The sequence below is a fragment of the Cupriavidus basilensis genome, from assembly GCF_008801925.2.
Taxonomy (GTDB): domain Bacteria; phylum Pseudomonadota; class Gammaproteobacteria; order Burkholderiales; family Burkholderiaceae; genus Cupriavidus; species Cupriavidus basilensis.
In genome coordinates this window covers 283222-338207 of record NZ_CP062803.1, presented here as the reverse complement: position 1 = coordinate 338207, position 54986 = coordinate 283222, and the positions used below count along the sequence as shown (strand labels likewise).

The window sequence follows — 54986 nt, the reverse complement described above, 5'->3', positions numbered from 1 at the left end:
GCCAAGTCGCCGTGATGCGCGGGTGTCGCGCCCTTGCGGTGGATATTGAGGCCGTTTTCGCGCAGCACCACGTTATGCGGCACGTCGACCACCAGCCGCGAAGCCGTCGCGCCGCACAATTCGGCCAGCTCCTTGCGCACGAGTTCTGCCAGCACCACCCGGTTGGCCCAGGCATAGCGTGCCGCCGTGCCCATGGCCACCAGGTACTCGTGCGCCAGGCTGCCCGCCAAGCCGTACAGCCCGCTCGTCGGATGCTTCAGGCCGGCAGGCCAGGCCTGGCGCGCCCGGTCCATCCAGCGCCGGCCCACGTAGAAGCCGACATCGCGCGAGCCGCTGTGGATCATCGCCACGACATCGCCGGGCGCCAGGCCAACGCGATACGCGGCATGCCTGTCGAAGATCTCGTCCACGACCTGCAGCTCGACAAAATGATTGCCCCCGCCCGGCGTGTCGAGGCAGGGATCGCGAAAGACCTCGCGATTGCCGACGTGCGCATCTGGCGCATAGCGGGCACTACCGCCAAACGCATCCAGTCCGACGCAAGCGGCAAGTTCGGCGTCCAGCCGGGCCCGATCGACCTGCGCCCACAAGCCTTGTGGCGCCACGCGATCGATGAACGCGGCGGGTCCCTCGTCGAACAAGGCACGGAATGCGGCGCTATGCACCGGCACGTCGCGGCCGTTATCGAGCAGCGCACGCGTCAGCCTGCTCACAAGGGCATCCTGCTGCGGCAGCAGGGCGGCTTGCTTCAGGCCAGTGGTGATCAGGCGCATGCCGCAATTGATGTCGGTACCGATCGCGGCGGGAATGACGAAATCCGCGTCGGTGGCAACGATCGATCCGACCGGCGCGATGCCGCCGGGATGAAAATCCGGCGTGGCGCAGGCTTTGCAAACGCCGTGGTGGCCGTTTGCAGAACGCACCGCGGCGAAGTCGAGCAACTGCCGTACGGCTTTCGCTTCCAGGGCAAGCTTGGCGGGCAACAGCACCGAGGCTTGGGCGTGTTCGTTACGCAGGTGATAGACACCCTGGCTGCGCTCGACATGGATGCCCTGGCGCTGCAGGGCTTTTTGAAGACGGGGAAGTGAAGACATGGCTGCCGGGAATACAAGGTACGGGGGTGCCTCCGGGAAACCGGGGCAAAAAGTACCTTCTGCGCAGCAGCGTCGAGAAAGGAGCGTGCAGTGTATCGCCGGGGAGCGGCGAACGGCAAGCGCCCGGCCCGCGCGCCCTGCCATGACGGCGCAAAGTGTTGGAGGCCGGACACAGTGCAAGCCCACGCACATAACGCGCCGCTTGCTCTACCATGCAATCAGATATGCCCATGCGCCGCGCGCGCAGAAGACTGCACAGGAGACCTCATGACCCAAGCTGCCACCCACCGCGTGTTCAACCAGGTCCCGGACCTGACCGGCTACAACCTGTTCACCGGCGACCCCGCGCTGCGCGCCGCGCTGGAGCGGCTTGGCGGCGGCTGGCACGCCGGTGCGCTCGATGTCTTCGGTGCACGGCTGGGCAAACCCGATGTGCAGCAGTGGGCGGCCGAGGCCAATCGCCACGCGCCCGAACTGCATTCGCATAGCCGCACCGGCGAGCGTATCGACGAAGTGGAATTTCCGCCGGCATGGCACGCCCTGCTGGCCCTGCTGCGCAGCCAGCAGCTGCAGGCGCTGCCGTTTGCACAGCCCAGGGAGGGCGCGTGGGTGGCGCGCGCCGCCGGCTATTTCCTGCAGGCGCAGGCCGAGTCCGGATCCCTGTGCCCGCCCACCATGACGTTCGCCAGCATCCCGGTGCTGCAGAAGGAAGCGGCGCTGTTCGCGGAACTGGGGCCGAAGCTGTTCGCCACCGAGCACGATCCGCGCGACCTGCCCTGGCGCGACAAGCAAGCCGTGATGATCGGCATGGGCATGACGGAAAAGCAGGGCGGCTCCGATGTGCGCAGCAACACCACCGTCGCGCGCGCCGTGCGCGGCGAGGGCCGCGGCGCGGAGTACGCGATCACCGGGCACAAGTGGTTTTTCTCCGCCCCGATGTGCGATGCCCACTTGGTGGTGGCGCGCATGGGCGCGGAGGATGGGCCGCTGTCGTGCTTCTTCGTGCCGCGCTTTCGCGACGACGGCAGCAAGAACCCGGTGCAGATCCAACGCCTCAAGGACAAGCTGGGCAACCGCTCCAATGCCAGCAGCGAAGTGGAATTCCGCGAGGCCACCGGCATCCTGATCGGCGAGGAGGGCCGTGGCATCCCGACCATCATCGAGATGGCCACCTATACCCGGCTGGATTGCGTGATCGGCAGCGCCGCCATCATCCGCGCGGCGCTGGTGCAGGCCATCCATCACGCGCGGCATCGCATGGCGTTCGGCCGCCTGCTGGCGGAGCAGCCGCTGATGCGCAATGTACTGGCCGACCTGGCGCTGGAGAGCCAGGCCGCCACCCTGCTCATGATGGAACTGGCGCACACCTTCGAGCGGGCCGATGCTGACCCGTTGGCGGCCGCCTGGAAGCGCATCGTCACGCCGGCGGCCAAGTTCTGGGTCTGCAAGCGGGCCATCGAGGTGACGGGCGAAGCCATGGAGGTGTGGGGCGGCAACGGCTACGTGGAGGAGGGCCCGATGGCGCGGCTGTACCGCGAGGCACCGGTCAACTCGATCTGGGAGGGTTCCGGCAACATCATGTGCCTGGACGTGCTGCGCGCGCTCCAGCGCAATCCCGAGGACGCCGGGCGGCTATTGCAGGATCTCGGCCGGCGCGCCGGCGGCCATCCGGCGGTGCGGGCCGAACTCGCCTCGCTGCAGGCGATGCTGCGCGACGCGCCGGATCACCTTGAAGCCGGCGCGCGGCGTTTTGCCCAGGGCCTCGTGCTGACCGCGCAGGCGGCGCTGATGCTCGCCCATGCCGACGCCGACGATGCCGAGCGCTTCGTGGCCAGCCGGCTCGGGCGCCAGCACGGCCGCGTGTTCGGCACGCTCGAGGGCGACGATGCCGCGCTGGCGCGGGTCATCGCCCGCGCCTGGCCGGCCTGAGGCACGCGGCCGCGCCGCACGCCTCGTCACGCTTTTTTTTCTGGCCAACGCGCTACAGGCGGCGCGTGTCCTGCCGTAAACCCCTTGGTATTAATGTCATGCACTTAATACATAAGTGCGTGTTGATCCCCTTTCAATGACCAAGCGGCGCGCCCGGCTACACGGCGGGTGCCGACATCCCGACATGAACATCAGCCAACGCCTGCTGCTATCTTTATCCCTGGCCCTGCTCGCCTTGCTCGTTGTGGGCCTCGGCGGCATCTGGCAACTCAGCGAGTCGGAACAGCGTTTCGAGTACTTCAACGACAACACGCTAGGTAGCGTACGCACCCTGGACACCCTCAAGGACAACGTCAACGCCATGCGTATCTCGCTTTACAGGCACGCCATGAGCGAAGACCCCAAGGCCAAGGCCGAAGCCGAAGCCGCCCTGGCACGCGCCGACGAGAAGTTCGACACCACCGCCGCAAAGTATGAGCGTGACGACATCAGCGACGATACCGACCGCAAGATGCTCGAAGTCGACCGCGCCGCGCTCAAGCGCTACCGCGCCGCGCGTGTCCCCATGCTGGAAAAATCGCGCGCCAACGATTTCGCCACGGCCCACACCATGCTGGTGAGCGGCGAACTGAACGACGCATCGATCGCCTTGCGCAAGGCAATCGACGATCACATCAACTATAACGGCGAGCTGGGCGAACTCGCCGTGAAACACAATAGCGAGCAGTACACCATGGCTGTTCGCGTGTTCTCGGCGGTCATCGTCGTGGCGATGCTGGTCACCGGCTTCCTGGCGGCAACCCTGTATCGCCGTATCCACGGCAGCCTGGCCGAAATCGAGGAGACCCTGGGGTACGTCAGCGACTCCCTGGACCTGGAACGCCGCGCACCGGTGGGCCGCCTGGACGAGATCGGCCGTACCGCGGCCGCCTTCAACCGCCTGCTGGAGCGGGTAGCCGTGGCGCTGCGCGAGGTACGCCATTCGACCGACTCCGTCAGCGTGGCGGCACGGCAGATCGCCGCGGGCAATACCGATTTGTCGGCACGGACCGAACAACAGGCTGCCTCGCTGGAGCAGACCGCATCGAGCATGGAAGAGCTGACCACCACCGTGCGCCAGAACGCCGAGAACGCGCGCCAGGCGAGCGGCCTGGCCGGCAATGCCGCCAGCGTGGCCGAACACGGCAGCACCGCCGTGCAGCAGATGGTGCAAACCATGGGCGCGATCAGCACCAGTTCCAACCGCATCGCGGAGATCACCAGCCTGATCGAGGGCATCGCCTTCCAGACCAACATCCTGGCGCTGAATGCCGCGGTGGAAGCCGCGCGCGCCGGCGAACAAGGCCGGGGCTTCGCGGTGGTGGCCGGCGAGGTGCGCAGCCTGGCGCAGCGCTCGTCCAGCGCCGCCAAGGAAATCAAGGACCTGATCGACAGCTCGGTCAACACCGTGCGCACGGGCTCGGCACAAGCCGAGGATGCCGGCAAGACCATGAGCGAAGTCCAGAACGCGGTGAAGCGCGTATCGGACATCATCGCCGAGATCGCCGCGGCCTCCGACGAGCAAAGCGCGGGCATCGAGCAGGTCAACCAGGCGGTGGGCCAGATGGACGAAGTCACGCAGCAAAATGCCGCGCTGGTGGAAGAAGCAGCCGCCGCCGCGCAATCGCTGGATGACCAGGCCGGCAAGCTGCGCGACACGGTATCGACCTTCCGCCTGGCTACGGCCTGAGCGCGGGTGCGAGGGGCGGCCCACCACCCCTCGCACCGCCCCTCACACGGCCTTCAAACGGCCCTCAAACGGCCAAGACCTCCGCCATGCGCAACACCACGCGCGGGCCGTGCCGGATCAGGTCATGCGCGCGCTCGCCGATCATGATGGCCGGCGCATTGGTGTTGCCGCCAATCAGCGTTGGCATGATCGAAGCATCCACCACGCGCAAGCCTTCCACGCCCCGCACGCGCAGTTGCGGATCGACCACCGCGTATTCGTCCATGCCCATGCGGCACGTCCCCACGGGATGGTAGATGGTATCGGCGTGGGCGCGGATCATCGCGCGGATCGCGCTGTCGTCGCCGCCATCGGCCGGCAAGTGTGCCGAATACAGCTCCTTGCCGCCGAACGCCGCCAGTTGCGGCTGCGCCAGGATCCGGCGCACGATCCGCACGCCGGCCACCAGGCCGTCAAGATCCCGCGGGTCCGACAGGAAGCACGGATCGATCATCGGCGCCTCGCGGATATCGGGCGAAGCCAGCCGTACCTCGCCCCGGCTTTTCGGGCGCAGCACGCAAACGTGGCAGGAATAGCCATGGCCCAGGCGGATGCGGCGCATATGGTCGTCAGCCATTCCGACCACGAAATGCAGCTGCAGGTCGGGCTCGTCCAGCCCGGCGTGGCTCTTCAGGAAGGCGCCTGCCTCGGCAAAGTTGGAAGTCAGCATGCCGGTGCGCTCGCGCCGGTAGCGCAGTATCTCGGCCAGCAGGCGAAACGCGCCGCCCACCGAGACCCCGAACAGCTCGGACGCCGCCACCCGCTTGTGCACGATGACGTCGAGGTGGTCCTGCAGGTTGGCGCCCACGCCCGGCAGGTCGTGCACCACGGGAATACCTAGCTCGCGCAGATGCGAGGCAGGGCCGACGCCCGACACCATCAGCAGTTGCGGCGAGCCGAACGCGCCGGCCGACACGATCACCTCGCGGCGTGCCCGCAACAGGGTCTCGCGGCCATCCTGCCGCACTACCACCCCCACCGCATGGCGGCCCTCGAACTCGATGCGCAGCACCTGCGCGCCCGTCATCACGGCGAGGTTTTCGCGCCCGCCATTGCTGGCGCGGTCGGCGGCGTCGCCGCGATGCAGGTAGGCGCGCGCGGCATTCCAGCGCTCGCCGCCATGCTGGGTCACCTGGTACCAGCCAGCGCCCTCCTGGTCCACGCCGTTGAAGTCGTCGTTGCGGCGATAGCCGGCCTGCTGGGCCGCCTCGATAAAGCGCTGGCCAAAGGGATTGGGCGTGCGCAGGTCCGACACATGGAGCGGGCCGCTGCCGCCGTGCCAGGGATCGTCATCGCGCCCGGCCACGCGCTCATTGCATTCGGCCCGGCGGAAATAGGGCAGCACATCGTCCCAGGCCCAGCCGTCGCAGCCGGCCGAGGCCCAGCGATCGTAGTCAGCCGGCGTGCCCCGCGTGTAGATCATGGCATTGAGCGAGGAACTGCCTCCCAGGCCGCGCCCGCGCGGCTGGTAGCCACGACGCCCGTTCAGCCCGGGCTGCGCAACGGTACGGTAGCCGTAATTATGGCTACCGGCACGCGGCAGCATAGCCGCGCAGCCCGCCGGCGTCGACACCAGCACATGGTGATCGTGGCCGCCGGTCTCGAGCACCGCCACGCTGTCGCTGCCGCTGTCGGCCAGCCGCCCGGCCAGGGCACACCCCGCCGAACCGCCGCCAACGACGAGATAGTCAAAGGTGGTTTCCATCCGTCTCCCCGCCTGGTCCGAGGTCAGTGTGCCGGGGTTGCGCCGAACGCTCCGGCAAGCCGCGCATGCCGGTCAACCCGGTCTGGCTGGCACGCCGAAAGCATGCCGCGAAATCAGTGTAGGGCTTTGCCAGGGCACTGGAAAGGGCGAAGGAGGATCGATGAATACGGTTGTTTGAAGCACGCGGCTAGTGGCCGGCCTCCATTGTCAGGGGGCACCGCCTGGCATATGGTGCGGGGATCTAAACGCCGCGCGCGCCAAGGGCGGCGCACGACCCCAAGGAGAGCGCGACATGAGAGAAGTGCCCGAGATGTCATCCGTATTCGACGCCATGCGCGCCGCCTCGCGCCGCGACCAGGCCCCGGCCTGGGCCGTGCGCGCCGACCGGCTGCGGCGCCTGCGCAAGCTGGTAACGGGGCACATGGACGAGATCTCGCAAGCCATCAGCGCCGATTTCGGCAACCGCCCCCGCCAGGAAACCGCGCTGCTCGAGGCCTTTCCCAGCGTGGCCGGGATCGACGGTGCACTGCGTCATGGCAAGCGCTGGATGCGGGTGCGCCGGGTGCGCACCGGGCTGTGGTTCAAGCCCGCCACGTCGCGGCTGATGCCGCAGCCGCTGGGCGTGATCGGCATCGTGGTGCCGTGGAATTACCCGCTCTACCTGACCGTGGGCCCGCTGGTGGGCGCGCTGGTCGCGGGCAACCGCGCCATGGTCAAGCTCTCCGAGTACACGCCGCGCTGTTCGCGCGGCTGGACGGCCTGGTGAGCGATGCCGCCCACGTCCGCTGGCGCTCTACCTGTTCGAGAAAGACGGCCGCACGATCGACCACGTCATGGCGCAAACCGTGGCGGGCGGCGTCAGCATCAACGAAACGCTGCTGCATATCGCCCAGGAAGACCTCCCCTTCGGCGGCGTGGGCCCCAGCGGCATGGGCGCCTATCAGGGCCAGGCGGGCTTTGAAACCTTCTCCAAGCTCAAGCCGATCTTCCGCCAATCCGGCATCAACGGCGCCGGGCTGCTGAAGCCACCCTATGGCAAGCGCTTTGAAACGATGATCAAGCTGTTGATGCGCTGAATGACGAGGAAAACCTGCGGCGTTGATCGAAGCCGCCGAACGGGCCAACGCGGCGCGCCCTGACGACGGCTGTCTCTCCCTCTCCCCTCAGGGGGAGAGGGCCGGGGAGAGGGGTGGCTTAGCTAGGAGCCACGCGAAGCGAAGCCCGTGGTGTTTTCCAGCCCGCTGGCGTAACGACCACCCAGCCTCAACCCACCACCATCGGCCGCCCCAGCATCCGCGCCAACACCGCTTCCGGCGAATGCGTATGGTCTGAAATCGCCTTCGGCGACAGGTAGTAAGTCTGCTCCATCATGGCCCGGCCCTTCATAGCCGCATGCAGCACCTGGTCGCTGAATACAATCCAGGTCGACCCGGGCGGGAACTGAAATTCCTGCTGCGGCACATTGGCCTGGTACTCCAGGTCGGCCTTTGCAAGATCGTGCAGCTGCAACATCCGATGGTCATACTCCGAGCGCCGGCGCTTGGTGATATGCAGCATCTCCATCACCCGCGCCTGCCCCGGCCACATGCCCTTGGTCTTCGGCACGAAACGCTTGGCGAAATCGCCAAACGGCTCGCCCACACGCCACACGCGCGGCGCCTGTGGGTCAATGTTGTGGAACACGCGCAGCAGCCGCTGGCCCAGCATCGGGTTGGACGGGAAGGAGTCCACATGCAGCCGCGTGTCGTCCTTGCGCCAGCTCACCGGCCGCCCGGCGATCTCGCTCGGGCGCAGCGAGGTGCCGGCGCGCACCATATGCGGGCCATATTCAGGGAACAGGCTGAGCACCAGCTTCTCGCTGTACTCGGCATAGCGGCGAATCAGCACGTACAGGTCTTTCAGGTCCTGCTCGCCACCCGTCGCACCGCGCACGGCCTGGTCGTTGGCGCGCAGGTTGATGTTCTTTGACTTGCCGTCCGACCAGCGGCTGTCCAGGAAACGCTCTTCGCCGGGCTCGAACTGGAAGCGCAGTTGGGGGAAGAACAGCACGGCGCCCTGCTCCAACTCGCGGCGCAACGCCGCCTTGGTGCCGGCATCGAGTTGCGGAGCCCACTCGGTATAGGGCTGGGGGCGGATCAGGTTGAACGCGGGCGCGGCCGCCCCGGGCGCAGTGGCGGGGGTGGGCGTGGAAGGGGTAAGGGTCGAATCAAGTGACATGGGCATCCTCGGTATGCGGGCTCCGGCGGTCTTGAGCGCGCATGCGCGCGCCGCGGCAGGCGAACAAAGCGCCACTCGCCGGGCCACCTTGCCATCCCGCGATTCTACCCTCGCGGCCATGGCGCGCCACGCCCAGCCATGCCGCGCTTGATCCAGGACAAGGCGGTGGCAAGCCAGGAACGCCACCGCAGGCGCGAAAAAAAACCGCCCGAAGGCGGTCTTTCCGATACAAGGTTCGAGCAGCCTTACAGGCCGGCCGCAGCGCGCAGCAGCGCGACCTTGTCGGTGGCTTCCCACGAGAATTCCGGCTCTTCGCGGCCAAAGTGGCCGTAGGCAGCGGTCTTCTCGTAGATCGGGCGCAGCAGGTCAAGCATCTGCACGATGCCCTTCGGGCGCAGGTCGAAATGCTCTTGCACCAGCGCGGCAATCGCCTCGTCGGAGATCTTGCCCGTGCCTTCGGTGTACACCGTCACATTGATCGGGCGGGCCACGCCGATGGCGTAGCTGACCTGCACCTGGCACTGGCGCGCCAGGCCGGCGGCGACCACGTTCTTGGCGACATAGCGGGCAGCGTAGGCTGCCGAGCGGTCGACCTTGGACGGATCCTTGCCCGAGAAAGCACCGCCACCGTGGGGCGAAGCGCCGCCGTAGGTGTCGACGATGATCTTGCGGCCGGTCAGGCCGCAATCGCCCTGCGGGCCGCCGATGACGAAGCGGCCGGTCGGGTTCACCAGGTACTTGGTGTCCTTGAGCATCTCGGCCGGCAGCACCGGCTTGATGATTTCCTCGATGACGGCTTCACGGATCTGCGCCTGGGTGATATCCGGCGAGTGCTGGGTCGACAGCACCACGGTATCCACGCTGTGCGGGCGGCCGTCGACGTAACGCACGGTCACCTGCGACTTGGCGTCGGGACGCAGCCAGGGCAGGCGGCCATCGCGGCGCAGTTGCGACTGGCGCTCGACCAGGCGGTGCGAATAATAGATCGGGAAAGGCATCAGCTCCGGCGTTTCATCGCAGGCGTAGCCAAACATCAGGCCCTGGTCGCCGGCGCCCTGGTTCAGGTAGTCGTCGGAGGCGCGGTCCACGCCCTGAGCGATGTCAGGCGATTGCTTGTCGTAAGCGACCAGCACTGCACAGCCCTTGTAGTCGATGCCGTATTCGGTATTGTCGTAGCCGATGCGCTTGATGGTGTCGCGCGCAACTTGGATGTAATCGACGTTGGCAGTCGTGGTGATTTCCCCGGCCAGGACAACCAGGCCGGTGTTGCACAGCGTTTCAGCGGCCACGCGCGCGTACTTGTCCTGGGCCAGGATGGCATCGAGGACAGCATCGGAAATTTGGTCGGCGACCTTATCGGGATGGCCTTCGGAGACGGATTCCGAAGTGAACAAGAAGTCGTTTGCCACGAACTTTTCTCCAGGTTTGGCTATTGCGCGCCAACCTCTAAGCCCGGGCGGCGACGCTTTAGCGGAATTTTCATGCCGTTCCGGTAGAACGGTATCGCCCCGCAAGTTGTCAGTTAACTCGGCGATACGCGCTATTATACGCGCCTGCAAGCTGCGCTGCAGCACCCCGGTTATCAGGCACACCTGCCAATACCGGACGCTGTCGCGGCCAGGCCGCGCCACCCGACAGGCGGCGCGTTTCCGGCCTGGCGCGAGCCTGCAGGCAGTGCAAGCCGTACGGTGGGCCCCGTAACAACACCAGATTCATTTTGATTGCCCCACTAACGGCAGCGCCCGGCAAAACATTAATGACCCACCCGGCCCGCCGGGCCGCTATCGCAATCCGATGACCTTTCTGTTCTGGCTGATCTCCCGCTTGCCGCTCTCCTGGCTGCACGCCATCGGCGGTGCGCTCGGGTTGCTGGCGGCACGCCTGCCGGGACGTTATGGCACGCGGCTCAGGGAAAACCTTCGCCATGCCTACCCCGACGCCAGCGACGCGATGGTGGCGCAGGCGGCCCGCTCGACCGGCCGCATGATCCTGGAAATGCCCTATTTCTGGAGCCGGCGCCATCCCGAGGCGCGCATGTACGGCTTTGCCGACCGGCTCTGGCCGGAACTCGACAAGCTGATGGCGCAGGGCCGCGGGCTGATCATCCTGGTGCCGCATCTTGGCTGCTTCGAAGTGCTCCCACAGGCATTTGCCCTGCGGCATCCGGTCACGGCCTTGTACAAGCCGCCGCACCAGGCCTGGCTACGCGACTGGATCGTCAAGATGCGCACGCGCCCTAACCTGGCCATGGCGCCGGCGCAGCCGCGCGGCGTGCGCATGCTGGTCAAGGCACTCAAGCGAGGCGAGGCCATCGGCATCCTGCCCGACCAGGTCCCGACCGGCGGCGAAGGCGCCTGGGCGCCGTTTTTTGGCAAGCCGGCTTACACCATGACGCTGGTGCAGCGCCTGCAGCAGCTCACGGGCGCGCCCATCGCGGTGATCTTCGCCGAGCGCCTGCCGCGTGGCGCGGGCTACATGGGCCATATGCAGGTCATCAAAGACCCGCTGCCCGACGACCAGGCAGAAGCCGTCGCGGTGATCAACGCGGCCGTCGAGAAGCTGGTGAAGGCATGCCCGACGCAGTACCTGTGGGGCTACAACCGCTACAAGCAGCCGGGCGGCGCCGAACCGCCACCCGCCCAGCCACCTCGCGCGCCCGCAGCCGACGCTTCGCGCAGCCCCCTGGAGGTGCCGGCACCGGCGCCTGTCCCCCACTCCAACGACCAACAATGAGCCGTATTTTTACCTGGCTCGGCATCGGCCTGCTGACCGTGCTGGGCAAGCTCCCCTATCCGCTCGTGGCACGCTTCGGCGAAGGCCTGGGCAGCTTGCTCTACCTCATTCCCAGCAGCCGGCGCCGCGTGGTGCAGACCAACCTGCGCCTGTGCTTCCCCGAGCGGACCGACGCCGAGATTGAAACGCTCTCGCGGCAGACCTTTCGCACCGTCTTTCGCAGCTTTGCCGAGCGCGGCATCTTCTGGACCGGCAGCGAGGCGCAGATGCGCCGCTGGGTCCAGATCGACGATCAGGCCGACCTGGTGGCGCTGGACGGCACGCCCCACATCCTCGTCACGCTGCATCTCTCGGGCGTCGAAGCTGGCGCGATCCGCCTCACCATCCACCTGCGCGAGCACGTCAAACGCTCCGGCGCGTCGCTCTACACCAAGCAGAAGAACGACCTGTTCGACGGGTTCCTCAAGCACGCGCGCGGCCGCTTCGGCGCCAAGATGATTGCCCGCAACGACAGCGCGCGCGACATCATCCGCTGCCTGCGCAAGGGCGAAGCGCTGCAGCTGATCGCCGACATGGACTTTGGCGAGCGCGACTCGGAGTACATCCCGTTCTTTGGCGTGGAGGCCCTGACCCTGACCTCGGTATCACGCCTGGCGCGGCTGACCGGGGCCAAGGTGGTGCCGATCTATACCGAGATGCTGCCCGACTACCAGGGCTATGTGCTACGCATCCTGCCGGCTTGGGAAAACTACCCTGGCGACAGCGTGACCGAGGACACCCGGCGCATGAATGCCTTCTTCGAAGACTGCATCCGCCCCCGCGTGACTGAGTATTACTGGGTGCACAAACGCTTCAAGCACCGCCCCGACGGCGAGCGCGAAAACTACTGACCACGTGGGCGCGGCGGCGGCATCGCCAGCCAGACATGCAGCCCGCGCCACCCTCGACACGCCGCCAGCAAGCGCCGGACGGCCCGACTACAATCGCACTATGAAACTCCAGTTCACCAAGATGCACGGCGCCGGCAACGACTTCGTCGTGCTTGACGGCATCCACCAGACCCTGAACCTGACCCCGGCGCAGTGGCGCGCGCTCGCCAGCCGGCATTTCGGCGTGGGCGCCGACCAGATCCTGGTGGTCGAGAAACCCACCCGGGACGACGTCGACTTCCGCTACCGCATCTTCAACGCCGACGGCGGCGAAGTGGAGCACTGCGGCAATGGCGCGCGCTGCTTTGTACGCTTCGTCACCGACCACGGCCTGACCGACAAGCGCTCGGTGCGCGTGCAAGTGATGAACGGCGTGATCACCTTGACGCTGCAGGACGACGGCCAGGTCACGGTCGACATGGGCGCGCCGGAACTCGAACCTGCCCGCGTACCGTTCCGCCCCGAAGGCCTGCCGACCAAGGCCGAAGGCCGCGACACGTTGTACGGACTGGAAGTCAACGGCCGCACCGGGTGGATTTCGGCAGTCTCGATGGGCAACCCCCACGCGGTGCAGGTGGTGGACAACACCGAGGCGTTCCCGGTGCTGCAGGACGGCCCCATCATCGAGCACCACGCGAGCTTCCCCAACCGCGTCAACGCCGGCTTCATGCAGGTGGTGGAGCGCCACACGATCCGCCTGCGCGTGTTCGAGCGCGGGGCCGGCGAGACCCTGGCCTGCGGCACGGGCGCATGCGCGGCGGTCGTCGCCGGCATTCGCCGCGGCCTGCTGGACTCGCCGGTGCTGGTGCACACCCATGGCGGCGACCTGACGATTGCCTGGGACGGCGAAGGCGAGTCGGTACGCATGACCGGCCCCGCCACCACGGTCTTCGAAGGCAGCATTGACCTGGACCGGCTGCCTGCCTGACCATAGGGGATTGCGGCCAGCCATGGCCGCGCCCTCTATGGAGTGCCAATGCCGCTCGCCGATTTCCGCATCACCTCGGGCAAGAACTTCAGCCTGGCCGACTTCAACCCCGACGCCAAGCCGTTCTCCAGCGGCGACAAGGTCGCCGACCAGGCCCGCCTCACCGAACTGAGCACGCAGCTCGACGCCCAGCAGGACATCTTCTATGCCGAGCACCAGCGCAAGCTGCTGATCGTGCTGCAAGGCATGGACACCAGCGGCAAGGATGGCACCGTGCGCGGCGTCTTTCGCAGCTTCGACCCGCTCGGCATCCGCGTCGTCAGCTTCAAATCCCCCACCGCCGAGGAACTCGCGCACGACTACCTGTGGCGCATCCATGCGCAGGTGCCGCGCGCCGGCGAGATCGTGGTCTTCAACCGCAGCCACTACGAAGACGTGCTGATCACGCGAGTGCACGAGTGGATCGACGAGGCCGAATGCGAGCGCCGCTACAAGCAGCTACGGGCATTCGAGACGATGCTGCTGGAAACCGGCACCACCATCGTCAAGTGCTTCCTGCATATTTCCAAGGACGAGCAGAAAGCCCGGCTGGAAGCACGGCTGGCGGATCCGCAGAAGCAGTGGAAGTTCGACCCGAAGGATCTGGAGGAGCGGCAGTACTGGAAGAACTACGAAACCGCCTACGAGGCCGCCATTGCCGCGACCAGCACGCCGGAAGCACCGTGGTATATCGTGCCCGCGAATTCGAAGACGCACCGGAACCTGATGGTGGCGGAGATCCTGATGGCGGTGTTCGAGAAACTGAAGCCGGCGTATCCGCCGGGAAAACCGGCGTTGGCGAAGCTGAAGGTGGTCTGAGGCACAAGCGCAACGCGAAGGGACCAGGCCAGGCCGGCCCCTTCGCTTTGGGTCAGGCGTGCCCGTTGCCGCGATGGATGTCGTGCGTGACAAACGGCTTCTCGTGCGTCGGCATGGCCAGCCACTCCGGATGCTTCAGCGTTTCCCGGATGTCGTCCAGCCCGCTGGTCCAGTGCTCGTTCATCGTCAGCAAGCCAAACTGATAATCCTTGGCGTTGCCCTCAAACGTCTTGTCGCGATAGATCAGCTGGATCACGTTGCGGCGCGCATCGCATGCATACTCCGCCGCCTTGCGGTACCAGTCGCTGTCACGCTGCCCCTGCGGCACCAGCGCCATCACCTCGCTCAGCATGCGGCGGTAGTTCTGCTGCTCGCTCATGTAATCCGTGATGGTGCGCGTGCGGCTGGAATACTGAATGTCTTTCTGCCGCTCGGCCACCTCCAGCAGGTTGTGCGGCAGCTTGCCCCGCGCGCTCCACAGGTCCACCTGGAAGATCAGCGCGTCGCGCCGGGGCTGGGCGGTCAGCACCTCCGAAAGCGGCGTGTTGGACACCAGGCCGCCATCCCAATAGAACTCACCATCGATCTCCACCGCGGGAAAGCCGGGCGGCAAGGCGCCGGAGGCCATGAAATGCTCGGCGCGCAGCTTGCGCCGGGTGTTGTCGAAATAGGCGAAATTGCCGGTCCGCACATTCACCGCGCCCACCGACACGCGCATCTCGTTATGCTGCGAGTTGATGCGGTCAAAATCGGCAAAGCGCTCCAGCGTGGCCTTGAGCGGGCTTGTATCGTAATAGCTGGCATTGGCTGGGCCGCACTGGCGCTCCACCAGGCTGGGCCACGGACGAGGCTGGAAGAAGCCCCGCTGCCCCTCGAAGATGGCACGCGCGGCCTCGATGCCGTCGAACCAGATGCGCAGCGGATCGGGCCAGTGCGCAGCGCCCTGTGCGGCCACCTCATAAGGCAGCAGGCTGGGCAGCCAGGGCTGCTGGCAAATGTAGTCCCAGAATGCACGCAACTGCTCGACCCTGCGCTCGGGTGCATTGCCCGCGATCACGGCTGCGTTCAGCGCGCCGATTGAAATCCCGGCCACCCAGTTAGGCTGGATGCCCGCCTCCGCCAGCCCCTGGTACACGCCCGCCTGATACGAGCCGAGCGCGCCACCGCCCTGCAGCACCAAAGCCCGGACCGTGTATTCATGGTGAACCGGCCGCGCGCGGCCGGCGCCCTCGGGCGCGAGGTCCGGCGGCGCGCAGCCGCCGGGAGGCAGGAGGTTGGGCTCCGGCTCTCGTAGCGCTTCGGGCTTTGGCGCCTCGCGTTTTAGCGTGGGCGCCGCCGGGTTCGCTACCACGGCAGCCGCGGCGCTTTCTACAGCCTGCTTCGGCGTGCCCTTTCCCTGTGCCACTGTGTTTTCCTGTGCCACTTTATCCAGCTTCTGCCGACGTCCACCTGCCACGACCCCTCCTTGATGACTTTGCTTTCCGATCTTGCACGCGGTCATGCCGGCCGGGCGGTGGTACCGCCACCCGGCCGCTTTTCCTGTCGCTTACTGCATGTACCAGCCGTGGCTCACGATAAATGACTGCCCGGTCAGCGCCGCCGACGGGAAGGCGCACAGGAACAGCGCGGTCTGCGCCACGTCGTCCACGGTGGTGAAGACGCCATCCACGGTACCACCCAGCATGACGCGGCGAATCACCTCTTCTTCGCTGATGCCAAGCTCCTTGGCTTGCTCCGGAATCTGCTTGTCGACCAGCGGCGTGCGCACGAAACCCGGACAGATCACATGCGAGCGCACGTTGTACTCCGCCCCTTCCTTGGCCAGCACGCGCGCCAGGCCAAGCAGCGCGTGCTTGGCCGCAACGTAGGCGGACTTCAGTGGCGAGGCCTCGTGCGAGTGCACCGAGCCCATGTAGATCACGGTGCCGCCGCGCTTGTCCTTGTACATGTGCTGGAGTGCGGCCTTGGTGGTGAGAAAGGCGCCATCGACGTGGATGGCCTGCATCTTCTTCCAGTCGGAGAAGGCGTAGTTCTGGATCGGGTTGACGATCTGGATGCCGGCGTTGGAGATCAGGATGTCGATGCCACCGAACGCCTTGGCCACCTCCTCGGTAGCGAGGTTGACCGCGTCCTCGTTGGTGACGTCCATCGCCACGGCGATGGCGCGCCCACCGGCAGCTTCGATATCGGCGGCAGCTTTCTGCGCAGCCTCGAGATTCAGGTCGGCAATGGCGACCGCCGCGCCTTCCTTGGCCAGCAGGTCAGCAATGGCGCGGCCGATGCCGCTGGCAGCGCCGGTCACGATGGCGGATTTTCCTTGGAGCTTCATGGACGTTTCTCCTGTCTGGATGATTCAGGTTAGCCGGGCCGGCCGGAGGGGCCGGAGCCGATGGAAACCGTTGGATATCGTTGAATGCGTGGCCGCTCAGGCCAGGTAGTCGAACACCACCTCGCCCAGCCCCAGGGTGAGGTCGGCAACGTAATGCTTGGCGCCGAGGACTTCCAGCACCGGAAGCCCAGCCACCGGCGCGAGCGCATGCGGTGACAACGACAGCGCCGCGGGCCCGGTCCACGCGCCCTTCATCTGCACGTCTTTCAGGAAGTAGCAGACCAGCTCGCAGATGCGCGCGGAGCCATCCACGTGCGGAATGATCTTGAGCAGGTAGTTGGGCGTGCTTGCAAGCGCCAGGCCCAGCGCGTCCTTGTCGAGCTCGCGGTGCTTGTAGCCCATGGTGCCGGTGGCGACGCGCACCGGGCCATAGTCGAGCGTACCGACCAGCGTATCGGTGTGGACCGCCAGTGCGGGGCTGGCCAGCTTCTTCGGAAAGCCCCATAGCTCGCGCCCGCCCGCCAGTGGCGGATGGTCGTCGAGGTACATGGCGTGGGTATAGTTGCCGGGCTTGCCCTGGTAGGTGACGGGAATCACCTGGCCCGATTCGGTGTAATCGCCAAACCCGGTGGAGTCCGGCATGCGGATGAATTCGTAGTTGACCACCGCGTCGGTGATCTCCAGGGGTTCCGGCACCACCGCGCGCAACAGCTCGGGATCCGTACGGTAGGAGATGATGAAGAATTCGCGATGGATGAAACGGTATGGCCCCATCGGATAGGCCGGATTGGTAAGCGGCATGGCAAATGCCTGCTCGCGGATCGTCTTGATGTCCATCGCCAGCCAACCTCCTGAAGAGATGCTGCGCCGCCTTGCCGGGCGGCAAGGCGAATCGCTGGCGTCCCCGGATCCCCGGGGGGCCGGCCAGCGAGATCAGTCAGACCGGCGATCTTCGTGCGCGGTTCCCTGTTATCTGCTGCATTGCGACAAAGCGTTGCAAGCAGCAGGCAACAGATTCCAGACTATACGCCGTAGCGCTGCCGATAGGCAGCCACTGCATCGCGCGAGCCGCCCAGCGCGGGATCCTGCGATGCGTCCAGGTAAGCCAGCAGGTCCTTCAGGCTGGCAATGGAGATCACCGGCACGCCATATTCGCGCTGCACATCCTGCACTGCAGAATGCGTCCCGACCTGATCGGCGGTGCCACTCTTTTCCATCCGGTCGAGCGCGATCAGCACCGCGGCCGGCTCCGCGCCAGCCGCGCGGATCATCGCCATCGACTCGCGCACCGAGGTGCCGGCCGAGATCACGTCGTCGATGATCACGACCTTGCCCTGCAGCTTGGCGCCCACCAGCGTGCCGCCCTCGCCGTGGTCCTTGGCTTCCTTGCGGTTGTAGGCGAAGCCGACGTCACGTCCGAGCCCGGCCAGCGCCACCGCGGTGGCGGACGCCAGCGTGATGCCTTTGTAGGCCGGCCCGAACAGCACGTCGAACTCCAATCCGGATGCCAGCAGGGTTTTCGCATAGAATTGCGCCACCTGGCCAAGCATCGCACCCTGGTTGAACAGGCCTGCATTGAAGAAGTACGGCGACTTGCGGCCCGCTTTGGTCACGAATTCGCCGAAGGACAGTACGCCAGCGTCGAGCGCGAAGCGGATGAAGGTCTGGCTCAGGTCGCCAGCGCCGGGCTGCGGCGTCGTCTGCTGCGTCATCTTTTCTCTCTGATTTCAAAATTTCCCGAGATGTTACGGATTATCAGCGCCAACCTCAACGGCATCCGCTCCGCGGCCAAGAAAGGCTTTTTCGAATGGATGGGCAAGCAGGACGCCGATATGGTCTGCGTCCAGGAGCTCAAGGCGCAGGCTGCCGACATGACGGAAGCGTTCCTGGCGCCACACGGCTACCACGGCTACTTCCATTATGCGGAGAAAAAAGGCTATAGCGGTGTCGGCCTTTACACGCGCCACAAGCCGGAGCGGGTGATCACCGGTTTCGGCGTCGACGAGTTCGATAACGAAGGCCGCTATGTCGAGGTGCAGTATCCGCACCTCGCCGTGATCTCGGTCTATGTGCCGTCCGGCTCCAGCGGGGAAGAACGCCAGCAGGCGAAGTTCCGTTTCATGGAAGCCTTCCTGCCCCACCTGCTGCAGCTCAAGGCCAGCGGGCGCGAGATCGTGCTGTGCGGCGACGTCAACATCGCCCACAAGGAAATCGATATCAAGAACTGGAAGGGCAACCTGAAGAACTCGGGTTTCCTGCCGGAGGAGCGCAGCTGGATCGGCGAGCTGTTCGACGTGCACGGCTATGTGGACGTGTTCCGCAAGCTGGACCCGCGCCCCGAGCAGTACACCTGGTGGAGCAACCGCGGCCAGGCCTATGCGAAGAACGTCGGGTGGCGCATCGATTACCACCTGGCCACGGCGAAGATCGCCGAGACCGCGCGCGCCACCTCGATCTACAAGGACGAGAAATTCAGCGATCACGCGCCGCTGTCGATCGACTACGACTTCCCCCTGTAAGGGGTATGGCCGAGGGCGCACCGGCTACGCTGAGCGCACCTCATCAAGCAGCTCCGGGTGCCGCTCCAGCACCTTGAGCAGCTTGACCAGCGCCAGCGGCGGCTTGGTCTTGCCGGTTTCGTAGCGCGAGAAGGCATTGACGCCGCCGCCGAATATCTCGGCGGCCTCGCGCTGGTCCAGGCTCAGCTTCTTGCGCACGGCCACGATGAAGGCGGGATCGACGATGGCGGCATTGACCTGCTTTTGGAAAGCCACCGCCGCTTCGCCGTACCGGTCCGCTTGATTCGGATCCAGCACGATTTCCCCGCACGCCGGACAAAAGCCGCCCGAGACCGCGGAAATGATGACAGTTTCGCCCTTGTACGTATAAGGCACGTCGCGCGTGTCCTGCACCAGTTCCGCACCCCCGCATTCTGGACATTTCATGGTTCCAGCTCCTTGAATGACACGACCAGCACCGCATCGGTGACCGTCAGTTTCAGATACAGTGCGCCGGCGGCGGTAATCGGCCGGTAAACGTCCTGCCATACCTTGTGATCCGCGTAGGTCGTCATGCTCTTGTAAAAGTCTGCCGACGTCGGCGAAGCAATGACGGCGATCACGTCGGCACTGTCGAATCCGAGCTTGCGACTGTGCACGGCAGCGGAGCTGGTCAGGCAAACCCGCCCTTCGATGGCCAAGGTCCTGATCACCGAGAGCCTGCAGTGAGGCGTATGTTTCTCCATCGAATTTAACCTACTAGGTTACAACTAACAAGGGAATTTGCGATGCGCCGCGGCATGCGCCCTGCGACGTCCCCCAACCTAGTTACAATGCTGCTTCCCATCCGATTCCGGCATGGGACCCTTCGTATTTCCGAGTGAGTCCGCCATGGTTTTCAAAGTGTTCGTAGATGGTCAGGAAGGCACCACCGGTCTCCGGTTGCTCGACTATCTCTCCGGCCGTTCCGACGTGGAGCTGCTGCGTATCGCCGACGACAAGCGCAAGGATCCGGCCGAACGAGCACGCTTTCTGAATGCTGCCGACGTCGCTTTCCTGTGCCTGCCCGACGTTGCCTCCCGCGAGGCCGTGGCGCTGGTGACCAACCCCAATACCTGCGTGATCGACGCCAGCACGGCGTTCCGCACCACCGACAGCTGGGCCTACGGCCTGCCGGAACTCACGCGCGGCCAGCGCGAGAAGATCCGCGCCAGCAAGCGCATCGCCGTGCCGGGCTGCCACGCCAGCGCCTTCCTGATGGCGGTGCGCCCGCTGGTGGAAGCCGGCGTGATGCAGGCCGACTACCCGATCTCGGCGTTCTCGCTGACCGGCTACAGCGGCGGCGGCAAGCAGATGATTGCCGAGTTCGAAGCCGGCGGTAACCCAAAGCTGGACAGCCCGCGCCCCTACTCGCTCGGCCTCGCGCACAAGCACCTGCCCGAGATGCGCGTGCAGGCCGGCCTGGCGCAGGCGCCGATCTTCAACCCCATCGTCGGCAACTTCCTCAAGGGCCTGGCCGTGACGGTGCCGGTGTACCCGGATCGCCTGGCGCGCAAGGTCACGCCGGAACAGATCGCCGATCTGTACCGCAAGCACTATGAAGGCGAGCAGTTCGTGCGCGTGATGCCGGTGGGCGACGAAGCCAACCTGGACGGCGGCTTCTTCGACGTGCAGGCCAGCAACGACACCAACCGCGTGGACCTGTTCGTGTTCGGCTCGGCCGAGCGCATCGTGCTGATGGCGCGCCTGGACAACCTGGGCAAGGGCGCTGCCGGCGCCGCGGTGCAATGCATGAACGTGCATGTCGGCGCGGACGAGGCGACTGGCCTGAGCGCCTGACACGCTTACGCGCTGATACGGCGGCACCAGCCGCGAATGAAAAAAAGCCGGCGAAACCATCGCCGGCTTTTTTTCGCCCCGGGAAATCCCTTCGGTCAGATCCCGGCCTTGACCACGACGCCCTTGAGCGCAACGCCAAGGTAGGCGCTGCCCTTGGCGCAGACGTAGGTGCTGTCGCTGGCGGTCTCGTCGTCCTTCCAGTTGCTGCGGATATTGACCACGGCGCTGCCGCCTTCCTTGGTCGCGCGCTGCTGCAACTCCTGCACCGCCTGCACGAAGAGGGTGGCGCACAACGCGTCGTCGGGCGGCGGCGGCGGTCCGCCGGTGGAGCTGCTGTTGTCGATAGGCCGGCGCATGCGCTTGACGGTCTTGAAAGACTGGCCGTCCTGCGCGCCCGGCAGCTTGTTGAAACCGAACAGCAGCCTGATCGACGGGTCCACGCGCTCCTTGGCCCCCGGTGTGGCCAGCGCCTTGTCGATCGGCATGCTCAGCAGTTGGTCGGCCGCCTGCGCACTGCCGCCCGCCAGCAACGCGCCGGCCATCAGACTGAATCGCACCCAACGCTTCATGGTCCTCTCCTCATTGCCCCTGTTCGATGTACTGATCGTACAGGATCTGCCATAAAGAGAGCCTCTCGGGTGTCTTTACTTTTTTAGTGGCTTTTGCCGGTCGTCGTCGCCGCTGTCGACCGGCGCGCCGCTCAGGTTGGCCATATTGGCCCGATAGGGCGGCAGCTTGCTAACGCTGGAATCGATCGCGCGCGCGTAGAGCGGCAACACCTCGGGCAGGTGCTTCTCCAGCTCGGCGATGCGGGTGCGGCCCGATGGATGGGTGGAGAGGAACTCCGAGCCCGACTGCGCCGACGATTGCGAGACCGCGCCCATCTTTTGCCATAGCGACACGGCGGCGCGCGGGTCGTAGCCGGCACGCGCGGCGATGTCCATGCCGACCAGGTCGGCCTCGGTCTCGTCCGAGCGCGAAAACCGCAGCGTGAGCAACTGCGCCCCGGTGCCCAGGGCCATATTGCCGAGGTTGCCGAAGCCGAACAGTTGCGAGATCACGTTGGCGCCCAGGTTGGTGATCTCGGACTTGGCCGCCCGCTCGCGCGCATGCTCCTGCAGCGCATGGGCGATTTCGTGCCCCATCACCATGGCGACTTCGTCATCGGTCAGCTTGAGCTGGTCGAGCAGGCCGGAGTAGAAGGCGATCTTGCCGCCGGGCATGCAGAACGCATTGACCTGCCTGGAGTTGATCAGGTTGACTTCCCACTTCCATTGCTTCGCGCGCTCGTTCCAGCGCGGGGTCTGCGGCAGGATGCGCTTGGCGATGGCGCGCAGGCGCACCAGTTGCGGGTTATTGTCGCCGACCAGGGTCTTCTTGGCCTGCGCCTCTTCCTTGAGTTGCTCGTACTCCTGCGAGGCCTGCTGCTCGATGACCTCGACCGGCACGATCTGGCGGATGGACGCGCCGCCGCGTTGCACGCGGATGCCATCTTCAGCGTCCTGCGGCTGGGCCTGGCCCTGGGCCTGGACCGCGCTCATGCTCAACGCGGCGCTGGCCGCCAGCGCCAGCGCGGCCAGTCGACGTGGCAACGCAAATCCGGCCCGCCGGTGGCGGTACTGACAACGCTGGCGATCGGACATGGACGATTCCTTGGATGCGGTTTTCGGCAAGCAGGGTGAGCAAGGTTTGATGCGGCCAGGACACGGTCCGGGCCCGGCGCGTCCCACGCGTCGGGGCGGCGCTGACGGTAATGCAATAATACACGGCGCCTTGCCCAGCCTGATTGCCCCGATTTGCTCCGATTGCCCCGCTTGCCATCCTGATTCATGACCTTTCAAGCCTATCTCGACATTTTCCGCAATCGCCGCATCGGTGCCATGCTCACACTGGGCTTCGCTTCCGGGCTGCCGCTGGCACTCACCTCCGGCACATTGCAGGCCTGGATGACGGTGGAAGGGCTGGATATCAAGACCATCGGCTTTTTCTCGCTGGTGGGCCAGGCCTATATCTTCAAGTTCCTGTGGGCCCCGCTGATGGACCGCTATACACCGCCGCTGCTGGGCCGGCGCCGCGGCTGGCTGCTGGTGACCCAGATCGGGCTGGTGCTGGGCATCGCGGGCATGGCCTTCTGCCCGCCGCACGAGGCGCTATGGACACTGGCGGCGCTGGCCACGCTGGTGGCCTTCCTGTCTGCCTCGCAGGACATCGTGTTCGACGCCTACAGCACCGACGTGCTGCGCGCGCCGGAGCGTGGCGTGGGAGCGGCGGTCAAGGTGCTGGGCTACCGGCTGGCGATGCTGGTGTCGGGCGGACTGGCACTGTGGCTGGCCGACCGCGTGCTGGGCTGGCAGCAGATGTACCTGCTGATGGCGGGATTGATGGGCATCGGCATCGTCAGCCTGCTGTGGGCGCCCGAGGCGGAATCGCCTGCGCGCACGCCGCGCTCCATGGAGGAAGCCATCCTGGGCCCGCTGCGCGACTTCTTCTCGCGCCCGGGCGCCTGGTGGCTGCTGCTGCTGATCGTGCTCTACAAGCTGGGCGATGCGTTTGCCGGCAGCCTGTCCACCACCTTCCTGATCCGCGGCGTGGGCTTTTCGGCCGGCGAAGTCGGCCTGGTCAACAAGACGCTAGGACTGGCCGCCACCATTGTGGGCGCGCTGTTCGGCGGCACGCTGATGGTGCGCCTGGGCCTGTACCGCTCACTGATGCTGTTCGGCATCTTGCAGGGGGTGTCCAACCTCGGCTACTGGATCCTGGCGGTGACGCCGCCGCACCTGTGGACCATGGGCGCCACCATCGCGGTGGAGAACCTCTGTGGCGGCATGGGCACGGCGGCCTTCGTGGCGCTGCTGATGACACTGTGCAACCGCTCGTTCTCGGCCACCCAGTACGCGCTGCTCTCGGCGCTGGCCTCGGTCGGGCGCGTCTATGTTGGCCCCAGCTCTGGCTACCTGGTGGAGGCCTTCGGCTGGTCGGCCTTTTACCTGAGCACCGTGGTGGTGGCGGTGCCCGGCGTAGTGCTGCTTTGGGCGATGCGCAACACCGTGCATCGCTATGAAGCCCGGGCCCGCGCTGCGGCCTAGCCCCCGGCACCCAGCAGCGCGAACGCTGACTCGCTCGGAGGCTGTTTCAAAATGGCCTCTTACTGCTTGTAATAGACGATCTGGTGCGAGGTCGCGAGCAGTTCTCCCTGCGGGCTCCAGATCTGCGCGCTCTGGTCGAAGAAGCCCTGGCGGAACACCTGCGCCTGGGCGCTGCCCAGCACGTGGCTGTCGCCCAGCGCGGCCAGGGTCGGGGCGTCGGCATGGAAATACGTGGTCAGCGACACCGTGCCGGCCGGCACGAAGCCGGCGCGCTTGAGGAAGATCCGCGGGTAGAAGGTGTCGCACCATGCCGCCATCGCGGCGAAGTCCGGCGTACGCGCCGGCGCGTCGCGCAGCCAGAACTGGGTCAAGCTGTCCGGGTTCTCGGTGCCGGCCTCGACATTCGGCTTGGCGCCGCGCACCGGCCGCAACTCATACGCATCCAGCCAGCGCACCGGGGCAAAACCGGCCATCGGGGCGACATCGCTTGCCGGCGGCACCTGCGGGAACACGGCCTCGCCGCAACTCCAGGTCTCGCGGCGCACGGCGAAGAAGGCGGTGGCCGTGGTGGCCACTTCATCGCCCTGGCGCAGCTCGATGGTCCAGTGCTGGGTGTTGCGGTTGGTGCGCACCGGACGCGCTTCGATCACGAACGGCCCTTCGACGATCGGTCCGGCAAAGTTGACGGTCAGCGCGGACGGATCGCCCAGCCGCTCGGGATGCTGCAGCACGGCTTGCAGCAAGGTGGCCGCCGTGATGCCACCGAAGGGGCCGATCATGTTCCAGTAGGCCGGCGTGGTGCGGCCGTGGAAGAGATTACCCCCCGCCGGCTCCAGCGCGATCGCGTGGTCGAAGGAATGGACGGTCTGGCTGGCTGGCGTGGCGGACATGTCGTGGACCAAAAAAGTACGATCGTTCGATAATACTGCAAACGGCGGACGGGCGCTGGCACCGCCTCCGTCGGGCGCACCCTCCAATCCGCCGCAGGGTCAGCCCCCCGCCCGCGCCCGCCGCAGCGGATTCCAGCCAAGCTGGTTGCCGATCACCGCCAACAGGATCAGCGCCATGCCAGCGAGCTGCAGTGGCGTGAGCACCACCCCGAACACCAGCACATCAATCACGATGGCCACCAGCGGATAGACAAACGAGAGCGTGGCGATCGATAGCACGTTGAGGCGCTGGAAGGCGCCATACAGCAGCGTGTACATCACGCCGGTATGGACAAGGCCCAGCGCCAGCAATGCCCCCCAGGTCCGCCCGCCGAACGTCTCGACCGCCGGATGCGCCAGGGGGAACAGCATGACCACCCCCATCGCCATCTGCAGGCCCGCGATCTGCCCCGCCGCAATCCCCTTGAGGCGGCGCGTGGCCATGGTGGTGATGGCATACAGCAAGGCCGCCAGCATTGCCAGCCCGACCCCGGCCAGCATGCCGCCGGTGGCACCGCCGTGCTCCAGCCCTGTGATCAGCACCACGCCGCCAAAGGCCAGCACCAGCCACGCAAGCCGCCCGGGCGCGATGGCCTCGCGCTGGAACAGCGCCGCCAGCAGCAGCAGGAAGAAGGGCTGGGTGTGATAAACGACCGTGGACACCGAAATGCCGCTGTACGAATAGGCAGAGAACAAGGCCAGCCAGTTGAGGATCAGCGTGACCCCGCCCAGCGCCAGCCAGCGCCAGTCGCGGGCGCGCATGGGCTGCCAGCCGCGCCGCAGGGCGAGCGTGCCCAGCAACGCGGCGCCGCCGAAAATGCAGCGGAAAAACACCACGTCCAGCGGCGACTGCCCGCTGGTCACCACGAACCAGCCGATGGTGCCCGACAGGGCCATGGCGGCCACCATGCGCCAGGCACCGCCACGCCGTGCGGGTTCCGTGGCCTGGGGGGCCGGGGTGGCGGCCGGGGAAGCCACGGCGGCGCCAGATCGATCGATATTCATGGATGTCTCCTACGGAGCTTCGTACGCTTGGACGTCATTGTTCCACCGTGCATTCAGGTCAACAATCCATCCTGCAAGCAATTATTATTTGATCTGTGATCACAAATATGAGAGCCAGCCCATGCCGGTCGCGCAACTCAACGCCATGGCCGTATTCGCCCGGGTGGTGGAATGCGGCAGTTTCTCCGCCGCCGCCCGCGAGCTGGGCATGACGCCCTCCGCCGTCAGCCGCCATGTGACGCGGCTGGAAGCGGCCATCGGCGGCAGCCTGCTGCAACGGACCACGCGCGCCTTCACCCTGACTGAGCTCGGACAGGCAGTGCACGCCGCGTGCGCCCGGATGGTGGCCGCGGCGCAGGAAGTCAGCACGCTGGCCAGCGACCACGGCGGCGCACCGCACGGCCTGCTGCGGGTCAGCGCACCGGTGGTGTTCGGGCAGGCCTGGCTGGCGCCACGGCTGCCGGCCCTGCTGGACCGCTTTCCCGCGCTGGACCTGCAATTGACGCTGGCGGACCGCCTGGTGGACCTGGTGGAAGAAGGCGTGGACGTAGCCATCCGCATTGCGCGCGAACTGGCGCCGGGGCTGGCAGCGCGGCCAATCCGCGCGGTACGTTACCGGCTGGTGGCGGCACCCGGCTGGCTGGCGCGGCATGGCACGCCAGCCGAGCCGGCGGCGTTAGCCGGGCATCGCTGCCTCTACCTGGGCTATGGCGCCTTTGGCGAGCGCTGGAGCCTGCGGCGCAGGCGCGACGGGCAGACCGTGGCACTGCGCATCCCGCCAAAGGTCACGCTCAACAACAGCGCGGCCATTGTCGCCATGGCGCAGGCCGGCGGGGGCATCGGGCTGGTGCCGGACTTCTCGGCCGCCGCGGCGCTGGCGTCGGGCAGCCTGGTGCCGGTGCTGGACGACTGGGAAATCCTCGAACCCTACGTGGGCACGGCCTTCGCGGTCTACACGCCAACCCGCCACCTGGCCCCCAAGGTGCGCGCCTTTATCGACTACCTGGTGGCGCAGGCCGCGCTGGAGACCAGCGGCTAGCGCGGCGGACCGCCAAGCGCAGCCCCCGCCCTCGCCGGTTCACGTGGCGCAAACCCGGTACACCGCCAGGCTGCCGCGCCAGTTCGAGCCCCAGTTGACCGTCACGCCCTCGTGCATCACCACGCGGTCAAGGATGCGCAGGCCGACCTTGGACGCCAGCGATTCAAAGTCGCTGATGGTCAGCACCCGTACGTTCGGCGTGTTGTACCACTGGTATGGCAGCGCCTCAGACACCGGCATGCGCCCTCGGAACACCGACAGCCGGTGCGGCCAGTAGCCAAAGTTGGGAAAGGACACGATGCATTCGCGCCCCACCCGCAGCGTCTCGCGCAGGACCTGCGCGGTGTTGTGGATGGTCTGCAGCGTCTGCGACAAGATCACCGTATCGAAGCTCTTGTCCTCGAACAGCGCCAGGCCGCCTTCCAGGTTCTGCTGGATCACGTGCACACCCTTCTGCACGCATGCCAGCACGCCTTCGTCCTGGATCTCGATGCCGTAGGCCTGCACGTCGAGCTCGTCCTGCAGCACGCGCAGCAGGCTGCCGTCGCCGCAGCCCAGGTCGAGCACGGTGGAATTGGGCTCGATCCAGCGCGCGATGGCGCGGAAGTCGGGGCGCAGCGCCAGGATATTGGGGTTGGCCGCGGCATTCATGCGCCTATCTCCTCGGCGATGCGTTCGTAGTAGGCGCGCATCAGGTTGTGGTAGCGCGGGTCGTCCAGCAGGAAGGCATCGTGCCCGTGCGGCGCATCGATCTCCGCATAGCTGACCGGGCGCTTGTTGTCGAGCAGGGCCTTGACCAGCTCGCGGCTGCGATTGGGCGCGAAGCGCCAGTCGGTGGTGAAGCTGGCCACCAGGAAACTGGCCTGCGTCTGCGACACCGCGCGCGTGAGATCGCCGCCGAAGGCCAGCGCCGGATCGAAGTAGTCGAGCGCGCGCGTGATCAGCAAGTAGGTGTTGGCATCGAAGTACTCGGCGAACTTGTCGCCCTGGTAGCGCAGGTAGCTCTCCACCTGGAACTCGACATCGAAGGAGAAGCGGATGTCATCGGTCTTGAGCTCGCGGCCGAATTTCTCCGCCATGTCCTCGTCGGACAGGTAGGTGATATGGCCGATCATGCGCGCCACGCGCAGGCCGCGCTTGGGCTTGACGCCATGCGCGTAGTAGTTGCCGCCGTGGAAATCGGGGTCCGACAGGATGGCGCTGCGCGCGACCTCGTTGAAGGCGATGTTCTGCGCCGACAGCTTGGGCGTGGAGGCCACCACGATGCAGTGGCGCAGCCGATCCGGGTACATCAGGCTCCAGGCCAGCGCTTGCATGCCGCCCAGGCTGCCGCCCATCACCGCCGCGAACTGGGTGATGCCGAAGCGGTCCGCCACGCGCGCCTGGGCATTGACCCAGTCTTCCACGGTGACCACCGGGAAGGTGGCGCCGTAGGGCTGGCCGGTGGCGGGGTTGGCACTCATCGGGCCAGTCGAGCCGAAGCAGGAGCCAAGGTTGTTGACGCCGATGACGAAGAAGCGGTCGGTGTCGAGCGGCTTGCCCGGGCCGACCATATTGTCCCACCAGCCGACATCGCGCAGGTCGTGCGCGTACACGCCGGCCACGTGGTGCGAGGCGTTAAGCGCGTGGCACACCAGCACGGCGTTGGAGCGGGCGGCGTTGAGCGTGCCGTAGGTCTCGACCATCAGGTCGTAGTCGGCGAGCGAGGTGCCGTTGCGCAGCTTCAATGGCTCGGTGAAATGCATGCACTGCGGCGCGACGATGCCGACCGAGTCGGTCGGCAGGGCAAGCGCGGCAGGAGGCGGAGCTACGTCTGTCATGGAATGAGCCCGTTGGCAAACAGGCGTAAAAAAACCCGACCGGCCTTGCTTGGACGTTGCCTGCGGATGACATCAAACCTGACATCAAGCACAGCATCAACGACGGCGCAGCCAAATCGGGTTTTGCACGGGCCTTGCGTCCCGCGTGCCGGTTGCCTTGCGTGGCAGGGAACCGACCCACCTCTTTAGCCGCATTTATATTGGCTGCCGGAACCCCCAAAACCAAACCTCCAGGGGTTACCATGCCGCCGCGCGCCCGCAAGCCAGTCTTCAAATCGGCGCGACCCGCTTATTATAGAGCAAACAAACGCGCCGGCGGCGGCGCGCCGCCAGACGCCAACCAAACGCAATCCAGCCTTGACGAAACCACCCAGCATCCTGGTCATCGAAGACGAATCCGCGATCGCGGACACCATCCTCTATGCGCTATCCACCGAAGGCATGACGGTCGAGCACTGCGCGCTCGGCAGCGCTGCGCTGGCGCGCCTGCGCGCGCAGGCGCCGGACCTGGTGATCCTGGACGTGGGCCTGCCCGACATCAATGGCTTCGAAGTCTGCCGCACGCTGCGCACCTTCTCCGATGTGCCGGTGATCTTCCTCACCGCGCGCAACGAGGAAATCGACCGCATCGTCGGCCTGGAAATCGGCGCCGACGACTATGTGGTGAAGCCCTTCTCGCCGCGCGAGCTGGCGGCGCGGGTGCGCGTGATCCTGCGGCGTGCCGGCAAGCGCGCAGCACCGCAGGTGCCGGTGCAAGCCCTGGCGCCGCCTGACGGCTTCACGCTCGATGCCGACGGCGCGCGCCTGGCCTGGCGTGGCCAGTGGCTCGACCTGACCCGCTACGAGTACCGGCTGCTGGCCTTGCTGCTGCAGCACCCCGGGCGCATCTATTCGCGCGCGCAGCTGATGGACCTGGTCTGGCACGACGCGGTCGACACCATCGACCGCACCGTCGACACGCATATCAAGACGGTACGCGCCAAGCTGCGCGCGCTCGACCCCGAGTGCGATTCGATCCGCACCCATCGCGGCATGGGGTATTCGCTCGAAAGCTGAGTCCCTCCTTCACCTCGCTCACAACGCACCCACGGCTACGCATGCATATCGGGCTTCGCATCTTCCTCGGCTTCTTCCTGATCGTCGGGCTGGCGGCTTTCCTCACGCTGCGGGTGTTCGTGCAGGAGGTCAAGCCCGGCGTGCGGCAGGCCATGGAAGACACGCTGGTCGACACCGCCCACGTGCTGGCGGTGCTGGCCGCCGACGACATGAAGAGCGGCCGCATTGCCAACGGCGCCTTCGCGCGCCGCCTGGCGCGGCTGCGCGAGGACAAGGTCGACGCCAATGTGTGGGGCATGCACAAGGATGCGGTGGGCTACCGCATCTACATCACGGACGCGCGTGGCATCGTGCGCTTCGATTCCGGCGAGGCCGCCGTGGGCGCGGATTACTCGCGCTGGAACGACGTCTACCGCACGCTGCGCGGCGAGTACGGCGCGCGCAGCACCCGCGCCAACCCTGACGACGACGCCAGCACGGTGATGCACGTGGCAGCCCCCATCCGCGACGGCAACAAGACCATCGGCGTGCTGACCGTGGCCAAGCCCAATGTGACCATGGCGCCGTTCATCGAGCGCAGCCAGCGCAAGATCCTGCTCAACGGCCTGCTGCTGATGGGTGGTGCGTTCGTGATCGGCCTGGCCTGCACGCTGTGGCTGGTGCACGGCCTGCGCCGCCTGCAGCGCTACGCGCGTGCGGTGGCATCGGGCGAGCGTGCCGAGATGCCGCTGCGCGGCGCCAGCGAGCTGGCCGAGCTGGGGCGCTCGGTGGAGAGCATGCGCCTGCGGCTGGAGGACAAACAGTACGTCGAGCACTATATCCACACGCTGACACACGAGATGAAGAGCCCGCTGGCGGCCATCGGCGGCGCCGCCGAGCTGCTGCAGGAAGACATGCCGGCCGCCGACCGCAACCGCTTCGTCGCCAATATCCGAAGGCAGGCGCAGCGGCTTGAGGAAATGATCCGCAAGCTGCTGGCGCTGGCGGCGCTGGAGCAACGCCAGAGCCTGGAGACCCACGCGCCGGTCGCACTGGAGCCGCTGATCGAGCAGTTGCTGCATGAGCTGGAGCCACGCGCCCGCCAGCGCGACCTGACGCTGCGCTTGCTGCCACCGGGCCAGCCCGCGGCGGTGGTGAGGGGCGATCCGTTCCTGCTGCACCAGGCGCTGGGCAACCTGCTGGAGAATGCCATCGACTTTGCGCCGGCGGCCAGCACGGTCGACGTGTCCGTAGCGCACGGCAACGAGCCCGCCCACATGATCGCCGTGCGCGTCACCGATCACGGCCCCGGCGTTCCCGACTATGCGCTGCCGCGCCTGTTCGAGCGTTTCTATTCGCTGCCGCGCCCCGGCGGACAAGACAAGAGCACCGGGCTGGGCCTGTGCTTCGTACGCGAGATCGCCACGCTGCATCACGGTGACATCAAGCTGGCCAACCGCGCCGAAGGTGGCGCGTGCGCGACGCTGACGCTGCCTGCGGCCTAGCGGCTTCACACTCAACACACAATCGCGCGCATCGCTTCACGCAGGCTTCCGCGGCGGCTCACATGGCAAGCCTAAGCTAGCGGCATCGTCACTCCCGCGCGCCTGCCGCCATGAACCGAATCCTGTTTTTCAAGTCCGCCATCACGGCGTTCCTGATCCTGCTGATCCTGATCCCGCTGCACCTCGTGGGCAACGCCGTGCAGGACCGCAAGCACTACCGCGAGGAAGCGGTGCGCAGCGTCTGGCAGAGCTACGCCGGCCCGCAAACCCTGACCGGCCCGGTGCTGGTGCTGCCGTACAAGGAGATCCTGCGCGTGACGGACAGCAGCGACCCCAAGCGGCCCAATGCCACCGTGCTGCAGGCGGAGGCCAGGCAACTGCTGGTCTTCCCCACCACGCTGCGCGTCAAGGGCGAGGTCACGCCAAGCGAGCGCTACCGCGGCATTCACAAGGTGCTGGTGTACGAGATGCAAAGCCGCTGGCAGGGCACCATCGCGCTGCCCGATCCGGCCGAGCTGCCGCGCTCGGCCGGCCACGTCGGCTTTGAGGTGGGCCAGCCGTACATCACGATCGGCATCAGCGACACGCGCGGCCTGATGGCGGCGCCTGCGTTCGAGCTGGACGGCAAGGCGCTGAAGCTGGAGCAAGGCGCGCTGCTCAAGAGCCTGTCCCAAGGCCTGCACGCCGAGATCGACCTGCCGCCCGCCAAGGCCGCAAAGCCCGGCCTGGATGGCAGGTCCGCGCAGGCACAGCGCGTGGTGCCGTTCTCGCTGACCTTGCCGCTGCTGGGCGCGCAGTCGCTGGCCTTCACCCCGGTGGGCGACCAGAACGATATCTCGCTCGATTCCGCCTGGCCGCATCCGAGTTTCGACGGTGACTTCCTGCCGCGCACCCGCAGCGTGACCGCGCAAGGCTTTCGCAGCAACTGGAGCGTGACCTCGTACAACACCAAGGCTCGCGGCCAGCTCGCTGGCCCGGGAGACGGCACGCTGGAAACGGTGTCGGTGACGCTGATCGATCCGGTCAACATCTACCTGCAGGCAGAGCGCGCGGTGAAGTACGGTGCCATGTTCGTGCTGCTGACCTTTGCCGGCTTCTTCATGTTCGAGCTCATCAAGCGCCTGCGCATCCACCCGATCCAGTACCTGCTGGTAGGCCTGGCGCTCGCGGTGTTCTTCCTGTTGCTGCTGAGCCTGTCCGAGCATATCTCGTTCGCGCTGGCCTACCTGGCGGCCAGCGGTGCCTGCATCGGGCTGCTGGGGTTCTACCTGTCGTTCGTGCTGCAGAGCTGGCGGCGCGGGCTGGCCTTTGCCACGCTGCTGACGGTGCTGTACGGCGCGCTCTATGGCCTGCTGCTGTCGGAGGACAATGCGCTGATGCTGGGCTCGCTGCTGATGTTCGTGATCCTGGCAGCCATCATGGTCATGACCCGGCGCATCGACTGGTACGCCGCGGGCGCCGCATGGCAACCGCTGCGCGACAAACCTGCCGCCCCGGCCGGCGAAGAAGACGCCGCCGCCGCCTCGGCATCTGCCTGATCGAAGGAGCGACGCCATGCCAACCTACCTTCATTGCGCCCCGCCACTCGCGCTGGCGGCCGTGCTGGGACGGCGGCGGGTGCCGGCCGGCCTGCTGCTGGCTGGTGTCGCGGCGAGCATCGTGCCGGATGTCGACATGCTCAACGTCTGGTACGCCGGGGTGCGCTACAACACCTTGCTGGGCCACCGCGGCCTGACCCACTCGATCGGCTTCGCGGTGGCGCTGGGCCTGCTGGCCGCGCTGGCGGCGCGGCGCTGCGGCTGGCGGCGCGGCATCGCGTTCGTGTTCATCGCGCTGAGCACCGTGTCGCATCCCTTGCTGGACCTGCTGACCGACCGCGGCATCGGCACGGCGCTGTTCTACCCACTGACGGCGCAACGCGTGACCTTGCCATGGCGGCCGCTGCCGCTGGCCGGCGCGGGCCTGTTTGGCGCTGCGCGCTTCTGGCTGGAGTGTGCGTGGATCGGCCTGCCGCTGCTGGCGTTTGCCGGCATCGGTGCTGCACTGCGCCGCTGGTTCGATCGCATCAGGCCTGGCGCAGGCTGGACGTGAATGTGGGCCATCACCCGCCGTACCGGATGGCGGGCTTGATGGCGGCGCTGGGCTGATCTACGCGAACCAACAAGAAAGGGCAGGCGCAAGCCTGCCCTTGTTCATGACCGCTGGCGCGGCCTAGCCGAGCAACACGCGCAACTGCGCGTCCGCGTTCTCGCTGGGCAGTTTGCGAAAGCCGCTCTTGGCATAGCGATGCCACAGGCCCTGCACGGTCGCCACGATCAGCGCGGCGCGCACCGGCACATCGGCGTCTGGCGGAAACGCACCCTGGCTGATGGCGATCTTCAGGCACTGCCGCAGCGAGGCCTCGATCCGGTCCACGACCTGGTTGATGCGCTCCTGCAGGCGATCATGCTCGCCCACCAGCGCCTCGCCGGTCAGCACGCGCGTCATGCCGGGATTTTTCTCGGCAAAGGACAGCAGCATGCGCACCACGGCGTGCGCCTGGCGCAAGCCATGCTCTTCCTGGGAGGTGATCTGGTTGATCAGTCCGAAGACGGTCTGCTCGATAAAGCCGATCAGGCCTTCGAACATCTGCGCCTTGCTGGCGAAATGGCGGTACAGCGCCGCCTCCGATACGCTGAGCTTGGCAGCCAGCGCCGCGGTGGTGACCTTTTCCCCGCGCGGCACTTCCAGCATCCCGGCCAGCGTCTGCAGGATCTGCACACGCCGCTCGCCAGGACGCGGGCGTTTGCGTGCCGGCGCCCCGTCCGCGCCTGCGCCCTGCCCGGCGGCGGCCTCAGCCGCACCCGATGGGTGCCCGTTACTGTGCATCATGACCCGATTCTCCGCATTCGTCGTTGGAGTTGATGCATGGATTGTACTTTTACGTCCACATAGCCGGGGCGATTTACGATCCGCGCCCGCACGCGCGGCGCCGATGCCGGCAGCGCCTGCGGCGCTGTCGTGCCAGTCGCCAGCGCGGGCGGATCCTGCGTCTCGGCCGCCACCAGCGTGACTGAATGTTCCTGCGCGGCGTGGCCGGTGTGCTGCCGGTCCTGCGCATCCAGCGTGCTGCGCAGCACGGCGTCACCGCTGACGCCCGCCACGGCGGAGTCCGCGGGCATCGGGACGTCGTGCGGACGCGATGGCGCCAGCGTGCGCAGGTAGCCCGTCACCCAGGCCGTGCGAATGCCCGTGCCCGCGTAGCGCTTGAGGTGAGACAACGTGTCTTCCACCAGCACCGCGCGGTGCGGCGCCACCCGCTGCTGCACCAGCAACCGGCGCAACATGCGCCGGTCCGGCTTGGGCCGCAGATGGCCGTGCACCCACATGTCCTCAATGGCGACCACCCGCTCGAAACACCGCTGGATGCCAGCCACCTTCATGACCGCGCGCGCGTATTGCTCCGGTGCGTTGGTCACCAGGATCTTGCGCCCGGGCAGGCGGCGCAGGTGGCCGACCAGGCCGCGCTGCACCCGCACCATCTCCGCCAGTTCGGGGAAATCATGCGCGGCGCGCAGGAAGTCGGCCGGGTCCACGTTGTGGTGGCGGATCATGCCCAGCAGCGTCGCGCCATAGCGCTGCCAGTACTTCACCCGAACCTCGCTGGCGGTGGCCTCGTCACTGCCCAGCACGCGCGCGACATACGCCGTCATCAACTGGTTGATGGCGGGAAAGATCGCATGCGACGCGTCGTGCAGCGTGTTGTCGAGGTCGAACAGCCAGACCGTGCGGCCGGAATTGTCGCCCGCGGGGCGGCGTCGGCGCGCACCGCGCAGGCTGCGGCGCAAGGGCGGGGAAATAGAGGGCACGCGGGAAGAAAAAGAAGTGAAGCGGCAGCGCGCGGCGCGCGCTGCCGTAGATGCGTTCTAGTGCGAACGGATCATGGTACCGAACGCTTGTTCGGTCAGGATTTCAAGCAGCAGCGAGTGTTCGATGCGGCCGTCGATGATGTGCACCGAATTCACGCCGCTCTTGGCCGCGTCCAGCGCCGACGAGATCTTGGGCAGCATGCCGCCGGAGATGGTGCCATCCGCGAACAGTTCCTCGATCTCGCGCGCCGACAGGTCGGTCAGCAGGTTGCCGGCCTTGTCCATCACGCCCGGGATGTTGGTCATCATGACCAGCTTCTCGGCCTTGAGGATCTCGGCCATCTTGCCCGCCACCACATCGGCGTTGATGTTGTAGGCCTGGCCGTCGTCGGAAAAGCCGATCGGCGAGATCACCGGGATGAAGGCGTCGTCCTGCAGGGCCTTGACCACCGCCGGGTTGATGGCTTCGATATCGCCCACGAAGCCGATGTCGATGAAGGCGCCGGGGCTTTCGCGGTCCGGCATCTTGAGGCGCTTGGCGCGGATCAGGCCGCCGTCCTTGCCGGTCAGCCCCACGGCCTGGCCGCCATATTGGTTGATCAGCATGACGATGTCCTGCTGCACTTCGCCGCCAAGCACCCATTCGACCACTTCCATGGTCTCTTCATCGGTCACGCGCATGCCCTGGATGAACGTGCCGACCTTGCCAACCTTCTTCAGGGCTTCGTCGATCTGCGGGCCACCGCCGTGAACCACGACCGGGTTCATGCCGACCAGCTTGAGCAGGATCACGTCGCGCGCAAAGCCGTGCTTGAGCTTTTCCTCCGTCATGGCGTTTCCGCCGTACTTGACCACAATGGTCTTGCCGTGGAACTTGCGGATATAGGGCAGCGCCTCGGCAAGGATTTCGGCCTTGAGGGCTGGGGCAATTGCGGCCACCGCGGTAGCGGCAGGCCCAGGGGTGTCGGCGTTCATGGCAAGGGACATCCGTGAGATTCAACAGGTATCATGGCAATTCTGACCGGCGGTGCACCATAGGTTAGGGGCTTTTTACCCCGAATAGGCCACCTCCGGCCGCGGCAGGCGCCGATTTTACAAGAAACCGCGGCGCACGCGTGCAGACGGTGGTGCAGCGGGGGTTCAAAACCGGTGCATGCGTACTGCGGCGCACCATGGCGTTCTATCCACGCAACAGTTGTCCAACCGTTGTCCAACAGTCGCATCGCCACCGAATAGCGGCAACACAATGAGCCTGCACCCCGACGATCTTAGCGCCCTGCGCCCCCATTTGCTGCGCTTCGCCCGCCTGCAACTACGCGACCAGGCACTGGCCGAGGATACCGTCTCCGACACCCTGGTAGCCGCGCTGGAACACCCGGAGCGCTTCAGCGGCCAGTCCGCGCTGAAGACCTACCTCATCGGCATCCTCAAGCACAAGATCATCGATACGCTGCGCAGCGGCCGGCGCGAAGTACGCCTGACGCTGGGCGGCGGCGACGAAGACGGCGAGGCGCAATCGGATATCGATGCCTTCGACGCCCTGTTCACCAAGAACGGCCACTACCATACGCCACCTTCGGACTGGGGCAACCCGGACCGCGCGCTGGAGCGCCGCGAGTTCTTCGAGATCCTCCAGCTGTGCGTGGACAAGCTGCCCGCCAAGATCGGCCGGATTTTCATGATGCGGGAATGGCTAGAGCTGGAAACCGAAGAAATCTGTCAGGAACTCGAGATCACGACGACTAATGCCTGGGTCATGCTGTACCGAGCCCGCATGCGCCTGCGCGAGTGCCTGGAACTGAACTGGTTTGGGCAGAAGGCGTGAGCGCCTGGCCGGGACCTTGTAACCGGGCCACCGCAGCCAGGCAAGCTGCTGCGGCCTGAAACCGCCTGTCGACCGAAGGAAGCCATGTCTGATACGCCACCCCGCCGCCGGCTGCTGCCAAACTGCCGCGAGATCCATCACCTGACCATGGAGGGCATGGACCGGCCGCTGAGCTGGTTCGAGCGCGTGCGCATGCGCGGGCACATGGCCATTTGCGACGCGTGCACCAATTTTTCGGGCCAGATGCGGCTGATGCGCTCCGCCATGTCCCGGCTGGGCCAGGAAGACAAGCTGCCCGGGGACAAGCCGTGAGCGATCCGGCCACGGTGCTGACGGGGCAATTGCGCCCCATCGAGCATTGCAGCGCCTGCGGCGCCGGCTTTGTCTGCGGCTATGCCGCCGGCCTGCCCAACTGCTGGTGCGCCACCCAGCCGCTGCTGCCCGCTCGCCAGATCGTACCGGGCCAGCACTGCCTGTGCCCCGCCTGCCTGGCGCGCCGCCGCGAGGATGCCGGCCAGGCGCAAGCCAAAGGCTGATCAGTTCGCCGCCTGCGCTGGCGTTGTGCTGGCCGCGCCCGCCGCGGCGAACTGCATCACCACCACCCCCAGTACCACCAGCGCGGCGCCGGCCATGCGCCCCGGTGTCACGGCGCGCGCCGCGAAGCCCGCCAGGCCAAACTGGTCCAGCAGCAGCGCGCCCACCATCTGCCCCGCCACCACCGCCGCGATAAAGCCGCCTGCGCCCAGGCGCGGGGCCAGCACCAGCGCCACGGTAATGTAGAACACGCCCGCCACGCCACCGGCCCACATCCAGCCCGGCCCGCCCACCGCCAGCGAGGGCAGCGGAACCTTCAGCAGCCACAGCAGCGGCACCACCACCGCCAGGCTGATCAGCAGCGACACCACAGTGGCCCATAGCGGATGGCCCAGGCTGCGCCCGAGCGCGGCGTTGGCGCCGGCCTGAAAGGGGATCACCGCCCCGGAAACAATGGCCACCAGCACGGGAACGAGGCCGGCAAGCGCCGGCGAAAAGTGATTGAGGCCAGGCATTTTGGCATCTCCTTCGCCATAAATTGGATGCCTCAGTGTGAAATATTGCGCCGCGAATTACCAATTCTCGTTTCATAGCGTTAATATGCGCCGCATGAATGATCTCCGCGGTATCGACCTGAACCTGCTGGTGGTGCTGGAAGCCCTGCTGGCCGAACGACATATCTCGCGCGCCGCGCTGCGCCTGCACCTCAGCCAGCCTGCGGTGAGCCACGCGCTGGGCCGCCTGCGCCAGTTGCTGGACGACCCGCTGCTGGTGCGCGGCCAGGGCGGCCTGGTGCCGAGCGCGCGCGCCCACGAACTGGCGGGCCCGCTGGCCGAGGCGCTGGCGCAGGTGCGCATCCTGCTGGGGCCGTCCGGCTTCCAGCCCGCCACGGCGCGCCGCAGCTTCCGCCTGGGCATGTCCGACTACGGCGCCATGGCGCTGCTGCCCGGCCTGCTGCGCGCGGTGCGCAAGATCGCCCCGGGCATCGACCTGGTGGTCAGCCAGGCCAGCCGCGAAGCCATGACAGCCAAGGTCGCGGACGGCGAGATCGACCTGGCGCTGGGCGTGTTCGGCCAGCCCCCGGAAGGCGTGCACTGCACGGAGCTGTTCGAGGAAACCTATGCCTGCATGGTGGATGCGGCCACGGTGCGCGGCCTGGGCAAGCTTGACCAGGTGGCATACCTGGCCCGCTCGCATGTGCTGGTGGCGGCCCACAGCGAGCGCGTGGATGCCATCGACGCTGCCGTGGCCAAGGTGGGCGGGCGGCGCAAGATTGCCTGCGTGCTGCCCCACTGGAGCGTGGCGCCAGCGCTGATTGCCGGCACCAACCTGGTCCTGACCACGGCGCGCCGCAGCCTGGCCGCGTTCGAGGGGGACCCGCGCTTCGCGGTGTTCGATCCGCCCTTTCCCCTGCCGGGCTTTGGCTTCAGCCTGATCTGGCACGACCGTACCGACGCCGATCCCGGCCATAGCTGGCTGCGCGACCGCGTGATCGCGGTGGCCGCCGGCGACGAGCCGGACGACGCGATCAGCCTGCGCAGCTAGGCAGCTAGGCTAGCTGCCTGTACGGCTTCAGTGCCGCAGTGCTTCAGTGCTTGTGGTCACCGTGCGCGCCGGCGGCCGGCGCCGTTGCGGTGAGGTCGCGCACTTCGGCGTCGACCTTCTGCTCGATCACCTTGCCGCCCTGCTCGATCTTGAGCGTCAGCGGCACGGTGTCGCCCTTCTTGAGCGGCGCCTTGAGGCCCATCAGCATCACGTGATAGCCGCCCGGCTTGAGCTCGACGTCCTGCATGCGGGGCAGGTCGAGCGCGCCGATGGCGCGCATGCGCATCACGTTGCCATCCATCTTCATCTCATGCACTTCGGCCGTGGCGGCCGCCGGCGTGCTGACGCCGATCAGCTTGGCGGGCTCGTGCGCATGCAGGGTCATGAAGACACCGGTGGCGGTCTGCGCCGGCACGGTGCCGCGCGCCCAGGCGTTGCTGACATCGACCTGGGCAAATGCTGCACTCGAGCACAGCGCGGCGAGCAGGGCGGCGGGCACCGCGGCGAGGAATCTGGCTTGCATCTGGACTATCTCCACTGAGATTCAAAGGACTGCATAAAAAGAACATTAGACCATGACGCCCCTGGCGACGTGAGCCAGGCTGCGCAAATCGAGGAACCGGCCGGTTGGCCACCCGGCAGCGAACCGTTCAGTCTGGCAGCGGCCCCGGCGCCAACCAATGCGGCACGGTGTCGCACGCGGCAGGCCGGGCGCCGGTCGTTGTTAAACTCGCGGCATGGATACCATCGCAGCCGTGCCGCCAGACACGGCCCCCTCCCGCCCCGGCTCCGCCACGAGCATCATCCCGGTCCGCCACAACCTGATGAGCCTGCGCCGCCTGTTCTGGCTGCGCTGGGCGCTGATGGGCGGCCAAGCGGTGCTGCTGGTTTCGTGCGAGGCCGTTGCCGGCGTGATCCTGCCGTACAGCCCCCTGCTGGCGATCCTTTCCCTGCAGGCGGTGTTCAACCTGCTCACCGGCCTGCGCCTGCGCATGCACACCAGCCGCGGCGGGATGCCGAGCGACGCCGAGCTGATGGGCCAGCTGATGGTCGACCTGACGGCGCTGTCGGCCAACCTGTTCTTCACCGGCGGCGCGACCAACCCCTTTGTCTCGTTCTACCTGCCGGGCCTGGCGATCGCCGCCGCCATCCTGCCGTGGCGCAACGTGATCGCGCTCGCCGTCTACGCGATGGCCTGCTACAGCCTGATGCTGATCGAGTATGTGCCGCTGAACCTGCACAACCCGGACAACGCCATCAACTATCACCTGGCCGGCATGTGGCTCAACTTTGTCGCCAGCGCAACCATGATCGCGGTCTTCGTGGCGCGCCTGTCCGGCGTACTGCGCCAGCGCGACGCGGAGCTGAACCTGGCGCGCGAACAGTTGCTGCGCGACGCGCGCATCGAAGCGCTGAACGACCAGGCCGCGGCGGTCGCCCACGAGATCGGCACGCCGCTGGCCACGCTGGCGGTCATCGCCGGCGAGCTGCGCGCCGATGCGGCGGACCCGCGCCTGGCCACCACGCAAGTGTGCGCCTACCTGCCGGACCTGCAGACCATGGAACAACAGCTCGATCTGTGCAAATCGATCCTGGCCCGCCTGCGCGACGACCACGAGACCGCGGCGCCACAGCGCATCGATGCGTGGCTGGACGGTTATGTGGAGCGCTGGCAATTGCGCCACCCCCATGCCAGGCTGGAAGCCAATGCCATTGGCGAAGCCGCGGCCCTGCCGGTGGAGGCCGCGCGCGTGGGGCAGATCCTGACGATCCTGCTGGACAACGCCGCACGCAGCCAGCTGGCCGCGGGGCACGAGCAGATTCCGCTGCGCCTGGCCATCGCGCTGGAGGACAACCGCGCGCTGCCGACGCTGATCTTCCGCGTCACCGACCGCGGCCTGGGCATCCCGAAATCCCAGCGCGCGCGCCTGGGCGAAGCACCGATGACCAGCATGCATGGCGGCCAGGGCATTGGCGTGTACCTGGCGCAAAGCGCGGCCCAGCAGATGGGCGGCCGGCTGGCCTGGCATGACCACCACGAGGGCGGCACCGTGGCCGAGCTGCGCCTGCCCGCACCCTCCCTGGCAGCCTTACCGGCCGCCTCACCGTTTGCCTCACCCCTGACAACGAGCCCGCGATGACCGACGCACGACACGATCCCGCCGCCGATGGCGCACAGCCCGGCGCCAGCGATGCCGCTCCTTTCCTGATCGTCGACGACGATGCCGTGTTCGCGGGCGCCCTGGCACGCGCGCTGACGCGCCGCGGCTACGCGGTGCAGATCGCCCATAACCGCCAGCAGGCGCTGGCGCTGGCCGCGCAAACGCCGTTTGACTACATCACGCTGGACCTGCACCTGAGCGCGCCGCCGGAAGCCGGCAGCACCGCGCCAGCCGAGTCTGGCCTGCAACTGGTCGCGCCGCTGCGCGCGGCGTTGCCCGATGCGCGCATCCTGGTGCTGACGGGCTATGCGAGCATTGCCACTGCGGTGGCCGCGGTCAAGCATGGTGCCGATGAGTACCTGGCCAAGCCGGCCAATGTGGATTCGATCCTGACGGCGCTGATGGCCGGGGTATCGGAAGACGCGGCCGAAGCCGCCATGGAAGAGCCGGTGCCGCTATCGGTGGCCCGGCTGGAGTGGGAGCACATCCAGCGCGTCCTGTCCGAACACGAGGGCAACATCTCGGCCACCGCGCGCGCGCTCAATATGCATCGGCGCACGCTGCAGCGCAAACTGGGCAAGCGGCCGGTATCGCGCTAGGCGTTCGCCGCGAATCCGCAAGTTCAGAGGCGCAACTGCACGTAGTCCCAGTCCAGGTCCTCTTCCCGCCCGGGGGCTTGCTCGGCAATGCGCAGCGCGTCGCTGGCATGACGGTCGGCACGCGAGCCGAGATCGCCGGCCTGCACGGCCAGCTCCACCGCGGCTTGCGGCGTGGTGCCGGCCAGGACGGCGGGCTTCGCCACCACCGGCGCAATCGCCTGGCGATGTACGGGCGCGGCCTCCGGGCGCACACAGAGAAAGACAGTGGCCGCGGCAAGGCCGCACAGTACGCCGAACGAGGACAGTAGCTCGCGTTTCATTTCGTTTCTCCTGCCAGGTTGGTGGTTGGGGATGCGGGCGCTAACCGGCCGGCTACGATCCTTCGATCGTGCCGGCCGCCACTTTGGCATTGCATCGCAACACGCACCAGCGTGCTTACGAATGCTTACCTGTCTTACGCTTCTCTTTACCAGCGTGAATCACGCTCCCACGCTTTCATTTCCTCTTCCACGCGCTCCTTGGTGTAGCCATAGCGCTCCTGGATCCGGCCGGCAAGCTGATCGCGCTTGCCCTGGATCTGGGTAAGGTCGTCGTCGGTGAGCTGGCCCCACTTTTCCTTGACCTTGCCCTTGGCCTGGTCCCACTTGCCTGCGATCTGATCCCAATTCATGGTCGTTTCCTCTATCGTGGATGGGTGACGTGCCGACTCGGCGTGCTGGCTCAACCTGCTGAGCCAGCGCACAGGCAAGTTACTTGGCGTACTTGGTCTTCACTTCAGCCTGGCACTTGTCCTTGGCGTCGCCGGACAGTGCGTCGCACTTTTGCTTGTCAGCCTTGTAGGCGGCGTCCATGGTGTCCTTCTTGGCGTCGGCGCGCGCTTCGGCGACGTCGGTGCTGGTGCCGGTGGCGGCAGCTTTCTCGACCTTGGCCGAACCCAAGGCCCGCTCGTGGGCAAGCTTGGCTTCCTTCACGCACACATCCTTGTCATTGCCCTTAGCGTCGTCACATTTTTCCTTGGCCACGCTGTAGTCGGCATCGGCCTTGACCTTGTCCGCCTTAGCGCGCGCCTTGGCCGTGCCATCGCGGGTCGCTTCGGCGTTAGCCTTGGCCACGTCCTCGTCGCGCTTGGCTTCCTTCACGCACACGTCCTTGGCGTTGTCCTTGAGGCTGTCGCACTGGGCGCGCGCGGCCTTGTAGTTGGCGCTGGCAGCCTTCACGGCCGCGTCGTAGTCCGCTTTGGAACCCGCGGGTGCCGCATGCGCCAGCGTGAAGGCGGCAGGGCCGGCAAACATCATCGAACACACTGCTGCGCTCAGCCATTTCTTCATCATGTCGTGCTCCTTTTTCAGTGGCGGATATTGTGGAGGGCGGTCTCGCTCCTGGCCTATGCCGGGTGCGATCCGCGTTTGCCCACACCGTATGTACAGAGTACGCATGCGCGCCGCCTGCAATCAGGCGTGACGCTCCGAAAGCCGCGTAAGACAATTCCGACATGACTTCCCGGGGCACACAATGCCTGCGGCCCTGCGCCGCAGGGCCGCGGGCGTCCTTCGGCGCTAGACTGACGCGCTTCCCAGGAGAATCCACATGACCGCATCCCGCCTGCTGCCCGCAGTGACCATCGCGCTGGCCTCGCTTGGCGCAAGCTGGACGCCCGCCGCGTTCGCGCACATCGTGTTCGAGCAAAAGGCCGCGACGGCAGGCAGCTACTTCAAAGGCGCGCTGATGGTGGGCCATGGCTGCAACGGCAGCGCCACCCGCGCCATCACCGTGACCATCCCGGAAAGCGTGCAAGGCGCCCATCCGCAGCCCAAGGCAGGCTGGCAACTGGAAGTGAAACGCGCGCCGCTGGCCAAGCCCTACACCTCGCACGGCAAGACCGTGAGCGAGGACGTGCGCACGCTGCGCTGGTTTGCCGGCTCGCTGGCCGACGCGCATTTCGATGAGTTCGTGATGCTGATGAAGCTGCCCGAGCAGACCGGCAAGCTGTATTTCCCGGTGGTGCAGGAATGCGAGGACGGCCGCACCGAATGGACGCAGATCCCTGCGGATGGCCAGAGCCTGCGCGAGCTGAAGACGCCGGCGGCAGAGCTGGAGCTGACAGCGCCAATGCCGGCTGGGCATGCGCACGCGCACTGAGCGGGCGTATTGCAAAACGACAAAGGGCGCACCGAAGTGCGCCCTTTGTCGTTGGATGCCGCTGGATGCCGCTGAACCGGTCTAAGGCTTACAGCACGTAGCGCGACAGGTCTTCGTTGCCGGCCAGGTCGCCCAGGCGCTCATCCACATAGGCCGCGTCAATGGTGACCGTCTCGCCCGATGACTTGGTGGCATGGAAGGACAGGTCCTCCAGCAGCCGCTCCATCACCGTGTACAAGCGGCGCGCGCCGATGTTCTCGACCTTCTCGTTGACCGAAAAAGCGATCTCTGCCAGGCGGCGGATGCCATCCGGCGCGAACACCAGCTGCACCTGCTCGGTGTTCAGCAGCGCCTGGTATTGCTTGGTCAGGCTGGCGTCGGTCTGCGTCAGGATGGCCTCGAAGTCGGAGACCGACAGCGATTCCAGCTCGACGCGGATCGGGAAGCGGCCTTGCAGCTCGGGGATCAGGTCGCTCGGCTTGGACAGGTGGAAGGCGCCCGAGGCAATGAACAGGATGTGATCTGTCTTGATCATGCCGTACTTGGTATTCACCGTGGTGCCCTCGACCAGCGGCAGCAGGTCGCGCTGCACGCCCTGACGCGACACTTCCGCGCCGCCCACGTCGCTGCGGCTGGCGATCTTGTCGATCTCGTCCAGGAACACGATGCCGTTCTGCTCGACGTTGGCGACAGCCTTGTGCTTGACCTCTTCGTCATTGAGCAGCTTGGCGGCTTCTTCGTCGATCAGCAGCTTGAAGGCTTCGTGCACCTTCATCTTGCGGCGCGCCTTCTTGCCCTGGCCCAGGCCGGCGAACATGGTGCGGATCTGCTCGGTCATGTCTTCCATGCCCGGAGGACCCATGATGTCCATGTTCGGCGAGCCGGCGGCAACCTCAAGCTCGATCTCCTTGTCGTCGAGCTGGCCTTCGCGCAGCTTCTTGCGGAACACCTGGCGCGTATTGGAATCCTTTTCCTCGGGCTGATTGAAGCCGATATCGCGCGGCGGCGGCAGCAGCACGTCGAGCAGGCGGTCCTCGGCGGCTTCCTCGGCCTTGGCGCGCACCTTCTTCATTTCGGATTCGCGCGCCTGCTTGACCGCCATCTCCGCGAGGTCGCGCACGATGGTGTCCACGTCGCGGCCGACATAGCCCACCTCGGTGAACTTGGTGGCCTCGATCTTGATGAACGGCGCATCGGCCAGCTTGGCCAGGCGACGCGCGATCTCGGTCTTGCCGACGCCGGTCGGCCCGATCATCAGGATGTTCTTGGGCGTGATTTCCTGGCGCAGGGGTTCTTCCACCTGCTGGCGGCGCCAGCGATTGCGCAGCGCAACCGCTACCGCCTTCTTGGCCTTGTTCTGGCCGATGATGTGCTTGTCGAGTTCGGAAACAATTTCCGACGGGGTCATGGTATGCGACATGGTATCCGTTCAGAGGAAGACGACGGACCGGAGCGGTGCTGCATCCGGGCCCAGGCGGCCGCGCGTCAGGTCATTGCGCGGCCGGCCGACGCTCATTCCAGCGTCTCGATGACGAAATTGGTATTGGTGTAGATGCAGAGCTCGCCGGCAATGCCCAGCGACTTCTCGACGATGTCCTTGGGCGAAAGCTCGGTGTTCTCCACCAGCGCCTTGGCGGCCGACTGGGCATAAGCGCCGCCTGAGCCGATCGCGGCCACGCCGCCTTCGGGGTCGAGCACGTCGCCGTTGCCGGTGATCACCAGCGTGGTGTCGCGGTCGGCGGTGATCAGCATGGCCTCGAGCCGGCGCAGCGCGCGATCCGAGCGCCAGTCCTTGGCGAGGTCGACGGCGGCGCGGGTCAGGTTGCCCTGGTACTTCTCCAGCTTGGCCTCGAAACGGTCGAGCAGCGAGAAGGCATCGGCGGTGCTGCCGGCGAAGCCAACCAGTACCTTGCCGTTGTAGATGCGGCGGACCTTGCGGGCAGTGCCCTTCATCACAATATTGCCGAGTGTGACCTGGCCGTCACCGCCAACCGCAACCTGGTTGCCGCGCCGGACGCTGACGATGGTAGTGCCGTGATACTGTTCCATGATGGCTTCGCGAGAATATGTCAGGGAGGTAGGTGGCGACGGCTGCGGTGAATTCAAGGGCCGCCGCAAGCGGCTCTGCGTACGCATCCATTGCCGCACCGAAGGCAACCAGAACAATATAGACGAGGCGGCGTTGGCTGCGCGCGGCCAACGCCGCAGAAAGACAAAAGGCCACGCATTGCGCGTGGCCTTGATCACCATCCGCGGGCGGATGCCAGCGGAGAAGCCGGAGTTTGCGTCCGGTCAGTCTGCGTAGACGCCGGCCTTCTTGATCACCGGGGTCCACTTGCCGATTTCCCCGGCCAGGAAGACCTTCAGCGATTCCGGCGTGGCGCGCTGCGCGGGCACGGCTTCGGCGCCCAGCTCAGCCATCTTGGCGCGGAAGGTGGGGTCCGTCACAGCCTTTTGCAGCGCTGCCGAGAGCTTGTCCACCACCGGCTTGGGCGTGCCCTTGGGCGCGTACATGGCGTGCCAGATCTTCACTTCGACGCCCGGCAGGCCTTGCTCGGCGGCCGTCGGGATGTCCTTGAAGGCTTCCACGCGGCGGCTCTGCATGGCGGCGTACGGCTTGAGCGCGCCCGCCTTTAGCTGGCCAGCGATATTGGTGGTCTGGTCGCACATCAGGTTGACCTGGCCGCCCAGGATATCGGTCAGCGCCGGCGCCGTGCCCTTGTAGGGCACCGTGGTCAGGTCGGTCTGGATCGCGCTCAGGAAGAGCAGGCCGCACAGGTGCGAGGCCGAGCCGATGCCCGCATTGGCCAGCGACAGCTTGCTGGCATTGGCTTTGATATAGGGCAGCAGTTCCTTGAAGCTGGAGGGCGGCAGGTTCTTGTTGCCGACCATCACCATCGGCACGTCGGCGATCTCGCCCACGGTTTCGAAGTCCTTGAGCGGATCGAAGCCGAGGTTGCGGTACAGCGCCGGCGCGGTGGACATGCCGATATGGTGGACCAGGATGGTGTAGCCATCGCCCTTGGCCTGCGCGACCTTCTTGGCGCCGATGGTGCCGCCAGCGCCGCCCAGGTTCTCGATCACCATCGTGGTACCCAGGTGCTTGGACATGATCATGACCAGCTCGCGCGAGACCTTGTCGGTAGGGCCACCCGCGGCAAAAGGCACCACCACCGATACCGGCTTGCTGCCGGGGAATTCCTCTGCTTGCGCGCCCGCATGCACTCCCATCACGCCGACCGTCAGCGCGGCAGCCACAAACTTTGCAACTCGTTTCATGCTATCTCCTGGATACCCTTCTATTCCCGTCCCGACACTGCCCCGGCCGGAGTGGCGCGCCCTGTCGGACACTGCCATTCCTGCGCTGCCGGCCCGATCCGGGCGGCAGCGCCGACCATGACGCGGGCACAGCGCATATGGCCGCGGCGGCTTGGGCCGCGCGACCGGAGCGCAATGCTATCAATGTCGAAAAGTGGCAAATATCCGGAATAACCCGCTAAGACATTTCTTCGCAAAGGCACGCCAAATGTATCGAACTCGACGCAGCTTGCGGGAATCGGTGCTCAACAGGCGAACCCAAGGAGACCAACGGAAGCTCGGCAGAAGATCAACGGAAGAAGCCGAGCATTTCCTCCTGCAGCACCCGGGGCGCCTCCTCCGGGATGTAATGCCCGCAGGGCACCGCGCGGCCGCTGACCTCGCTCGCCACCTCCTGCCACAGCGCCAATGGCTCGAAACAACGCGCCACCACGCCATGCTCGCCCCACAGCACGCGCAGCGGGCAATCCAGCCGGCGGCCATCGGCGCGGTCCGCCCGGTCATGGTCCAGGTCGATGGTGGCTGCCGCGCGGTAGTCCTCGCACATGGCGTGCACGTGGGCCGGATCGCGCATGGCGGCGGTGTAGGCGGCCATCGCCTCGGGCGCGAACGGGCTCAATCCGGCGTGGCGCAGGCCCATCAGCTTGTTGAGGTAGAACTCGGGCTCCGCGTTGATCAGCGTCTCCGGGAACGGCGCCGGCTGGATCAGGAAGAACCAGTGCCAGTAGGCGGTGGCAAATGCCATGCTGGTGCGCTCGTACATGGCCAGCGTGGGAGCGATGTCCAGCAGCATGGCGCGCGTGACCCGGCCGGGATGGTCCGCGATGAGCCGGTGCGCCACGCGCGCGCCGCGGTCATGGGCGCATAGCGCGAAGCGGTCGAAACCCAGCTGCGCCATCACCGCCACCTGGTCCTGCGCCATCGCGCGCTTGCTGTAGGTCTCAAAGCCGGCCTTGCCCGGCGGCGCGCTGCTGCTCCCATAGCCGCGCAGGTCGGTAGCGATCACGGTGAAGTGGTCGGCCAGCGCGGGGGCCACCTTGTGCCAGATCAGGTGGCTTTGGGGATGCCCATGCAGCAGCAACAGCGGCGGCCCGGAGCCGCCGCGCACGCCGGCGATCTCCAGGTCGCCGATATGCAGGCGAAAGGGCTCGAAGTTGGGGAACAGCAGTGCGCTGGCGTCGTTCTGCATGTAGTGTCTCCTCGGGTCTCGGGGGCCTGCTGGCGATAATAGACGCAAACCGCTGGCGCGACGGGGTGCGGGCCGAGGATGGCCGCCAGGGCGCCGAGTCGACGCAACTGAATTGCATCACCCGGGGCGCTATGGTTAAATCGGTCCATGAGCAGCAGCCCCTCCCCCACCCAGGCCATGCCTGGATCCGCCATGCCCCCCGCGCCGGCCATCCTGGACGCCGCCCACGAACGCCTGCGCGAGCTGGGCGCCCGTGTGACCCAGCCGCGCCTTGGCATCCTGGCCTGCCTGATGGAAAGCCATGAGCCGCTGACCCACCAGGCCGTGATCGACCGCATGCCGGCCGATGGCGAAGCGATCGACCGCGTGACCGTGTACCGCGTGCTCGACTGGCTGGTCGAGCAAGGGCTGGCCCAGAAACGGGCCGGCCACGACCGGGTCTTCCGCTTCAGCCTGGTCGAGCATGAGGCCGCCCGCGCGCAGGTGCACCGGCAGCACAGCCACTTCCATTGCAACCGCTGCGACCGCACCTTCTGCCTGGACGGCGTCAGCGCCCCGGCGCAAGCCGCGCCCAAGGTGCCGAGCGGCTTTGCCGTGGAGCATGTGGAGCTGACCGTGAATGGCGTTTGCGCCGAATGCGGCGCACGCACCCCTGGCAAGCATGGCTGAGCGGCGTCACCGCCCGCTCGCCAGATGAACGAACAAGTTACCCAAACCCGACTTATCCCGCGCACGACAGGCCAAAGCGGTATCCCTTCCCGGAGAAAACAATGTCCAAACTGATCCCGGTCACGATCCTGACCGGCTTCCTCGGCAGCGGCAAGACCACCCTGCTCAAGCGCATCCTGAGCGAGCAGCACGGCATGAAGATCGCCGTGATCGAAAACGAGTTCGGCGAAGAGAACATCGACAACGAGATCCTGGTGCAGGATGGCCGCGAGCAGATCGTGCAGATGAGCAACGGCTGCATCTGCTGCACCATCCGCGGCGACCTGGTGGCGGCGCTGTCCCAGCTGATGACCCGCCGCGACGCCGGCGAGATCGATTTCGACCGCGTCGTGATCGAAACCACGGGCGTGGCCAATCCGGGCCCGGTGGCCCAGACCTTCTTCATGGACGACGAGATCGCCCAGCGCTACCTGCTGGACGCCGTGATCACCCTGGTGGACGCCAAGCACGCCAACCAGCAGCTCGACAAGCAGGAAGAAGCGCAGCGCCAGGTTGGCTTTGCCGACGCCATCTTCATCACCAAGGCCGACCTGGTGCCGCAAGGCGAGATCGCCGACCTGCGCCACCGCCTGCTGCACATGAACCCGCGCGCGCCCGTGCGCACAGCGCATTTCGGCGAAGCGCCGATCGACACAATCTTTGACCTTCGGGGCTTCAACCTGAACGAAAAGCTGGAAATCGACCCGGATTTCCTGCGTGCCGAGGCCGAAGAGCACGATCACGACCATGCGCACGAGCACGCTCATGGCGACCACTGCGCCGATGACTGCGGCCATGACCATCATGACCACCACGATCACGGCCATGATCACAAGCATGACCACCACCATCACCACCACCACACCGACCGCATCGGCTCGTTCGTCTTCCGCAGCGAAAAACCCTTCAATTACGCCAAGCTGGAGGAATTCCTGTCTGGCATCCTGTCGGTCTACGGAGAAAGCCTGCTGCGCTACAAAGGCGTACTCTATATGGATGCGGTGGACCGGAAAGTGGTCTTCCAGGGCGTGCATCAGCTGATGGGCAGCGATATCGGCGCAAAGTGGGGCGATGAAACCCCCGGCACCAAAATGGTCTTCATTGGCGTGGACCTCCCCAAGGACGCCATCCTGAAGGGCCTGGCCACCTGCCTGGCCTGAAGCCGACGGGCAGCGCCGCCCGCCCTGCCGCCCCCCCTCGTCGGAGGGGGGCCGGGATATCAGGGAAAACTCCCCGCTTTTCTCCCATATCTCCAAATTTTTTGTTCAAGTACAATAGGCTGGATTTAGTGCGGGTAACGTAGCCTTTTGTCTTTTGGCAATGGGCGATTGGCGATGGCGCCCGCAATGCAGGGCGGCGGTCGTCGTCAGCATGAGGCGGGCTGCCGGCAGGTGCGGTCGCAGTGCTTCATGCGGAGACCGCCCTCCGCTTGGGGCACCCGTCACGCGCCGTCATCGATCGACGCGAGGAGGTGTCCCATGGTAGCCGCAACGAAAACGAAACAAAGCCGCAGCAAAAGCAGCAGCGCTGCGGCCGAGACGCTGAAGGCGCAGTCCATGGAGGCTGCGCCTGCTCCCCGCGGCAGTACGGCGCACGCCGGTGCGGGCGAGGCCAAGGGAGGCACGCACAGCAGCCAGTCTGCAGCCAGCCAGAGCGAAACCTCCGCGCCGCGCAAGCGGCCGGACACTGCACCCGAGCGGACCAAGACGCCGCCGGTCGCACCAACAAGAGAATCAGCAGCAACCATGAGCAGCAATAAACTTCTGACTGAAGCTGAAATCCTGAAGATGGGCGACAAGGATTACATGAACGAAGCGCAGCTCGGCTTCTTCAAACATCGCCTTGAGCAGCTGCGCGACGATATCCTGAAGAACGCCGACCAGACCACCGAGCACCTGCGCGAAACGGTCATCGTGCCGGATCCGGCGGACCGTGCCACCATCGAGGAAGAGCACGCGCTGGAACTGCGCACGCGCGACCGCGAGCGCAAGCTGCTCAAGAAGGTCGAGCAATCGCTGGCCCGCATCGAGTCCGGCGACTACGGCTGGTGCGAGGAAACCGGCGAGCCGATCGGCGTGCCGCGCCTGCTGGCCCGGCCCACCGCCACGCTGTCGCTGGAAGCCCAGCAACGCCGCGAACTGCGCCAGAAGCTGTTCGGCGACTGATTCAGCGACTGCCCGGGGCTTGTCGCCCCGCGCGCCAGACGGCCCGGTTCTCCGGGCCGTTTTGTTTGAGCGGCACGACACCACCGGGCATCGCCTGCCATTCATCTTTCGCCTTTGTGGTGTCACAGGCACGGGCCTATCATTAGGAACGCCGGGATTCGTGCGGCCATCGCGCGCCCCGAATTGCCTGCTTTCCCTCCTGCTTTCTGATACAGTCGCAACTTTGTTGCAATAACGCGCGCCCCAACCCCGGCGCGACTCGATGCCATGGCCAATCGCCTGCCCGTCACCGTGCTGTCCGGATTCCTCGGTGCCGGCAAGACAACCCTGCTCAATCATGTTCTGGCCAACCGCGAAGGCAAGCGGGTGGCCGTGATCGTCAACGACCTGGCCGACGTCAACATCGACGCCCGCCTGCTTGGCGATGGCATGCTGGCGCAGGCTGGCGAGCGCCTGATCGAGCTGACCAATGGCTGCATCTGCTGCACGCTGCGCGAAGACCTGCTGACCGAGATCGGCAAGCTGGCGCGCGAGGGCCGCTTCGATTACCTGCTGGTCGAGTCGACCGGGGTCGCCGAGCCGCTGCCCATCGCGGAAACCTTCACCTTCGAGGATGAGCAAGGCGTGGCGCTGGACACCGTCGCCCGCCTGGATACCATGGTGACGGTAGTCGATGCCGCGCACTTCCTGCAAGACTTCAACGAAGCCGACTTCCTCCAGGACCGTGGCCAGGCGCGCGACGAGGACGACGACCGCACGGTGGTCGACCTGCTGATCGAGCAGGTCGAGTTCTGCGACGTGATCGTGCTCAACAAGCTCGACCTCGTTGGCGAGGCCGAGCGCGAACGCCTCGCCGGCATCCTGCATTCGCTCAACCCGCGCGCGGCCATCGTGCCGGCCAGCTTCGGCAAGGTACCGCTGGAGAGCATCCTCGACACCGGCCGCTTTGACTTCGACGCCGCCGCCGCCGCCCCGGGCTGGCTGGCGGAACTGCGCGGCGAACACGTGCCGGAGAGCGAGGCCTACGGCATCGGCAGCTTCGTCTACCGCCGCCGGCGCCCCTTCCATCCGCAGCGCTTCGCCGACCTGATCCACACCGAGTGGCTGCGCGAGCATGGCAACGTGCTGCGCTCCAAGGGCTTCTTCTGGCTGGCCACGCGCATGCATGCGGCCGGCACCTGGGGCCAGGCAGGCGGCGTATGCCGCCACGGTGGCGCCGGCGCCTGGTGGGCCGCGCTGGATTCGTCCGAATGGCCGCAAGACGAAGCAGGCCGCGCCGAGCTCGAAGCCGATATGACGGTGGATGGCAAACCCGCGCCCTTTGGCGACCGGCGCCAGGAGCTGGTGCTGATCGGCCAGGACCTTGACCGCCCCGCGCTCGAAGCGCTGCTGGACGCCTGCCTGCTGACCGACGCGGAAATGGCTGCCGGCCCGGATGCCTGGGCGCAGTACGCCGACCCGTTCCCGAGCTGGGACGACGGCCTGGACGATGACGGCCACGAGCATGGCGACGACTGTGGTTGCGATGACCACGGCCACGATCATGGCCACGATCACGGCGGGCATGGCCACTGACGCCGTTCGGCCCTGGCAGCGCCTGCAGCGCCGGCGCCAGCGCGGCCTCGGCCTGTGGCCGGCGCTCTGGCTGGCGCTGTGCCTGCTGCTGGCCCAGCATGCCGGGCTGACACACCGCATTCATCACGGCGGGCTGCTCAGCCCGCCGCTGCAGGCTGCCGCCGGCAATGGCGAGGCCGCCCTCGCGATTGCCGGCGCCAACACCAACGACGACGACGATGACGACGAGATCCCGCTCAGCGATAGCGCCCGGGCCGATCCCGACCTGCCGCTCTCGCTCAAGCTAGCGGGGCACTTCTGCGTCTTGTTCGACGGCGCCACGGTGGCCGCCAGCCATTGCGGCACGCCGGTTATGCCGGCGCTCACGCACCTGCAATCGCCGGTGCCGTTCAGCGTGGGCTGGCGCCGGCCCGACCTGCAACACCCCCAGCCTTTCCGCTCGCGCGCCCCTCCGGCCGTTCACGCTCTCGCCTGAACCCCGGGCCGCGGTTGCCATGCCGCCGCCCGCCGCCTGTCGCATCGCGCCACGCGCCCGAACCTTGCCGCCCGCCGCCGTCCCGCGCATTTAGCGCAGGAGGGCGCGCGGCCGGCATCCGGACGCTGGTGCCACGCGCTCGAAAGCATCCAATAACAATGCGAGCCATGTCTTTCCGCCTCCAACAAACCCATATCCTGCGGCGCACGCCGCTCGCCGCCGTGGCGGCCCTGATCGCCTCCGCCTCCGTTTCCACGGGCGTATTCGCGCAAAGCGCCCCGGCAGCATCGACGGCGCCGGCAGCTCCCACCGCCGCCCCCGCCACGCTGCGCGAGGTGGTCATCACGGCCAACCCGCTGGGCAGCGAGCTCACCGACCTGGTGGCGCCGGTCTCCACCCTCGGCGGCGATGCCCTTGTCGTGCGCCAGGGCAGCACGCTGGGCGACACCCTGGACAAGCTGCCCGGCGTGTCCTCCAGCTACTTCGGCCCGAACGCCAGCCGCCCGATCATCCGCGGCCTGGACGGCGACCGCATCAAGGTGCTGCAGAACGGCGGCACCACCGTCGATGCCTCCACGCTGTCCAACGACCACGCCGTGCCAATCGATCCGCTGGTGGCCGAGCGCATTGAAGTGGTGCGCGGCCCGGCCGCGCTGATGTACGGCGGCAACGCCATCGGCGGCGTGGTCAACGTCATCGACAACCGCATCCCGAAGGAGCCGATCCAGGGCATCGGCGGCGCGGTGGAAGCCAGCGCCACCGCCGGCGGCGACAGCGCGCGCAACGCCAGCGGCCTGCTCGAGGCCGGCAATGGCCAGATCGCCATCCATGCCGACGCCTTCGCCCGCAAGACCAGCGACCTGCGCATCCCCGGCTACGCGCGCAGCGCCAGCCTGCGCAACAGCCAGCCGCTGCCGGAAGGCGAAAGCGAGGCCTACGGCCGCCTGCCCAACAGCAACGCGCAGCAGTCGGGCGGCTCGCTGGGCGGCGCTTATACCTGGGCCGACGGCTTTGTCGGCGCCAACTACAGCGAGTACCACAACGAATACGGCACCCCCGCCGAAGACACCGTGCGGCTGCAGATGCGCCAGCAACGTTTCGCGCTCGAGGGCGAAGCGCGCAACCTGGCCGGCAATACCGGCGGCTTCATCGAATCGGTCAAGGGCAAGTTCAGCTACACCGACTACGAGCACAAGGAGATCGAGTCCGGGCAGACCGGCACCATCTTCAAGAACAACGGCTGGGACGCGCGCTTCGAGGCCAGGCACGCGCGCATCGGCAATATGACGGGCGTGATCGGCACCCAGTTTGGCTCGACCCGCTTCTCGGCGCTGGGCGAGGAAGCCTTCGTGCCGAGCACCGACACCGACAACGCCGCCCTGTTCGTCTTCGAGGAAATGCCCCTGAGCGCCGGCGGCGACCTCAAGCTCAACCTGGGCGGGCGCATCGACCACACCAGCGTGAAGGCGCAGGCCAACGGCAACGACCGCTTCTCCGACGCCAGCCGCAGCTTCAACGCCGCCAGCGCCTCCGCTGGCCTGCTCTACAAACTGGCGCCGGCCTGGTCGCTGACCAGCAACCTGGCCTACACGGAGCGCGCCCCGACCTTCTACGAGCTGTACGCCAATGGCCCCCACGTGGCTACCGGTTCGTGGGAG

56 protein-coding genes and 1 pseudogene (2 of these 57 only partly in view) are annotated in these 54986 nt (G+C 66.6%); 29 read left to right on the top strand and 28 right to left on the bottom strand.

The window, feature by feature from the left end; genetic code table 11:
* Positions 1-1094, bottom strand: partial view of an RtcB family protein gene (locus F7R26_RS01475; protein ID WP_150989913.1) — the 5' portion only. The gene continues 298 nt to the left of window position 1, outside the view; only the first 1094 of its 1392 coding nucleotides appear in the window; its start codon is at positions 1092-1094; its stop codon lies off the left edge, out of view.
* 267 nt (positions 1095-1361) lie between these two features.
* On the opposite strand from F7R26_RS01475, the gene F7R26_RS01470 reads away from it, so the two are divergent.
* Positions 1362-3023: an acyl-CoA dehydrogenase family protein gene (locus F7R26_RS01470; protein WP_150989908.1), complete on the top strand. Its 1662-nt coding sequence runs from the start codon at positions 1362-1364 to the stop codon at positions 3021-3023.
* 184 nt (positions 3024-3207) lie between these two features.
* On the top strand, positions 3208-4752 hold the full coding sequence (locus F7R26_RS01465) for a methyl-accepting chemotaxis protein (RefSeq protein ID WP_150989905.1): 1545 nt from the start codon (positions 3208-3210) through the stop codon (positions 4750-4752).
* Positions 4753-4816: 64 nt separating this feature from the next.
* Here the strand turns inward: F7R26_RS01465 and F7R26_RS01460 are convergent, their stop codons facing one another.
* Positions 4817-6496 carry a GMC family oxidoreductase gene (locus F7R26_RS01460; protein WP_150989902.1) on the bottom strand — a complete coding sequence of 560 codons (1680 nt, stop codon included), beginning with the start codon at positions 6494-6496 and terminating at the stop codon, positions 4817-4819.
* 292 nt (positions 6497-6788) lie between these two features.
* Here F7R26_RS01460 and F7R26_RS01455 point away from each other — a divergent pair.
* Positions 6789-7572, top strand: a pseudogene (locus tag F7R26_RS01455) (aldehyde dehydrogenase family protein).
* A 187-nt stretch (positions 7573-7759) separates the two neighbouring features.
* Here the strand turns inward: F7R26_RS01455 and F7R26_RS01450 are convergent.
* Positions 7760-8713 (bottom strand): Kdo hydroxylase family protein, encoded by a 954-nt coding sequence (locus F7R26_RS01450; RefSeq protein WP_150989897.1) that lies wholly within the window; start codon positions 8711-8713, stop codon positions 7760-7762.
* A 245-nt stretch (positions 8714-8958) separates the two neighbouring features.
* The gene (gene metK, locus F7R26_RS01445) at positions 8959-10122 is read right to left on the bottom strand and encodes a methionine adenosyltransferase (protein WP_043343105.1); all 1164 of its coding nucleotides are present in this window, start codon (positions 10120-10122) and stop codon (positions 8959-8961) included.
* 385 nt (positions 10123-10507) lie between these two features.
* Between metK and F7R26_RS01440 the strand changes: the two genes are divergently transcribed.
* The 4 genes from F7R26_RS01440 (at position 10508) to F7R26_RS01425 (ending at position 14161) form a co-directional block, all read left to right on the top strand.
* Positions 10508-11446, top strand: a complete 939-nt coding sequence (locus F7R26_RS01440) for a lysophospholipid acyltransferase family protein (RefSeq protein ID WP_150989893.1) — start codon at positions 10508-10510, stop codon at positions 11444-11446.
* Complete coding sequence (locus F7R26_RS01435; protein ID WP_150989890.1) at positions 11443-12336, top strand: lipid A biosynthesis lauroyl acyltransferase; 894 nt, start codon at positions 11443-11445, stop codon at positions 12334-12336. The genes F7R26_RS01440 and F7R26_RS01435 overlap by 4 nt, the downstream gene beginning before the upstream one ends.
* A 100-nt stretch (positions 12337-12436) precedes the next feature.
* The gene (dapF, locus tag F7R26_RS01430) at positions 12437-13303 is read left to right on the top strand and encodes a diaminopimelate epimerase (RefSeq protein WP_150989886.1); all 867 of its coding nucleotides are present in this window, start codon (positions 12437-12439) and stop codon (positions 13301-13303) included.
* Between the two features lie 48 nt (positions 13304-13351).
* On the top strand, positions 13352-14161 hold the full coding sequence (locus F7R26_RS01425) for a polyphosphate kinase 2 family protein (RefSeq protein ID WP_150989883.1): 810 nt from the start codon (positions 13352-13354) through the stop codon (positions 14159-14161).
* A 52-nt stretch (positions 14162-14213) separates the two neighbouring features.
* Here the strand turns inward: F7R26_RS01425 and F7R26_RS01420 are convergent, their stop codons facing one another.
* The 4 genes from F7R26_RS01420 to pyrE form a co-directional block, all read right to left on the bottom strand.
* Positions 14214-15566 carry a DUF3734 domain-containing protein gene (locus F7R26_RS01420; RefSeq protein WP_150989880.1) on the bottom strand — a complete coding sequence of 451 codons (1353 nt, stop codon included), beginning with the start codon at positions 15564-15566 and terminating at the stop codon, positions 14214-14216.
* 141 nt (positions 15567-15707) lie between these two features.
* A complete protein-coding gene (locus tag F7R26_RS01415) occupies positions 15708-16490 on the bottom strand; it encodes a 3-hydroxybutyrate dehydrogenase (RefSeq protein WP_150989877.1) in 783 nt (260 codons plus the stop codon).
* 96 nt (positions 16491-16586) lie between these two features.
* Positions 16587-17327 carry an acetoacetate decarboxylase gene (locus tag F7R26_RS01410; protein WP_150989874.1) on the bottom strand — a complete coding sequence of 247 codons (741 nt, stop codon included), beginning with the start codon at positions 17325-17327 and terminating at the stop codon, positions 16587-16589.
* A 185-nt stretch (positions 17328-17512) separates the two neighbouring features.
* Positions 17513-18202: an orotate phosphoribosyltransferase gene (gene pyrE, locus F7R26_RS01405; RefSeq protein ID WP_150989871.1), complete on the bottom strand. Its 690-nt coding sequence runs from the start codon at positions 18200-18202 to the stop codon at positions 17513-17515.
* A 30-nt stretch (positions 18203-18232) separates the two neighbouring features.
* On the opposite strand from pyrE, the gene F7R26_RS01400 reads away from it, so the two are divergent.
* The gene (locus F7R26_RS01400; protein WP_150989868.1) at positions 18233-19009 is read left to right on the top strand and encodes an exodeoxyribonuclease III; all 777 of its coding nucleotides are present in this window, start codon (positions 18233-18235) and stop codon (positions 19007-19009) included.
* Positions 19010-19033: 24 nt separating this feature from the next.
* Here F7R26_RS01400 and F7R26_RS01395 read toward each other — a convergent pair whose 3' ends face one another.
* Together F7R26_RS01395 and F7R26_RS01390 are read right to left on the bottom strand one after the other, a co-directional pair.
* Entirely contained in the window at positions 19034-19435 is a 402-nt protein-coding gene (locus F7R26_RS01395; RefSeq protein ID WP_150989865.1) for a type II toxin-antitoxin system MqsA family antitoxin, read from the bottom strand.
* Positions 19432-19734 (bottom strand): type II toxin-antitoxin system MqsR family toxin, encoded by a 303-nt coding sequence (locus F7R26_RS01390; RefSeq protein WP_150989862.1) that lies wholly within the window; start codon positions 19732-19734, stop codon positions 19432-19434. Before F7R26_RS01390 ends, F7R26_RS01395 begins: the two co-directional genes overlap by 4 nt.
* Positions 19735-19879: 145 nt before the next feature.
* Between F7R26_RS01390 and argC the strand changes: the two genes are divergently transcribed.
* The gene (argC, locus tag F7R26_RS01385) at positions 19880-20827 is read left to right on the top strand and encodes an N-acetyl-gamma-glutamyl-phosphate reductase (RefSeq protein WP_150989859.1); all 948 of its coding nucleotides are present in this window, start codon (positions 19880-19882) and stop codon (positions 20825-20827) included.
* Positions 20828-20922: 95 nt separating this feature from the next.
* Here the strand turns inward: argC and F7R26_RS01380 are convergent, their stop codons facing one another.
* Both F7R26_RS01380 and F7R26_RS01375 read right to left on the bottom strand, forming a co-directional pair.
* A complete protein-coding gene (locus F7R26_RS01380; protein ID WP_150989856.1) occupies positions 20923-21396 on the bottom strand; it encodes an excinuclease ATPase in 474 nt (157 codons plus the stop codon).
* A gap of 75 nt (positions 21397-21471) precedes the next feature.
* The gene (locus F7R26_RS01375) at positions 21472-22470 is read right to left on the bottom strand and encodes a M48 family metallopeptidase (RefSeq protein ID WP_416351295.1); all 999 of its coding nucleotides are present in this window, start codon (positions 22468-22470) and stop codon (positions 21472-21474) included.
* 186 nt (positions 22471-22656) lie between these two features.
* On the opposite strand from F7R26_RS01375, the gene F7R26_RS01370 reads away from it, so the two are divergent.
* Positions 22657-23913 carry a muropeptide transporter gene (locus tag F7R26_RS01370; protein WP_043343074.1) on the top strand — a complete coding sequence of 419 codons (1257 nt, stop codon included), beginning with the start codon at positions 22657-22659 and terminating at the stop codon, positions 23911-23913.
* A gap of 59 nt (positions 23914-23972) precedes the next feature.
* On the opposite strand, the gene F7R26_RS01365 is transcribed toward F7R26_RS01370, so the two are convergent.
* Complete coding sequence (locus F7R26_RS01365; protein WP_150989852.1) at positions 23973-24803, bottom strand: acyl-CoA thioesterase; 831 nt, start codon at positions 24801-24803, stop codon at positions 23973-23975.
* Positions 24804-24902: 99 nt separating this feature from the next.
* Positions 24903-25847, bottom strand: a complete 945-nt coding sequence (locus F7R26_RS01360; RefSeq protein WP_416351294.1) for a DMT family transporter — start codon at positions 25845-25847, stop codon at positions 24903-24905.
* A gap of 121 nt (positions 25848-25968) precedes the next feature.
* Here F7R26_RS01360 and F7R26_RS01355 point away from each other — a divergent pair, with 121 nt between their 5' ends.
* Positions 25969-26886, top strand: a complete 918-nt coding sequence (locus F7R26_RS01355) for a LysR family transcriptional regulator (protein WP_150989849.1) — start codon at positions 25969-25971, stop codon at positions 26884-26886.
* Between the two features lie 39 nt (positions 26887-26925).
* Here the strand turns inward: F7R26_RS01355 and metW are convergent, their stop codons facing one another.
* The gene (gene metW / locus F7R26_RS01350) at positions 26926-27537 is read right to left on the bottom strand and encodes a methionine biosynthesis protein MetW (RefSeq protein WP_150989846.1); all 612 of its coding nucleotides are present in this window, start codon (positions 27535-27537) and stop codon (positions 26926-26928) included.
* Positions 27534-28706: a homoserine O-succinyltransferase MetX gene (gene metX / locus F7R26_RS01345; protein ID WP_150989843.1), complete on the bottom strand. Its 1173-nt coding sequence runs from the start codon at positions 28704-28706 to the stop codon at positions 27534-27536. Before metX ends, metW begins: the two co-directional genes overlap by 4 nt.
* A 357-nt stretch (positions 28707-29063) precedes the next feature.
* On the opposite strand from metX, the gene creB reads away from it, so the two are divergent.
* The 4 genes from creB (at position 29064) to F7R26_RS01325 (ending at position 33337) form a co-directional block, all read left to right on the top strand.
* Positions 29064-29762, top strand: coding sequence for a two-component system response regulator CreB (creB, locus tag F7R26_RS01340; RefSeq protein ID WP_150989840.1), 699 nt, complete (start codon positions 29064-29066; stop codon positions 29760-29762).
* A 41-nt stretch (positions 29763-29803) separates the two neighbouring features.
* A complete protein-coding gene (gene creC / locus F7R26_RS01335) occupies positions 29804-31246 on the top strand; it encodes a two-component system sensor histidine kinase CreC (RefSeq protein ID WP_150989835.1) in 1443 nt (480 codons plus the stop codon).
* A gap of 110 nt (positions 31247-31356) precedes the next feature.
* Positions 31357-32784 (top strand): cell envelope integrity protein CreD, encoded by a 1428-nt coding sequence (gene creD, locus F7R26_RS01330; RefSeq protein WP_150989831.1) that lies wholly within the window; start codon positions 31357-31359, stop codon positions 32782-32784.
* A gap of 16 nt (positions 32785-32800) precedes the next feature.
* Positions 32801-33337 carry a metal-dependent hydrolase gene (locus F7R26_RS01325; RefSeq protein ID WP_150989828.1) on the top strand — a complete coding sequence of 179 codons (537 nt, stop codon included), beginning with the start codon at positions 32801-32803 and terminating at the stop codon, positions 33335-33337.
* Positions 33338-33457: 120 nt separating this feature from the next.
* Here the strand turns inward: F7R26_RS01325 and slmA are convergent, their stop codons facing one another.
* From slmA to argB, 3 genes are read right to left on the bottom strand one after another with little or no spacing between them, the layout of a single operon-like run.
* The gene (gene slmA, locus F7R26_RS01320; protein WP_150989825.1) at positions 33458-34117 is read right to left on the bottom strand and encodes a nucleoid occlusion factor SlmA; all 660 of its coding nucleotides are present in this window, start codon (positions 34115-34117) and stop codon (positions 33458-33460) included.
* Positions 34114-35094, bottom strand: a complete 981-nt coding sequence (locus tag F7R26_RS01315) for a pyrimidine 5'-nucleotidase (protein ID WP_170301954.1) — start codon at positions 35092-35094, stop codon at positions 34114-34116. The genes slmA and F7R26_RS01315 overlap by 4 nt, the downstream gene beginning before the upstream one ends.
* A gap of 57 nt (positions 35095-35151) precedes the next feature.
* Positions 35152-36081 carry an acetylglutamate kinase gene (gene argB / locus F7R26_RS01310; RefSeq protein WP_006162725.1) on the bottom strand — a complete coding sequence of 310 codons (930 nt, stop codon included), beginning with the start codon at positions 36079-36081 and terminating at the stop codon, positions 35152-35154.
* 259 nt (positions 36082-36340) lie between these two features.
* Between argB and F7R26_RS01305 the strand changes: the two genes are divergently transcribed.
* From F7R26_RS01305 to F7R26_RS01295, 3 genes are all read left to right on the top strand, one after another.
* A complete protein-coding gene (locus F7R26_RS01305) occupies positions 36341-36919 on the top strand; it encodes a sigma-70 family RNA polymerase sigma factor (RefSeq protein WP_150989823.1) in 579 nt (192 codons plus the stop codon).
* Positions 36920-37003: 84 nt separating this feature from the next.
* On the top strand, positions 37004-37231 hold the full coding sequence (locus F7R26_RS01300; RefSeq protein WP_150989820.1) for a zf-HC2 domain-containing protein: 228 nt from the start codon (positions 37004-37006) through the stop codon (positions 37229-37231).
* Complete coding sequence (locus F7R26_RS01295; protein WP_150989817.1) at positions 37228-37455, top strand: cysteine-rich CWC family protein; 228 nt, start codon at positions 37228-37230, stop codon at positions 37453-37455. Before F7R26_RS01300 ends, F7R26_RS01295 begins: the two co-directional genes overlap by 4 nt.
* Here F7R26_RS01295 and F7R26_RS01290 read toward each other — a convergent pair whose 3' ends face one another.
* Positions 37456-37968, bottom strand: coding sequence for a DMT family transporter (locus F7R26_RS01290; protein WP_150989813.1), 513 nt, complete (start codon positions 37966-37968; stop codon positions 37456-37458). It abuts the gene before it with no gap.
* Positions 37969-38062: 94 nt separating this feature from the next.
* On the opposite strand from F7R26_RS01290, the gene F7R26_RS01285 reads away from it, so the two are divergent.
* On the top strand, positions 38063-38998 hold the full coding sequence (locus tag F7R26_RS01285; RefSeq protein WP_150989810.1) for a LysR family transcriptional regulator: 936 nt from the start codon (positions 38063-38065) through the stop codon (positions 38996-38998).
* A 43-nt stretch (positions 38999-39041) separates the two neighbouring features.
* Here the strand turns inward: F7R26_RS01285 and F7R26_RS01280 are convergent, their stop codons facing one another.
* Positions 39042-39521, bottom strand: a complete 480-nt coding sequence (locus F7R26_RS01280) for a copper chaperone PCu(A)C (protein ID WP_150989807.1) — start codon at positions 39519-39521, stop codon at positions 39042-39044.
* 214 nt (positions 39522-39735) lie between these two features.
* On the opposite strand from F7R26_RS01280, the gene F7R26_RS01275 reads away from it, so the two are divergent.
* On the top strand, positions 39736-41139 hold the full coding sequence (locus F7R26_RS01275) for an ATP-binding protein (protein WP_150989804.1): 1404 nt from the start codon (positions 39736-39738) through the stop codon (positions 41137-41139).
* Complete coding sequence (locus F7R26_RS01270) at positions 41136-41759, top strand: response regulator transcription factor (protein WP_150989801.1); 624 nt, start codon at positions 41136-41138, stop codon at positions 41757-41759. The genes F7R26_RS01275 and F7R26_RS01270 overlap by 4 nt, the downstream gene beginning before the upstream one ends.
* 23 nt (positions 41760-41782) lie before the next feature.
* Here F7R26_RS01270 and F7R26_RS01265 read toward each other — a convergent pair whose 3' ends face one another.
* The 3 genes from F7R26_RS01265 to F7R26_RS01255 all read right to left on the bottom strand — a co-directional run bounded on the left by F7R26_RS01265 (position 41783) and on the right by F7R26_RS01255 (position 43090).
* On the bottom strand, positions 41783-42079 hold the full coding sequence (locus F7R26_RS01265; RefSeq protein WP_150989798.1) for a hypothetical protein: 297 nt from the start codon (positions 42077-42079) through the stop codon (positions 41783-41785).
* Positions 42080-42225: 146 nt separating this feature from the next.
* On the bottom strand, positions 42226-42429 hold the full coding sequence (locus tag F7R26_RS01260) for a CsbD family protein (RefSeq protein WP_150989795.1): 204 nt from the start codon (positions 42427-42429) through the stop codon (positions 42226-42228).
* Between the two features lie 79 nt (positions 42430-42508).
* Positions 42509-43090 (bottom strand): hypothetical protein, encoded by a 582-nt coding sequence (locus tag F7R26_RS01255; protein ID WP_150989792.1) that lies wholly within the window; start codon positions 43088-43090, stop codon positions 42509-42511.
* 256 nt (positions 43091-43346) lie between these two features.
* Here F7R26_RS01255 and F7R26_RS01250 point away from each other — a divergent pair, with 256 nt between their 5' ends.
* A complete protein-coding gene (locus tag F7R26_RS01250; RefSeq protein WP_206702501.1) occupies positions 43347-43898 on the top strand; it encodes a YcnI family copper-binding membrane protein in 552 nt (183 codons plus the stop codon).
* Between the two features lie 88 nt (positions 43899-43986).
* Here F7R26_RS01250 and hslU read toward each other — a convergent pair whose 3' ends face one another.
* Together hslU and hslV are read right to left on the bottom strand one after the other, a co-directional pair.
* Positions 43987-45318 (bottom strand): ATP-dependent protease ATPase subunit HslU, encoded by a 1332-nt coding sequence (gene hslU, locus F7R26_RS01245; RefSeq protein ID WP_150989789.1) that lies wholly within the window; start codon positions 45316-45318, stop codon positions 43987-43989.
* A 92-nt stretch (positions 45319-45410) separates the two neighbouring features.
* The gene (gene hslV, locus F7R26_RS01240) at positions 45411-45947 is read right to left on the bottom strand and encodes an ATP-dependent protease subunit HslV (protein ID WP_006162714.1); all 537 of its coding nucleotides are present in this window, start codon (positions 45945-45947) and stop codon (positions 45411-45413) included.
* On the opposite strand from hslV, the gene F7R26_RS01235 reads away from it, so the two are divergent.
* A complete protein-coding gene (locus F7R26_RS01235; protein ID WP_150989787.1) occupies positions 45946-46203 on the top strand; it encodes a hypothetical protein in 258 nt (85 codons plus the stop codon). The two genes, hslV and F7R26_RS01235, sit on opposite strands and share 2 nt — an antisense overlap.
* On the opposite strand, the gene F7R26_RS01230 is transcribed toward F7R26_RS01235, so the two are convergent.
* Together F7R26_RS01230 and F7R26_RS01225 are read right to left on the bottom strand one after the other, a co-directional pair.
* Positions 46191-47177: a tripartite tricarboxylate transporter substrate-binding protein gene (locus F7R26_RS01230; RefSeq protein ID WP_150989784.1), complete on the bottom strand. Its 987-nt coding sequence runs from the start codon at positions 47175-47177 to the stop codon at positions 46191-46193. The genes F7R26_RS01235 and F7R26_RS01230 overlap by 13 nt on opposite strands.
* A gap of 328 nt (positions 47178-47505) precedes the next feature.
* Positions 47506-48405, bottom strand: coding sequence for an alpha/beta fold hydrolase (locus tag F7R26_RS01225; RefSeq protein WP_150989781.1), 900 nt, complete (start codon positions 48403-48405; stop codon positions 47506-47508).
* 147 nt (positions 48406-48552) lie between these two features.
* Between F7R26_RS01225 and F7R26_RS01220 the strand changes: the two genes are divergently transcribed.
* The 6 genes from F7R26_RS01220 to F7R26_RS01195 all read left to right on the top strand — a co-directional run.
* Positions 48553-49074, top strand: coding sequence for a Fur family transcriptional regulator (locus F7R26_RS01220; RefSeq protein WP_150989778.1), 522 nt, complete (start codon positions 48553-48555; stop codon positions 49072-49074).
* A gap of 101 nt (positions 49075-49175) precedes the next feature.
* Entirely contained in the window at positions 49176-50273 is a 1098-nt protein-coding gene (locus tag F7R26_RS01215; RefSeq protein WP_150989775.1) for a CobW family GTP-binding protein, read from the top strand.
* 585 nt (positions 50274-50858) lie between these two features.
* Positions 50859-51278, top strand: a complete 420-nt coding sequence (dksA, locus tag F7R26_RS01210; RefSeq protein ID WP_006164034.1) for an RNA polymerase-binding protein DksA — start codon at positions 50859-50861, stop codon at positions 51276-51278.
* A gap of 267 nt (positions 51279-51545) precedes the next feature.
* On the top strand, positions 51546-52853 hold the full coding sequence (zigA, locus tag F7R26_RS01205; protein ID WP_150989772.1) for a zinc metallochaperone GTPase ZigA: 1308 nt from the start codon (positions 51546-51548) through the stop codon (positions 52851-52853).
* Positions 52822-53328 carry a hypothetical protein gene (locus F7R26_RS01200; protein WP_241754396.1) on the top strand — a complete coding sequence of 169 codons (507 nt, stop codon included), beginning with the start codon at positions 52822-52824 and terminating at the stop codon, positions 53326-53328. The genes zigA and F7R26_RS01200 overlap by 32 nt, the downstream gene beginning before the upstream one ends.
* A gap of 167 nt (positions 53329-53495) precedes the next feature.
* A protein-coding gene (locus F7R26_RS01195) for a TonB-dependent receptor (RefSeq protein ID WP_150989769.1) crosses the window boundary here: on the top strand, positions 53496-54986 show its 5' portion. 663 nt of this gene lie beyond the right edge of the window; 1491 of the gene's 2154 nt are visible here — the first part of the coding sequence; its start codon is at positions 53496-53498; the stop codon falls past the right edge of the window.

Coding starts and splice junctions, on each gene's coding strand:
- F7R26_RS01470 (WP_150989908.1), top strand. CDS start 1,362: ATGACCCAAGCTGCCACCCACCGCGTGTTCAACCAGGTCCCGGACCTG.
- F7R26_RS01465 (WP_150989905.1), top strand. CDS start 3,208: ATGAACATCAGCCAACGCCTGCTGCTATCTTTATCCCTGGCCCTGCTC.
- F7R26_RS01460 (WP_150989902.1), bottom strand. CDS start 6,496: ATGGAAACCACCTTTGACTATCTCGTCGTTGGCGGCGGTTCGGCGGGG.
- F7R26_RS01450 (WP_150989897.1), bottom strand. CDS start 8,713: ATGTCACTTGATTCGACCCTTACCCCTTCCACGCCCACCCCCGCCACT.
- F7R26_RS01440 (WP_150989893.1), top strand. CDS start 10,508: ATGACCTTTCTGTTCTGGCTGATCTCCCGCTTGCCGCTCTCCTGGCTG.
- F7R26_RS01435 (WP_150989890.1), top strand. CDS start 11,443: ATGAGCCGTATTTTTACCTGGCTCGGCATCGGCCTGCTGACCGTGCTG.
- dapF (WP_150989886.1), top strand. CDS start 12,437: ATGAAACTCCAGTTCACCAAGATGCACGGCGCCGGCAACGACTTCGTC.
- F7R26_RS01425 (WP_150989883.1), top strand. CDS start 13,352: ATGCCGCTCGCCGATTTCCGCATCACCTCGGGCAAGAACTTCAGCCTG.
- F7R26_RS01415 (WP_150989877.1), bottom strand. CDS start 16,490: ATGAAGCTCCAAGGAAAATCCGCCATCGTGACCGGCGCTGCCAGCGGC.
- F7R26_RS01410 (WP_150989874.1), bottom strand. CDS start 17,327: ATGGACATCAAGACGATCCGCGAGCAGGCATTTGCCATGCCGCTTACC.
- pyrE (WP_150989871.1), bottom strand. CDS start 18,202: ATGACGCAGCAGACGACGCCGCAGCCCGGCGCTGGCGACCTGAGCCAG.
- F7R26_RS01400 (WP_150989868.1), top strand. CDS start 18,233: ATGTTACGGATTATCAGCGCCAACCTCAACGGCATCCGCTCCGCGGCC.
- F7R26_RS01395 (WP_150989865.1), bottom strand. CDS start 19,435: ATGAAATGTCCAGAATGCGGGGGTGCGGAACTGGTGCAGGACACGCGC.
- F7R26_RS01390 (WP_150989862.1), bottom strand. CDS start 19,734: ATGGAGAAACATACGCCTCACTGCAGGCTCTCGGTGATCAGGACCTTG.
- argC (WP_150989859.1), top strand. CDS start 19,880: ATGGTTTTCAAAGTGTTCGTAGATGGTCAGGAAGGCACCACCGGTCTC.
- F7R26_RS01380 (WP_150989856.1), bottom strand. CDS start 21,396: ATGAAGCGTTGGGTGCGATTCAGTCTGATGGCCGGCGCGTTGCTGGCG.
- F7R26_RS01375 (WP_416351295.1), bottom strand. CDS start 22,470: ATGTCCGATCGCCAGCGTTGTCAGTACCGCCACCGGCGGGCCGGATTT.
- F7R26_RS01370 (WP_043343074.1), top strand. CDS start 22,657: ATGACCTTTCAAGCCTATCTCGACATTTTCCGCAATCGCCGCATCGGT.
- F7R26_RS01365 (WP_150989852.1), bottom strand. CDS start 24,803: ATGTCCGCCACGCCAGCCAGCCAGACCGTCCATTCCTTCGACCACGCG.
- F7R26_RS01360 (WP_416351294.1), bottom strand. CDS start 25,847: ATGAATATCGATCGATCTGGCGCCGCCGTGGCTTCCCCGGCCGCCACC.
- F7R26_RS01355 (WP_150989849.1), top strand. CDS start 25,969: ATGCCGGTCGCGCAACTCAACGCCATGGCCGTATTCGCCCGGGTGGTG.
- metW (WP_150989846.1), bottom strand. CDS start 27,537: ATGAATGCCGCGGCCAACCCCAATATCCTGGCGCTGCGCCCCGACTTC.
- metX (WP_150989843.1), bottom strand. CDS start 28,706: ATGACAGACGTAGCTCCGCCTCCTGCCGCGCTTGCCCTGCCGACCGAC.
- creC (WP_150989835.1), top strand. CDS start 29,804: ATGCATATCGGGCTTCGCATCTTCCTCGGCTTCTTCCTGATCGTCGGG.
- creD (WP_150989831.1), top strand. CDS start 31,357: ATGAACCGAATCCTGTTTTTCAAGTCCGCCATCACGGCGTTCCTGATC.
- F7R26_RS01325 (WP_150989828.1), top strand. CDS start 32,801: ATGCCAACCTACCTTCATTGCGCCCCGCCACTCGCGCTGGCGGCCGTG.
- slmA (WP_150989825.1), bottom strand. CDS start 34,117: ATGATGCACAGTAACGGGCACCCATCGGGTGCGGCTGAGGCCGCCGCC.
- argB (WP_006162725.1), bottom strand. CDS start 36,081: ATGTCCCTTGCCATGAACGCCGACACCCCTGGGCCTGCCGCTACCGCG.
- F7R26_RS01305 (WP_150989823.1), top strand. CDS start 36,341: ATGAGCCTGCACCCCGACGATCTTAGCGCCCTGCGCCCCCATTTGCTG.
- F7R26_RS01300 (WP_150989820.1), top strand. CDS start 37,004: ATGTCTGATACGCCACCCCGCCGCCGGCTGCTGCCAAACTGCCGCGAG.
- F7R26_RS01290 (WP_150989813.1), bottom strand. CDS start 37,968: ATGCCTGGCCTCAATCACTTTTCGCCGGCGCTTGCCGGCCTCGTTCCC.
- F7R26_RS01285 (WP_150989810.1), top strand. CDS start 38,063: ATGAATGATCTCCGCGGTATCGACCTGAACCTGCTGGTGGTGCTGGAA.
- F7R26_RS01280 (WP_150989807.1), bottom strand. CDS start 39,521: ATGCAAGCCAGATTCCTCGCCGCGGTGCCCGCCGCCCTGCTCGCCGCG.
- F7R26_RS01275 (WP_150989804.1), top strand. CDS start 39,736: ATGGATACCATCGCAGCCGTGCCGCCAGACACGGCCCCCTCCCGCCCC.
- F7R26_RS01270 (WP_150989801.1), top strand. CDS start 41,136: ATGACCGACGCACGACACGATCCCGCCGCCGATGGCGCACAGCCCGGC.
- F7R26_RS01265 (WP_150989798.1), bottom strand. CDS start 42,079: ATGAAACGCGAGCTACTGTCCTCGTTCGGCGTACTGTGCGGCCTTGCC.
- F7R26_RS01260 (WP_150989795.1), bottom strand. CDS start 42,429: ATGAATTGGGATCAGATCGCAGGCAAGTGGGACCAGGCCAAGGGCAAG.
- F7R26_RS01255 (WP_150989792.1), bottom strand. CDS start 43,090: ATGATGAAGAAATGGCTGAGCGCAGCAGTGTGTTCGATGATGTTTGCC.
- F7R26_RS01250 (WP_206702501.1), top strand. CDS start 43,347: ATGACCGCATCCCGCCTGCTGCCCGCAGTGACCATCGCGCTGGCCTCG.
- hslU (WP_150989789.1), bottom strand. CDS start 45,318: ATGTCGCATACCATGACCCCGTCGGAAATTGTTTCCGAACTCGACAAG.
- F7R26_RS01235 (WP_150989787.1), top strand. CDS start 45,946: ATGATGGCTTCGCGAGAATATGTCAGGGAGGTAGGTGGCGACGGCTGC.
- hslV (WP_006162714.1), bottom strand. CDS start 45,947: ATGGAACAGTATCACGGCACTACCATCGTCAGCGTCCGGCGCGGCAAC.
- F7R26_RS01230 (WP_150989784.1), bottom strand. CDS start 47,177: ATGAAACGAGTTGCAAAGTTTGTGGCTGCCGCGCTGACGGTCGGCGTG.
- F7R26_RS01225 (WP_150989781.1), bottom strand. CDS start 48,405: ATGCAGAACGACGCCAGCGCACTGCTGTTCCCCAACTTCGAGCCCTTT.
- F7R26_RS01220 (WP_150989778.1), top strand. CDS start 48,553: ATGAGCAGCAGCCCCTCCCCCACCCAGGCCATGCCTGGATCCGCCATG.
- F7R26_RS01215 (WP_150989775.1), top strand. CDS start 49,176: ATGTCCAAACTGATCCCGGTCACGATCCTGACCGGCTTCCTCGGCAGC.
- dksA (WP_006164034.1), top strand. CDS start 50,859: ATGAGCAGCAATAAACTTCTGACTGAAGCTGAAATCCTGAAGATGGGC.
- zigA (WP_150989772.1), top strand. CDS start 51,546: ATGGCCAATCGCCTGCCCGTCACCGTGCTGTCCGGATTCCTCGGTGCC.
- F7R26_RS01200 (WP_241754396.1), top strand. CDS start 52,822: ATGGCCACGATCACGGCGGGCATGGCCACTGACGCCGTTCGGCCCTGG.